The organism is Kitasatospora sp. NPDC023120, from assembly GCF_055560835.1.
In genome coordinates, this window is the sequence record NZ_JBVHHY010000012.1 from 167,746 (window position 1) to 222,796 (window position 55,051).

The window sequence follows — 55,051 nt, forward strand, 5'->3', positions numbered from 1 at the left end:
GCACTGCTCGGCCCGGACGGCGACCAGAGCGCCTACCGCGCCCGCTGCCGCACCTACATCGACGCCAGCCAGCGACTCGACTTCGTCAACGACCTCGCCGAGGACCTGGCCGAGGGGCGGCTGACCATCCCCGAGCAGACCCTGAGGGAGCACGGCGTCACCCGGGACGACCTGGAACAGGCCCGCGACCTGCCGCCGGTACGGGCGCTGCTCGGCCGGCTGCTCGACCGGGTCGACCGCACCCTCGCCGAGGGCCGGGAGGTCGTCGACCTGGTGCCGGCCGCCCACCGGCCGATGGTCCGGTGCATCGTCGGGGTGGACGAACTCGTCAGCGCCGCCGCCCGCGCCGACCGGGGCGCGCTGCTGCGCCGCTCCGCGAGCCCCGCCAAGGGTGCCGCGCTGCGGCTGCTCGCCCGGGAGTACCTCCGGGCCCGGCGGCTGCGCGGCTGACGGGACCGGTCGTGTCCGCCGACCTGTGGGCGCAGTCGTCTACGCGCGTCACATGGCTGACGTTTCGTCAGAAGCCGGTCCGGGTAGGTGAATCGGGTCCGCAGCGGGGAGCGGGCGGGGACGGCCGCCCCGCGAGATCGCGACCGGGGGCGGGTCCGGTGGGCGAACTCTACCCCGGCCGACACATCTTGAACGCATCCACCCCCCTGGCCGTCGTCCAGTGCCTGCCGCGCCCGAATCCGGACGTGGCGGGCGACAGGCGCGCTGTCCTGCGCGTGTCCTGCACGTGTCCTGGACGCGATTGTCGTCACCGAACGTCTCGCCCTGGCGTCGCTGCGTATCCGGAGAGGCCGCATCTGTGGTGCCTGTGTTCAGGAAGATAACGAAAATGTCCCACGTGATCACGTCTTGGATTTACTTCTTGACTCCATCTGGCATGTGCGGGTTGACTCCTCCCACCCCGCCGCACTGTCGCGGCGACGTCAGGGAGGCACCCCCACCATGAACGCAACGATGCGTCGCGCCGTTATCGCCACCGCAGCCGTCTCGATGGCCCTGTCCATGGCCGCCTGCGGCAAGGCCGGCGGCGACAAGAAGGACTCCGCCGCCTCCGGCGACACGAAGTCCATCGGCCTGCTGCTGCCCGAGAACGCGTCCTCGACCCGTTACGAGTCCTTCGACCGCCCGTTCATCGAGGCGAAGGTCAAGGCCCTGTGCGCGGACTGCAAGGTGCTCTACAACAACGCCGAGGGCAGCGCGTCGAAGCAGAAGCAGCAGTTCGACACCCTGATCGCCCAGGGCGTGAAGGTCATCGTCCTGGACGCCTTCGACGCCACCTCCACCCAGGCCTGGGTCAAGGAGGCCGCCGCCAAGGGCGTCAAGGTCGTCGCCTACGACCGCCTGGCCACCGGCCCGGTCGCCGCCTACGTCTCCTTCGACAACGAGAAGGTCGGCGAACTCCAGGGCCAGGCCCTGGTCGACGCCCTCGCGGGCAAGGCCGCCGACGCCAACGTCGTCATGATCAACGGCGACGACGCGGACCCGAACGCCGGCCAGTTCAAGGCGGGCGCGCACAAGGTGCTCGACGGCAAGGTGAAGAAGGTCGTCTACGAGCAGTCGGGCGAGTGGAAGCCCACCGTCGCCGGCCAGAAGATCGGCGCCGCGATCACCGAGCTCGGCAAGGACGGCTTCCAGGCCGTCTACTCCGCCAACGACGGCATGGCCGGCGCCATCATCACCCAGCTCCAGGGCGCGGGCATCAAGGTCCCGGTCGGCGGCCAGGACGCCGGCCTCGACGCCGTCCAGCGCCTCGTCAGCGGCGACCAGGCCTACACCATCTACAAGGCGTACAAGCCGCTCGCCGAGAACGCCGCCGAGCTGGCCGTCGACCTCCTGCAGGGCAAGGACGTCAAGTCCGTGGCCTCCTCCAGCGTCGACAGCGCCACCGACAAGGGCATCCCGGCCAAGCTGCTCGACCCCAAGGTCGTCACCAAGGCCAACATCAACGACACCGTCATCGCCGACGGCCTCTACAAGGTCGCCGACATCTGCACCGCGGACTACGCCGCCGCCTGCGCCGCCGCCGGCCTGAAGTAACACCGCCGGGCGGAGCTCCCCACCTCCCCGGGGAGCACCGCCCGCCCCGGGCGGCGGGCCCAGTGCCCGCCCCGGCAACCCCTTTTCGACGCTCACCCGCCCGCCCCGCCCGGCGTGCGGGCCACCCCGGCCGCCCACCCACCATCACGGCGCGCGCGGGAAGAAGGAGATGGTTCACGTGACAGGCGCGCCCGTACTGGCGTTGCGCGGGGTCCACAAGCGCTTCGGCGCGGTCCAGGCACTGACCGACGTGCACCTGGAGGTCCACGCAGGCGAGGTGGTGGCCCTGGTGGGCGACAACGGCGCCGGAAAGTCCACGCTGGTGAAGACCATCGCCGGCGTCCACCCGATCGACGAGGGGACGATCGAGTGGGAGGGGCAGCCGGTCTCCATCGGCCGCCCGCACGACGCCCAGGCCCTCGGCGTCGCCACGGTCTACCAGGACCTCGCGCTCTGCGACAACCTCGACGTGGTCGGAAACCTCTTCCTCGGCCGCGAGTTGAAGCGCTTCGGCACCCTCGACGAGGTCGCCATGGAGAAGCGCGCCCGCGAGCTGCTGGACACCCTCTCCATCCGCATCCCGAGCGTGCGCATCCCCATCGCCGCCCTCTCCGGCGGCCAGCGCCAGGTGGTCGCGATCGCCCGCGCCCTGGTCGGCGACCCCAAGATCGTCATCCTGGACGAGCCCACCGCGGCCCTCGGCGTCGAGCAGACCGCCCAGGTCCTCGACCTCGTCGAGCGCCTGCGCGACCGCGGCCTCGGCGTCATCCTGATCAGCCACAACATGGCCGACGTCAAGGCCGTCGCCGACACCGTCGCCGTCCTGCGCCTGGGTCGCAACAACGGCGTCTTCGAGGTGGCGGACACCTCGCACGAGGAGATCATCTCCGCCATCACCGGCGCCACCGAGAACGCCGTCACCCGCCGCCAGGCACGACTCGCGGAGGAAGCGAAGTGACCACCGAGAACACCACCGACCAGGTCGTCGGTCAGCCTGCCGAGCAGCCCGCCGACCAGCCCGCCCCGGCCGCGCCCGCGGTCGACCCCCGGCTGCTGGTCCGCGAGGCCGGATTCGCCGGCTACCTCGCCGAGTTCAAGCGGAAGATGAAGAACGGCGACCTCGGCTCCGTGCCGGTCGTCCTCGGCCTGATCCTCATCGGCGTCATCTTCCAGAGCATCACCGGCGACTTCCTCAACGCCGACATCCTCACCAACATCACCAAGTGGATCGCCGGCCCCGGTCTGATCGCCGTCGGCATCGTCTTCGTGCTCCTCCTCGGTGAGATCGACCTCTCGCTCGGCTCCGTCGCCGGCGTCTCCGCGGCGATAGCCGCCGTGCTGTCCGCGCGCTCCGGCTACAACGAGTGGCTCTCCTGCCTCATCGCGATCGCCGCCGCCGTCGCCATCGGCGCCCTGCACGGCTTCTTCTTCGCCAAGATCGGCGTCCCGGCCTTCGTCGTCACCCTCGCCGGCCTGCTCGCGTGGAGCGGCCTGCAGCAGTACGTGCTGGGGGACAAGGGCACCGTCAACGTCGTCAACGACGGCGTCCTGGCCAACCTGGACACCTACTTCCTCGGCGACGGCGACATCGCCTACACCTGGGGCCTCGCCGTCCTCGGCATCGCGCTCTTCGCCGCCGGGCAGCTCCTGGACGCCCGCCGCCGCACCGCCGCCGGGCTCGCCGCGCGCCCCATGAGCGAGATCGCGCTGCGCACCGGCGTCCTGGCCGTCCTCGCGCTGACCACCGCCTACATGCTCAACCAGGACCGCGGCCTGCCGCTGCCCCTGCTGGTCTTCCTGGCGGTCGTCGTCATCACCGACTTCGTCCTGCGCCGCACCGGCTACGGCCGGAAGATCTTCGCCGTCGGCGGTGGCGTGGAGGCGGCCCGCCGCGCGGGCATCAACGTCGCCTGGATCCGGATCTCGGTCTTCATGATCTCCGCCGGCATGGCGGCCCTCGGCGGCCTGTTCATCGCCTCGCAGCAGGGCTCCGCCGACAAGCTCCTCGGCGGCGGCAACGTCCTGATGAACTCCATCGCGGCGGCCGTCATCGGCGGCACCAGCCTGTTCGGTGGGCGCGGCAAGACCTGGTCCGCGCTGCTCGGCATCCTGGTCATCCAGTCGATCATCACCGGCCTCGACCTGGTCCACGTCGACCAGGCCATCCAGTACATGATCACCGGCGCCGTCCTGCTCGCCGCCGTCGTCCTGGACTCCGTCTCCCGCCGCACCCGCAAGACCGCCGCGCGCTGACCCGTCATCGCCCGCGGCACGGGCCGGCCCGGTACCCACCCCCTCGGGTACCGGGCCGGCCCGTTCGCGTCGTAGCCGCGGACACACGCGGTGTCCACAAACGGAACCACCCTTTGACGTAGACGGATCGTCGGCTCCGTCGCGGCCCTGTGACGGCCTGTCGGGCGTGGCTAGCATGAGGCAGCTCCACCACAGGTTCCAACGACAAGAACCATAGGGAGGACAGCCATGTGCGTAGTGGTGACTGACATCCGTGACGCCGGCCTGCTGGACATCGACGAGGACACCATCGTGTTCGAGGACGAGCTCGACGCGGACCTCACGCCGGTCGCGTGTCTCGCCGACCCGTGGGTCACGTACGTCCCGACCCGCTTCCCCTGCAACCCGGACTTCTGATCCCGGCGATCCGACAGGCAGCAGGCGGAACCGGGGGAGGGGCGGACCGTTGAGCGCACCACCCGACCCCGGCTCCGCCGACGGGCTGCGGCGCCGCGTCGAGGCGCTCGCCGCAGCCACCGCCGTCCCGCGCGGGCCGCTGCGCACCGACGGACAGTGGTGGTACCTCCGGGACCCGCGGATGCCGGACCCGGCCCACGGCTGGAAGCTGCACGTCTCCACCCGCCCCGGCACCCTCGCGGACCTGCTGGACGTGGTGGTTCCGATCCTGCTGCGCCACACCTGCGACCTGAAGTTCGCGCACAGCGCCGCAGTGCTGCAGGAGCTCAACAGCGGCCGGCACGGCGCCGCCGCCGTCGGGAAGGCCGTGACGGTCTACCCCGGGCAGGACGAAGTCCACGCGCTGGGACAGGAGTTGGCCCAGGCGCTGACCGGATGGGCCGGCCCCGGGGTGGTCAGCGACCGCCGGATCCGGCCGGACTCCCCGGTCTACCTCCGCTACGGTCCGTTCCGGGTCACCCAGGACAAGGCGGAGCGCGGCATGACCGGCCCCGACGGCTCGCTGTTCCCGGGCCTGGCCGAGGCCCGCTACCGCCAACCGCCCTGGGCCGACGACCCGTTCACACCGCACGACGCCCCCGCCCGGACGGCGACCACCCGGGTCGGCGACGGGCGCTACCGCATCACCGCGGGCATCACCCGCGCCCCGAGCGGCCACGTCTACCGCGCGATCGAACTCGCCACCGGGCGCGAGGTGGTGGTCAAGCAGGCCCGGGCCTTCGTCGCCGAGGACGGCGCCGGCACCGACGCCCGCGGCCGACTGCGGCACGAACGCCGGGTGCTCGCCGCACTGGCCGGGGTGCCCGGGGTGCCGCCGCTGGTCGACTACTTCCGGCACGGCACCGACGAGTACCTGGTCAGCGGCGCCTGCGGGCGGCGCGACCTGCGGCGGGAGGTCCTGACCTCCGGTCCGTACACCGCCGCCGCGGATGCCTCCGGCCGCGACGGGTGGCGGCTGGCACGCGGGCTGCTGCGGATCCTGGACGCGGTGCACGCGCGCGGCGTGGTGGTCTGCGACCTCAAACCCGCGAACGTCGTGCTCGACCACGACGGCCGCGCCTGCCTGGTCGACTTCGGGGTGAGCGCCCTGGCCGGCGACCGCCCACCCGGCGCCACCGCCGGATACGGCCTGCCGGGCGCCACCGGCGACGACCCGACCGAGGACCACTACGCGCTGGGCACCACCCTGCACTACGCCCTCACCGGCCTCGACCCCGTCGTGATCGACCCCGACCCCGCGACCAACCGCGACCGCACGCTCGCCTGCCTGCGCGCCGCCCTGCCCGAGGCCGAGACCGACCCGCTGGTCGGCCTGGTCGCCGGGCTGCTGAGCCTCGACCCGGCGCAGCGCGCCAAGGCGGCAGCGGGACTGCGCGGCGGCGCTGCCGTTGCCGCACTCGTACGGCGCCGGGCGGAGCGGCCCGGGCGGGCGCTGCTGGACGAGGCCCTCGAGCACACCGTCACCACCTGTGTACGGATGGCCCGCGAGCTGGTCACCGCCGACCCAGGCGCGGAGCGCCCCCGTACCCTCCTCTCCCTCTACGACGGCGCGGCCGGGCTCGGCCTCGAACTGCTGCAGCACCCGGACCGCCCCGACGCCCGCTCCGCCGCCACCGACCTGGCCCGCTGGACCGCGGGCCACCCGGCCCTCGTCCACCTGGACGCATCGCTGTACCAGGGCCGCACCGGCGTCGAACTGTTCCTCGCGGAGGCGGCGGCCGCGCTCGGGACGGCACCGCTCCCGTCCGGACCGGGCGTGGGGACGGGCGTGGGGACGGACCAGATCGCCGGTGCGGCCGGGATCGGCACCGGGCACCTGCTGATCGCGGCCGTCGGCTCGGGAGCCGGCGCGTCGGAGGTCATCGGGTCGGAGGTCGTGAGCTCGGAGGCCGACCGGTACCGCGCGGTCGCCGCCCGCTGCGCCGTCCGGCTGACGACCGGACCGCTCGACCATCCCGAGGACCCGCCCAACCCCGGCACCGCCGCCCTCGCGGAAGGCTTCGCCCACGGCCGCGCGGGCGTCGCCCACTTCCTGCTCGCCATGCCCGACGAGGCGTCACAGCGCACCGCCCGCCGGATCGTCGACGGCCTCGCGGCCGACCTCCCCCGGATCGCGGACGCCGCCCGCCGGCCCGGCGCGACCCGCCGCTACCTCGCGTGGTGCCGGGGACTCGCCGGACTCGGCACCCTGTTGGTCCAGGCCGGTCTGCGGTACGGCGACGACGACCTGATCGCCCTGGCCGCCGAAGCCGCCGACACCTGCCGGGAACTCGCCCCCAGAACCGCCGAGGTCTTCCGCTGCTGCGGCCTGGCCGGCGTCGGGGACCTCCTGGTCGACCTGGCCGTGGCCACCGGCGACGCGCGCCACTGGACCGCCGCCGAAGACCTCGCGCACCTCGTCCTCACCCGCGCCGGCGGCCCGCCGACGCGGCCGGTCTTCGCCGGCCGGCAACCCGACGTCGAGGCCCGCGCATGGGCGGTCGGCACACCCGGCGTCACCACCTTCCTGCGCCGCCTGTCCCGCCGCGGCGGCCCGGTGCCCGGACTGCTGCCGCTGCGCTGAGTACTCGCCCAGTGCCCGGTCAGCACGGCGGACATCAGCAGCCTGCGGTACGCCATGGTCGGCGCACCACCGCTCCCGACGAGGTCTACCTGGGCGCGCCGGGCTGGCCCGACGTCCGCGTCCGTACCGGTAGGGTGTCGTGTTCGATCGCCAACTACGGTGCACGGGACGGGAACCCGTAGAGTGCGTGGTATGTCGGACGACGAACTGCGGCGGATCAACGCCTTCCTGGCCGGCTTCGCCCGCCGACGGGCCGAGCGCACGGTGGAACTCCCGGGCGGGTTCGCGGTGTTCGACGACCGCTTCGCGGGCTCGTGGTCGAACAACCAGGTCGTCGTGGACCGGACGGACGCGGAGCCGGACACCCTGCCGGGGCTCGTCGACGAGGTGATGGGAGAGCGGCCGTTCCGCATCGTGTCCGTGCTGGACGGGGAGTTCGGCGAGGCGTGCGCCGCGCCGTTCGAGCGGGCCGGGTACCGGCACAGCACCTACCTGGTGATGCTGCACACCGGCCGCACCCCCGCCGCCGACGACGGCCGCACCGTCGAGGAGGTCGACCTGGAGGCGCTCCGCGAGCCGCTGGCGGCGAGTTGGCGTGCGGCGCTCCCGGACGCTGACGAGGAGGTGATCCGCCTGCTGGTCGACCGGCGGGTTGCCTCCCGGCGAGGCGCCGAGCGCGTCCGGTTCCTCGGCGCGCGGGCGGAGTACGGCGAGGTGGCCGCTTGGGCGGACCTCTACCTCGAACCCGCCCTCGGGATCGCCCAGGTCGAGGACCTGATGACCGCCGAGGCACACCGTCGGCGCGGCCACGCCGACGCCGTCCTGGCCGCCGCCCTGCACCGCGCGGCGGGAGCCGGCTGCGCCACGCGCTTCCTGATCGCGGAGTCCGACGACTGGCCGAGGAGCTGGTACGCCCGCCGGGGCTTCGAGGTCATCGGGCACACTCACGGCTTCGAGCGCACCTGACGCCGAGCCCACCGACCTCAGCCGACCGGCCACTCCCCGCGTCCGGCCAGGTCCAGGACCAGGGCGGCGATGTTCCACGCGTCGTCGTCGCCCCGGTGGTGGCGGCCCTCCAGCGGGAGGCCGGCGAAGGCGAGGGCCTGGGCCATGCCGGGGCGTCGGCGCAGCCGGTACGAGGCGGTGAAGGGGATCTTCGCGTTGGTGTGGTGCCGTCCGAAGGGGTACGTGGTGCCGGTGTCGCGGCACTGTCGGGTGAATTGGTTGCGGTCGTAGTCGCCCCAACTGGCCCAGGGCAGTGAGCCCGTCCGGTGCTGGGCCTTCAGTGTCCGGCAGGCCTCGGCGAAGGAGAGGCCCCCGTCCACCTCGGCCTGGGTCAGCCCGGTCAGCTCGGTGCAGAACGGGCTCACCTCCGAGCGGGCCGGGCGCACTAGCAGCCGGTGCTTGGCGAGGCGCTCGCCGGCGCGCAGGTCGACCACGGTGAGTCCGATCTCGATGATCTCGCTCACCTGCCCGGGCGGTGGCTGTCCCTCCCAGCAGGTCGCTTCGACATCGACCACGTTCAGCAGGTGCTCGTTGACGTTCATGAGGGGAGATCGTAGGAACCTCCCGGCCCCCGGGGCATCCGGATTTCGCCGCCCGTGGCCTGCGGCGCGGTGGGGTTGTGCGCGTCAGTCCGCGAGGCCCAGGGGGTCGGGAGCGGTGTCCAGCAGCTCGGGGCCGTTGTTGCGGACGCTGTTGACCGCGGTGGGGACCGCGCGCACGCGCAGCTCCCCGTCCGCGGGGCGGCGCAGGAGGTGGTGGAGTTCGGCGGGGTCGACGTGGGCGGGGGAGAGCCAGCCGGGGAGGTCGTCGGGGGCGATGGTGAGGGGCATCCGGTCGTGGACGCGGCCGGCGCTGTCGGTGGCGTCGGTGGTGATGACGGTGGCGGTGGCGAGCCAGGCGAGCGGGTCGTCGTCGGCGCGGGTGCGGTCGCGCCAGAACTCGTAGAGCCCGGCCATCAGCATCACGCCGCCGGTGCTGAGGAAGTACGGCTGCTTGTACTTCTTGCGGTCGGCGGTGGCGGGGACCTCGCGCCACTCGAAGTAGCCGTCGGCGGGGATGACGCAGCGACGGGCGGCGAAGGCCTTGCGGAAGGCGGGCTTGGTGTCGACGGTCTCCGAGCGGGCGTTGATCATGCGGGCGCCGCCGGACGGGTCCTTGGACCAGGACGGGACCAGTCCCCAGCGCAGCGGGCGCAGTTGGCGCAGCACCTCGCCGGTGTCCCGGTCGACGCGCTCCAGGACGGCGGGGACCGGGTCGGTGGGCGCGACGTTCCAGCTCGGCGCGAAGGTCTCGGCCGGGTCCCAGCGGAGCTCTCCGAGCAGCGAGACGAGGTCCTGGGGCGTGGTGGTGGAGACGAAGCGGCCGCACATGCCCCCAGCCTGCCACCCGGGACGGACAACCGGGGCGCACCCCGCGGGTTCAGCGCGGCGCCCGGCCTGCGGGGGGCTGGCCTGCGGGGGGCTGGTCTCCGTGGGGCTGGCCTGCGTGGGACTGGCCTCCCGAGGTGTGGCCTCCCGGGGTGTGGCCGAAGGTGCGGCGGAAGACGTCGATGAAGGCGCTGGCGGAGGCCCAGCCGCAGCGGTGGGCGACGGCGGTGACCGGCATTCCCTCGGCGAGCAGGACGAGGGCGTGGTGCAGCCGCAGCTGGGTGCGCCACTGGGGGAAGGTCATGCCGAGGTCAGCGCGGAAGAGCCGGGAGAGGGTGCGCTCGCCGGCGCCGACGGCCCGCCCGAGCGCGGCGAGGGTACGGCGGTCGGCGGGGTCGGCCTCCAGCAGGGCGCACACGGCGCGCAGCACGGGCGTGGCGGGGGTGGGCAGGTGGAGCGGCTGCTGCGGCGAGGCGCGCAGCTGGTCCAGCAGGACGGCGCGCAGCCGGGCGTATTCGGGGCTGTGGTCCTCGGGGCTGTGGTCCTCGGGCCCGCGGGTGTAGGCGACGATCAGCTCGCGCAGCAGTGGTCCGACGGCGAGGACGGTCGGCCGGTCGAGGGCGAGCGGGTTCTCGGTGGCGGGCAGGCCGACGAGGTGGAGTTCCAGTTCGCCGTGGGCCTGGTGGGCGTGGACGGTACCGGCCGGGATCCACAGGGCGCGGTTGCCGGGGGCGACCCAGGAGCCGGCGTCGGTGGTGATGGTCAGGACGCCGCGGGCGGCGTAGGCGATCTGGTGGTCGTCGTGCCGGTGTGCGTCGATCTCGCCGCCGGGCGGCAGGAGTTGGGCGCGGGTCGGGGCGACGGGATCATGGCGGATTCTCGGCATTGTCTGGCAGATTATCGGAAGTCCGACAGGGGGCCCCGCAGCGAGCATGGCGGAATGCCGAAGCGAACACACGAGAAGCCGACGCGATCACACGAGAAGCCGAAGCGGACCCACGACCACCGGTCGATCCTCCTGCTCTCCGTCGGGCATGCCTGCGTGGACGTCTACCAGGGCGCGGTGGCGGCCCTGGTGCCGTTCTTCGCGGCCGAGCGCCACTACGGCTACGCCGCCGTGTCCGGGGTGGTGCTCGCCGCCTCGCTGCTGTCCTCGGTGGCGCAGCCGCTGTTCGGGGCGCTCACCGACCGCCGTCCGCTGCCCTGGCTGCTGCCGGCGAGCACCCTGCTGGGCGGGGCGGGCATCGCGCTGAGCGGGGTGAGCGGCTCGTACGGGCTGACGCTCGCCTTCGTGGCGCTGTCCGGGGTGGGGGTGGCGGCGTACCACCCGGAGTCGGCCCGGGTGGCGCGGCTGGCGGCGCAGCGGTCGCGGGGCGGTCGGGGCGGCCACCGGGGGATGGCCTGGTTCTCGCTAGGCGGCAACCTGGGCTTCGCGGCGGCGCCGCTGCTGGTCGCCGCCGTGGTCGGGACCGGGGGGTTGCGGCTGACGCCGCTGCTGGTGCTGCCGGCGCTCGCGGGCACCGCGCTGTGCCTGCCGGTGCTGCGCGAGCTGGAGCGGAGGCGCGCGGCCGGGGCGGAGGCACCGCGGCCGCAGACGGCGGACGACCGGGCCGCCTTCGTGCGGCTGTCGCTGGCAGTGGTGTGCCGTTCGATCGCTTTCGTCGGGCTGAGCACCTTCCTCTCGCTGTTCGTCACCCAGCGCCTGGGCGGCGGGGCGGCGGCGGGCACCGCGGCGCTGGTGGTGCTGTACGCGGGCGGCGCGGTGGGCTCGGTGCTGGGCGGCGCGCTGGCGGACCGGTGGGGGCGGGTCGCGGTGGCCGGGTGGTCGTACCTGGTGGCGGCGGTCGCGGTGGCCGGGGTGCTGCTGGTGCCGGGCCCGGCGCTGTACCTGTTCGTGGCGCTGACCTCGGCGGGGCTGTACGTGCCGTTCTCGCTGCAGGTCACGCTGGGGCAGGACTACCTGCCGTCGCGGATCGGCACGGCGAGCGGGATCACCCTCGGGCTGACGGTCAGCATCGGCGGCCTGGTGGGCCCGCTGATCGGCAGCCTCGCGGACGCGACCTCGCTGCGGACGGCGCTCCTGCCGCTGGTGCTGATGCCGGTGCTGAGCTGGGCGCTGTTCCGGAGGCTGCCCGAGCCGGTCGTGCCCGAGTCCGTGGAGCCCGAGTCGGAGCCGGAGCGGGTGTTGCCGGAACACGTCGGGCCGGACGCGGTGGATCCCGTGCGGAGGCCGGCGGCGCGGGTCAGGCCGTGACCGCCGCGACGACCTCCGCGTAGGCCTCGAACAGCCGTGGCGCGCCCGGCCTGGGGTCGGCGAGCAGCAGTGCCCAGCAGCGGGCGACCAGCTCGCGGGCCTCGGTGCCGGGCCACGGCTGTACCTCAGCGGAGCCGTCCGTCCTCCGTCCACGGACGCAGCTTCTCCGGGTTGCGGACCGCCCAGATGCGGGTGATGCGGCCGTCGTCCACGCCGAACGCCGCCACGGTCGCGGTGACGCCCCTGTGCTGGGCGACCAGGCCGGGCCGGCCGTTGACCGACCGCTCCAGGAGCGTCAGCCCGGGCGCCTTGTCGGCGATGTGGATCAGGTACTGGGCGATCCGCTCGGCGCCCAGGACGGGGCGCAGGACGGCGCCGACCATCCCGCCGCCGTCGGCGGTCATCGTGGCGTCGGGAGCGAGCAGCCCGACCAGGGCCCGGATGTCCCTCGCCTCCCAGGCCTCCTTGAAGTGCCGTACCAGACCTGCCTGTCCGGCTCTGGGTGCCGTCGGAGCCTGCGCGGCGCGCACCCGCCGGCGTGCGGAGGACGCGAGCTGCCGGCAGGCCGCCGGGGTCCGCCCGACGATCTCGGCGACCTCGGGGAAGGGGTAGCGGAAGACGTCGTGCAGGATGAACGCCACCCGCTCGGCCGGCGTCATCGCTTCCAGCACGACGAGGAAGGCCATGTTCACCGACTCGTCCAGGGTGACCCAGTCGGCGGGGTCGGACGGCTCCTCACTGCCGCCGCCGGGCCAGCCGACCCACTCCGTGCGGTCCGGCAGGGGTTCGGGGATCCACTCGCCGACGTAGCGCTCGCGCCGTGCCCGCGCCGACCCGAGCAGGTCCAGGCAGACCCGGGTGGCCACCGTGGTCAGCCAGGCACCGGGGGAGGCGATCGCCTCCTGCCGCTCCCTCGGCATCGCGTACCAGCGGGCGTACGTCTCCTGCACGGCGTCCTCGGCCTCGGCCAGGGAGCCGAGCAACCGGTAGGCGAGGTTGATCAGCTGCCGCCGCTCGCCGACGACGGCGCTCAGGTCCGGCTCGGATGGGGTGTTCATGGTCGGGCCCGCTCCCTGGTCCTGAGGTGTTTTCCGCTCTCGACGCTCTCGACGCTCTCGACGCTCTCGCCGTTCCGACGAAACGGCGCACCGCGCCGTGGGACCGGACTCCCACCTCACACTTGGCGGTCCCACGTCGTCGGATGACCGAGACACTAACGATCACCGCCGCGAGGCAGAAGAGGGGACCGCGCCATGGCCATACCGACGACAACAGCAGGACCGCGCAGCCACACCTTCCTGAGGGTCGCCATCGCCCTGCAGACCGCAGCAGTCTTCTTCCAGGCGGTCACGGCCGGCCTGTTGCTCTCCACCTCCTACGGCGAGACGCTGCACGGCGTCGGGGCCCGCGTGATGTACGGCGCGTCGATGCTGTACGTGCTCGCCGCGATCCTGGCCTGGCGCCCGGGCGGTGGATCGCCCCGCCCGATCCTGTACTCGACCGGCTTCCTGCTGCTCGCCTCGGCGCAGGTGGTCCTGGGCATCGCGCACGTGCCGTCGGTGCACGTCCCGGTGGGCGTGCTCATCTTCGGCCTGAGTATGGCAGCACTGGTCCGGGCACCGGCCGCCCGCGTCGCGCAGGCGGCCGGTGCCCGGACCGGGGGGCTCAGGAGCTGAGCGTCCACCTCTGCCCGGCGGGCGGGTCGGTGGTGACGGGCGTGCCGGGGGCGGCGGAGGAGACGCCGAGGGCGAGTCCGGTGGCGACCACGGTGAGGCCGAGGGCGTCGGTGGCCGGGTCCTGCGTCACCTTCCACTCCTGCCAGGGGTTCCCCGGCGCGAGGTCGAGCAGGTAGGCGCTGTTCCCGGCGCAGGCCCCGGCCGAGAGCGCGGTGTGGCGGTGGGTCGCGGTGTCGCAGCCGTCGGTGATCCGCACCGTGCCGTCCGGGTTGCGGGTGAACGTCCACTGCTGCGCCGGGTCCCCGGCGCGCACCGGCTCCAGGTCCGCGATCGAGGTGAGCGGCGAGCCGCAGGAGCCGGAGACGCTCAGTGCCAGGCCGCCGGCGGTGGTCAGCACGTGGTAGCGGCCGTCGTCGACCACGCCCGACGCCCCGCCGGTCGACTGCGCGGTGAGCCGGTAGAGTGCCGCGCCGTGCGGGGGCAGGGAGGCGCCGAGCGGGCCGGTGACGGTCGAACTCGCTCCCGTCCACAGCTCCTTGGCGCGGTAACCGGAGCCGGTGAGCCCGAGTTCGGTGAGGCTGGTGCCCACCGTCCGGGCGGCCGACGGGTCCTGGTTGACCAGCAGGACGGCGGTGTCCCCATTGGCCAGCGGCCGCTTGAGCACCAGCGGTGCCCGCCCGTCGGCAGGCCGCGTGCCGACCAGGGTGGCGGGTTCGGCCAGGCTGTCCTGGTCGATGGCGACCACCTCGCGGTTCTTCAGGATCGCGAGGCTCGCCGCGCTGATCCCGGTGGACCAGCTGTAGCCGTCGGCGCTGTGCCGGGACTGTTCGGCGGTGCGCAGGTCGGCGCCGGAGATCAGCGGTGCGGCGAGCATGGCCAGGACCGAGGTCTCGGTCCGGGACTCGTCGTCGGTGAACGGCTTGTGGCAGGGGCAGGTGTCGGTGGTGCCGTACAGGCCGTAGACGTCCTGCCAGCCGGTGAACATCATGTCGAGGTCGTTCCAGCTGCCCGGGCGGACGTTGCCCGGGTACTGCAGCGCGGTCCGCAACTGTCCGTTCCAGAGCACCCCGTCGAGCTCGCTGTCCCGGTCGCCGCCGATCCGGCACAGGTTCGCGACCTGGCCGCACCAGACGCCGGTCGGCGCGTAGCCGGGCGCCTGGAAGGGGGCCGTCCCGGCCGCCCGGACGACCGGGTCGGTGCGGGCCGGGTCGTCGGCGGCGAGCAGGTACGGCACACCGGTGTGCACGGGCTGGGCGGAGACGCTGAGGGTGACCCTGGGGCGGCCCTGGGCGGCGGAGGCGGCGTCCAGGGCGTGCTGGAAGGTCTGCACCCGGGCGTAGACGGAGCGGGTCAGCTCCTTGCCCTCGCCCTGCGTGCCGTAGTCGTGCCCGTCCGGACCGACGATGCGCGGGCCGTACGGGCAGTCGTCGTACTTGACGAAGTCCACGCCCCAGGCGACGAAGTCGGCCGCGTCGGTGCTCTCGTGGCCGAGGCTGCCGGGGTGCATCTGGCAGGTGACGTAGGTGTCGGTGGCGTAGAGGCCGAACTTCATGCCCTTGTCGTGCGCGTACCGGGCGAGGTACTCGATCCCGTTGACGGTACGGCCGTCGACGGTCTGCGCGGGGAAGTGGTCGGGGCGCGGGACCAGGTGGCCGGAAGTGGGGTCGTTGCCGGTGCCGTCGCTGCCGCTCACCGGGTTCCCGGCGGCGTCGTAGAGCTGCAGGCCGCCGTCGGCGTTGCGGACGAGATCGCTGCTCTGGCCGTCGCGGTGCCACAGCGACCAGCCGTCGTCGATGGTGACGGTGTCGTAGCCGGCGGCGACCAGGCCGTTGGCGGCCATGAAGTCGATGGTCTGGACGACCTGTTCCTGGGTGACCTCGGTGCCGAGGGAGTTCCAGGAGTTCCAACCCATCGGCGGGGTCGGGGCGTTGCCGTTGCCGAGCGCGGCGGCGGGGACGGCCGTCCCGAGGTCGACGGCGCTGAGTCCGGCGGTGGCGAGGGCGAGGGAGAGCAGGGTTGCCGCGAGGCGGCGGGGAGTTCGGCGCATGCGCGCGCTCCTGAGGGTGTGGGGGTCGGTGGTGCGGGGGAACCGCGGCCGGCCGGGTGGGGCCGGCCGGCCGCGGGTGGTGCGGTGTGGGGGTACAGCGGTGTGGTGGGAGTCAGTCCGTGACGGCCGCGGTGGCGGAGCGGCCGGGGGCGAGGGTGACGGTGGCGTAGGTGTAGGTGACGCCGTCGACCGTCTTGGTCCGGGCGTCGCGCCTCTCGCCGTCGACGGTGACGCGCGTGTGCTCACCCCGAAACCTGGCCTCCCAAGTGAGCGTCTTCGCACCGGTGTTGGTGACGCTGCTGCTCCGCTCGCCGTCGTGGCGGACGGTCACCGCGCCGCCGCCGACCGGGATCGACGCGACCTGCAGCCAGCCCATCGAGGCGGGCAGCCGGGAGGTGGTGGCGAGCGCGGAGCCGGCCGCGTCCGGTTCGACGCCGAGCAGGCCCTGGACGGTCTGGGCGAGCAGCGTGAACGGGACTTCGGGGTAGTCGCCGTTGAGCAGCTGCCCGCTGACGTGCGGCTCGCCGACGCTCTCGTAGACGTGGCGCATCCACTTCCAGGCGGTGGTGCCGTCCTGGTTGGCGAAGAAGGCGTCCGGCAGGTAGGTGTAGGCCTCCAGGTTGACGGAGCGCTCCGGACCGGAGTCGGCGGCGTCGACGGCGGCGAGCAGGGCGTCCCGGCGCGGGCCCGGGTCGAGGAGCTGCTTGACCGGCATCAGCACGCTCGCCTCGTACCCCCAGCCGGTGACCGGCCGGCCGGCGGTGTCGTAGCCGTGCACGACCTCCCCGGGCTGCCGACTGTCCACGCTCCAGCGCGAGTTGACGTACGACCGCAGCGCATCGGCGGCGCGCCGGTGGTCGGCGGCGGAGGCGGTGTCGCCCCGGGCGTCGGCCAGGGTGGCGGCGGCGAGGTAGGCCTGGTACTGGGCGCCCAGCGCGTCACCGGCCTCGGCGTAGGTGCCGGCGGCGTTCTCGGCGTAGCTCGCCGTTCCGGCGAAGATGCTGCGGCTGGTGGCCTGCGGGATCGGCAGGCCGCCGTTGTCGACCGGGCCGGGGTGGCGGGCGATGAACGGGCCGAGGGTGTGGCGGACGTACGTGCCGAGGGCGGGGTCGTCGGCGTAGTCGCGGTCGCCGGTCCAGCGGTAGGCCTCACCGGCCTTCTGGACGAGCTCGAACGGTGCGGGCAGCTCGCGGACGAAGCGGCTCGGGCTGCGGTAGTCGATCGCGCCGTACGTCCGGGCGTCGAAGTTGAGCGCCCAGACCGGGTAGAGCCCGTTGACCTCGGTCGCGGAGTCGGCGAAGCCGCGCAGCATGGTCTTGTTCTCGGCGTCCAGGCCGAGCAGGTGGGCGCCGACCAGCTGGTGGGCGAAGTCCCGGCTGTAGAAGGCGGATCGGAACGGGTAGCCGGCCCAGTAGGTGGCGTCGTAGGCGATGCTGCCGGTGCCGCCGGGGTGGTTCTCGTCCATGTCGCGGACGCCGGTGCCGCCGGCCTGCTGCACCCAGCTGTTGGCCTTGGTCTTGGCCCAGTCGAACCGGGCGACGACCTCGGGGTCGGAGGAGCTGACCACCGGGTCGTTCGGGGCGGACGGGGCGACGGCCGCGTCGTCCACGTTGACCCAACCGGTCGGCGAGGAGCCGACGGTGAGGACCACGAGGTCGCCAGGGGCGACGCGGACCCGGGGGAGGGTGTACTTCGCGTAGGTGGGCTGCGCCGGGAGGGTGAGGGAGCGGATTACCGTGCCGTTGACGCTGACCGAGAAGGTGCCGCCGGCGCCGCCGGTCGCGATCCAGGCGGAGAGGTCGTGGCTGCCCGCGGTGACGGCGGTCGTCCGGTGGGTGACCGTGTAGCCGGTCCCGGCATCGAGGTAGGCGAGGCGGGTGCCGCTGTGCGGGTTGTTGGTGGCGATGCCGGTGTGCTCGCCGAGCGCCCAGCCGTCGGCGCCCTGCTCGAATCCGGGGTTGGCGAGCGCGAGGGGCTCGCTGCGGGTGAGCGTCCAGCGGTGGGCCGGACGGGCGTCGCAGTGGCGGTGCCCCCGGGGTGGCGTCGGCTCGGCGCTCAGACAGGCGTCGGTGCCGCTTGCGGTGAGGGTGTAAGTACCCTGCGGGGCACGGGAGACGGTGAAGCGTTCGGCGTCGGGGGAGGTTCCGCAGTCGGCGGTGGCGGGCGGGTGGCCCGGACCGTCGAGGGTGAGGCAGCGGCCGCTCGCGGCGTTGACGAGCAGGTAGTCGCCGCCGGTGCGGCGCAGCTGCCAGCGCTGGCTGAGCAGACGCTGGCAGTCCGCCCCGAGGACTGGGGTGCCGGCGGCGGACCGCGCGTACTGCGGGCCGAGGCAGCTGCCGTCGAGCGCGGAGCCGAGGACGTAGTTGCCGCCGTCCACCACCGGTGCCCCGTCGTCCGCGAGCGCCGGGCCCGCGCCGAGGGCCTGGGCGGCGAGGACGGCCAGGAGCAGGAGACCGGACGGTAAGGCGCGGGTGCGGGGTGGCATGGCGGGTCCTCTTCCGGTCGGGGTGGTTCGCCTGTGAGGCGTTTGAACGTTCAAATCAGCGGGTTCGATGCGGGCTGCATCTCATGTGATGGGTGACATTTCACATGTCCAGGCAAGTCGCGTCAACGGTCTGGACAGTACCGGGATGACTCCTGCCCCGTGAGGGCCAGGAGTGTCACCGGCTACCGCGCGGTTCGCGTGCAGAGGCGGCCTCGGCGGCCTCGGCGGGGGAGCGTGGCGAGCGTGTCGTCCAGGGCCGAGCTCGAGCCGCCGGGGCGGGGGCGGTTGTGGGGGAGCTTGGCGAGCATCGAACCCATCGCGCAGGTGTCGGTCAGCGCGGAGAAGGCCAGCCCGGCGCCGATCGCGGCGGCGACCCAGCGGGCGCCCGGCAGGGCGAGGTCCAGCAGCAGCGCGAGGAGGAGGAGCGAGCCCGCCGCCAGCCGGACCTGGCGGTCCATCGCCCACACCGCGCGGCCGTCGACCGCCTTGTCCAGCGGCTGCCCGGCGCCGGACCAGGCGTTGGTGCCGCCGGTCAGGGTGAGGGCGGGGATCCCGGCGGCGGCGAGCCGACGGCAGGCGTTGTCGGCGCGCGGACCGGCGGCGCAGACGACGGCGAGCTCGTTCTGCTGGGCGGCGCCGCGCAGGCCGGTCGAACCGGCCCCGCGGGCTAAGGGATCATGTCCGGTGCGATTCGCATCGAAAGGGAAGCAGATGAGCGGAATCCCGGCGGAGATCGACACCCCGGACATCGTGGTCGAACTGGACGTGCTCGAGAGGAACATCGAGCGCATGGCGGCGGCACTGCGGGCCAAGGGCCTGCGGCTGCGGCCCCACGCCAAGACCCACAAGATGCCCGAGATCGCCGCGCGGCAGCTCGCGGCGGGCGCCACCGGGCTGACGGTGGCGACCATCGGCGAGGCCGAGGTCTTCGCCGAGCACGGTGCCACCGACCTCTTCATCGCCTACCCGCTGTGGATCGGTTCCCGGCAGGCGGAGCGGCTGCGGCGGCTCGCCGGCACGGCCAGGATCGCGATCGGCGTGGATTCCGCCGAGGGGGCCGAGGCGGCGGGCCGCCACCTCGGCCCCGCGGCCAGTGACATCGAGGCCGTGGTGGAGATCGACAGCGGTCACCACCGCAGCGGCGTCCGCCCGGAGCAGGCCGTGGCGGTGGCCCGGGCGGCGGCCGGGGCGGGGCTGCGCGTCGGCGGAGTGTTCACCTTCCCGGGCCACGGCTACGCCCCGGGCATGCCTGCGAAGGCGGCCGAGGAGGAGCGGCAGGCGCTCGGCCGGGCCGCCGAACTGCTCGCCGCCGCGGGCTTCGAGGTCACGCGGGTGAGCGGTGGCTCCACCCCGACCGCCGAACTGACCCCGACCGCCGAAGGCGCCCGGACCGCCGGGGACACCCCCACCGTCGGAGACACCCCCACCGCCGGGCAGGCCGGGCCTCCGGCGCTCACCGAAGTACGGCCGGGCGTCTACGTGTTCGGCGACGCCCAGCAGCTCGAACTCGGCCGGTGCGCCCTCGCGGACATCGCGCTGACGGTCGCGGCGACCGTCGTCAGCAGGCACGAGGGCGATGACACCATCCCCCGGCGGCTCGTCCTCGACGCGGGCAGCAAGGTCCTCGGCGGCGACCGCCCCTCCTGGACGACGGGCTTCGGCCGACTCATGGACCACCCCGAAGCCCGCATCACGGCGCTGTCCGAGCACCACGCCACCGTGGCCTGGCCCCGCGACGCGGACCTGCCCGCTCTGGGGGAGCGGCTGCGCGTGATCCCCAACCACGTCTGCGTCGCCGTCAACCTCGTCGACGACGTCGCCGTGGTCCGCGACGGCAAGCTCGTGGACCGCTGGCGCGTCGCCGCCCGCGGCAGGAACGCCTGAGCGCAGGGCACCAGGCACCCGCACCGCCCGCACCGCCCGTACTGCCCGCACCGCCCGCCGGCCCCGAGGCCCGGCGGGTGGTGCAGCCCCGGCACGTGGACGCCGACGGGCTCGGCGATCCACCCGTGCGACCTCGTGCTCCCGCCGTCCGGCAGCTTCGTCCGGGGGCTTTGTATCCGTCGTGTATCGGAGAGCGCTTGATCGCGCATCGACGTCGGTGGCGCGGCAGGGGTGTCCGATCTCTGCGGTATCGTCCGTTCTCGTTCCGTCCCCCGCCCCCGTTCCCCAGCGCGAGCGTCGCGCCCATCCGAAGAGGAGCCGTCCGCCCGTGTCCGACCCCCGTCCGGTCCGCGTGCTGCTGGTGGAGGACGACGAGCTGATGCGCCGGTCGTTCACCGTCGCGCTCGAACGGTACGGGTACGAGATGACGGCTGCGGCCGACGGGCTCACCGGGCTGGAGCTGTTCCGCGACGGGGGCTTCGACCTGCTGATCCTGGACGTCCTGCTGCCCGGGCTCGACGGGATCGGGCTGTGCCGCCGGGTGCGGGAGACCAGCCTGGTGCCCGTCCTGATGATGTCCGCGCGCGGGGACGGGCTCGACGTCGTCGCAGGTCTCGAGGCCGGGGCCGACGACTACGTGGTCAAGCCCGTCGACACCTTCGTGCTCGTCGCCCGCATCCGCTCGCTGCTGCGGCGGGCGAGGTACGCGCCGCCGCAGCCGGGACCGGAACCGGCCGCCCCGCCGGCGGAGGTCCTCACCTTCGGGGACCTCGTCGTCGACACCGCCGGCATGGAGGTGTCCGTCGCCGGCCGGCCTGTGGCGCTGACCCCGACGGAGCTGAAGGTGCTCCTCGAATTCGCCGCCCGTCCGGGCGTCGTGCTGGAACGGCACACCCTGCTGCGCGACGTCTGGGACTACGGCTGGGACGGCGACAGCCGGGTCGTCGACCTGTGCGTGCAGCGGCTGCGCCGGAAGCTGGGCCGGGACCGGATCGAGACGGTCCGCGGCTTCGGCTACAAGCTCAGGCGCTGAGAGCAGTGCGACTGCCCCGGAGTACGGGCGCGGGCCGTACGTCCCTGCGCTGGAAGATCGCCGCGCTGGCCGCCCTCACCGCCTGCCTGGTCGCGGCGGCGGTCGGCGTGCTGGTGCACGTGTGGACCGCGCAGGACATCCGCAGCCGCGCCGAGGCTCAGGCCGTCAACACGGTCTACTCGGCCATGGACGTCTACCGCCGCACCGGAGCGCTCGCGGACGGTGCGGCGCTCGACCCGCCCGACCTGCCCGCCGCGCTGCGCGCCCCGGCCGACGACGGCCGGCACACGGCCTACGGCGGGAGCGTCGACGGGAACCTCGGGCCGAGCGTCTGGGGCGCCCAGCGCACCGCGGGGCCGGGCAGCCCGGTGCTCGCCGTGCGGATCAACATGAGCCCCGAGCTCCACACCCTGAGCCGCCTCGACATGACCGTGACGGCGGCCTCGCTGGTCGCACTCGCGGCGGCCGTACCCGTCGCGGTGTACGGTGCCGGGCTGCTCGGCCGTCGGCTGCGGCGCGTCTCCGAGACCGCGGGCCGGATCTCCGCCGGGGACCTCGACGCCCGCACCGGGCCGACCGGGGGCCGCGACGAGGTGGCCGACATCGCCGCCGCCGTCGACCTCATGGCCGACAGCCTCGGCCGACGCCTGCGCGTCGAGCGGCAGTTCACCGCCGACGTGGCCCACGAACTGCGCACCCCCGTCGGCGGCCTGCTCGCCGCCGTCGACCTGCTGCCGCCCGGCGAGACGGAGGACCTGCTCCGCGCCCGGGTGCGCGACCTGCGCGGCCTGGTCGAGGACCTCCTGGAGATCTCCCGCCTCGACGCCGGCGCCGAACGGCCGGTCCGCGCCCGGGTGCCGCTCGGCGCCGTCCTCACGGAGGCGGTCGCGCGCACGGGCTACCAGGCCGAAGTGACGGTCGAAGGGGAGGGCACCGTCTTCGCCGAGACCGACCCGCGCCGGCTGGAACGCATCGTCGGCAACCTCGTCGTCAACGCCCACCGCCACGGCGCCGCCCCGGTCACCGTCACCGTCGTTCCCGCCGGACGGACGGTCGTCGTGCGCGACCACGGCCCCGGCTTCCCGGAGGAGCTGCTGCTCCACGGCCCGCGCCGGTTCCACACGGGCGCCCGCGAGCGCGGCTCGGGCCACGGCCTCGGCCTGACCATCGCGTTCGGCCAGGCCCGGCTCCTCGGCGCCGAACTGCGCCTGGACAACGCCCCGGACGGCGGCGCCGTCGCCACCCTCTCCCTGCCGCCGGACTGACCGCGGGCCGCGGACGACACCGCGACCGCAGAACCGATACGAACCGGAGCGCCGGCCGATACACGGCGGCCACGGGCACCGATACGTCGCCCGGACACCCTTCGACGTGCAGACCCCGCACCACGAAGAGGAGCCCCCGTGCCCGTCGACCCCCTTGCCCTGAGCCCCGCCCCCGGGATCGCGGCCGCCGCCACCGACCTGACGAAGGTCTACGGCGCCCGCGACACCCGCGTCACCGCCCTGGACGGGGTGAGCGTCGGCTTCCGGGAGGGCGAGTTCACCGCGATCATGGGCCCGTCCGGCTGCGGCAAGTCCACCCTGCTGCACTGCCTCGCAGGGCTGGACACCCCCACCTTCGGCTCGGTGCGCATCGGCACCTCCGAGCTCGGCACGCTCGACGACCGGCAGCTCACCCGGCTGCGCCGGGACCGGATCGGCTTCGTCTTCCAGGCGTTCAACCTCCTGCCGACCCTCACCGCGCTGGAGAACATCACCCTGCCGCTCGCCATCGCCGGGCGCGGCCCCGACCAGCACTGGCTGGACCGCGTGGTCGCCATGGTCGGCCTCGCCGACCGCCTCGGGCACCGGCCCGCGCAGCTGTCCGGCGGGCAGCAGCAGCGCGTCGCCGTCGCCCGCGCCCTGGCCGGACGGCCCGCGGTCGTCTTCGCCGACGAGCCCACCGGCAACCTCGACTCCCGCGCGGGGACGGAGGTCCTCGGCTTCCTGCGCGACTCCGTCCGCGAACTGGGCCAGACCGTGGTCATGGTCACCCACGACCCCGTCGCCGCCGCGTTCGCCGACCGCGCGGTCTTCCTCTCCGACGGCCGCCTCGTCGACGAGATGGTGCGCCCCACCCCCGACCGGGTGCTGGACGCGATGCGGAACTTCGACGCGCGCGCCGCCGCCCGCTGACCCCGCCGCTCGCTGACCCCGCCGCTCGCTGACACCGCCGACCTGCCACCCCGAATTCCCCAGGAAGACACCCATGTTGAAAACGGCCCTGCGTAGCGCCCTGGCACACAAGGCCCGGCTGGCCATGACCGTGCTCGCGATCTGCCTCGGCGTCGCCTTCGTGTCCGGCACCCTGGTGTTCGCGGACACCACCGCCGCGGCCCACCGCGCCGCCGCCTCGCGGAACTTCGCCGACATCGCGGTCACCGTGACGGCCAAGGAACCCCCGCCCGGCGCCGCCGCCGACCGGCAGCCCGGCGCGCTCGACGACGCGCTCGCGCGGACACTGGCCGACATCCCCGGCGTCGCGGCCGTGCGGCCCGCCGCCGACGGCTCGGCCGTCCTGAACGCGGCGGACGGCACCCCGCTGCGGGTCGGCGCGCGGTGGGCCAACCAGGCCGCCGCCTACGTGCCGGGCCGGGACGGCACCGACAGCCGCCACCCGCTGGTCGAGGGCAGGGGCCCGAAGGACGGCGACGAGATCGCCGTGGACCGCGGCACGGCCGCCGCCGGCCGGCTGAGGATCGGCGACCAGGTCACGCTGGCCACCGACGGGCCGGCCATGACCAAGCGGCTCGTCGGCATCGTCACCACCGCCGACACCCGGGTGACCGCCGGCGGTACCCTCGTCCTGTTCGAGCGGGCGACGGCCCAGCAACTGTTCGCCACCCCAGGCCACTACACCGGGATCGACCTCGCCGCCGCGCCCGGCACCGACCCCTCCGACCTCGCCCGCCGGGTCACCGCCGTGCTCCCCGCCGATCGCGCCGAGGCCACCACCGGCGCCGCCCTGGCCGCCCGACAGGCCGTCCTCGTCGACACCCTGACCCGCGGCTACGAGAAGCTGCCGCTCGTCTTCGCCGGGGTATCGCTGTTCATCGCGTCCTTCCTCATCGCCAACACCTTCACCATGCTGGTGGCGCGGCGCACCCGGGAGACGGCGCTGCTGCGGGCGATCGGCGCACAGCGCCGCCAGGTGGCGCGCGCCGTCCTCTTGGAGGCCCTCGTGGTCGGGCTCGTCGCGTCGGCGGCGGGCTTCCTGCTGGGCCTCGGCATCGCGTCGGTGCTGCCCGGCCTCCTCGGCGGCGGGCTGCCCCGCGGCCCGCTGGTGATCGGCCCGGGCTCCGTGGTCGCGGCGCTCACCGTGGGGGTCGGCGTCACCGTGCCCGCCGCGTGGCTGCCGTCCCGCCGGGCGGCCCGCATCGCGCCGATCGAGGCGCTGCGCACGGCCGAACAGCCGCCTTCCGCAAGCCGGTTGCGCCTGCGCGCCGCGGCGGGCCTCGCCCTCGTCGTACTCGGCGCCGCTCTACTGGTCGCGCTCCGCGGCGCGAAGGACGCCTCGGAGGAGAACCTGCGCAGCGCACTGCTCGGCTGCGCGGCCCTCGGCTGCGGCCTGATCGCGCTCGCGCCGGTACTCGCCGCCCCGGTGGTCCGCTCGTTCGGACGGATCGCCGACCTGCTCACCGGCCGCGTCGGCGTGGCCGGGCGCGGTGGTTCCGGTGGCCCCGTCGGCGTCACCGGCCGCGCTGGTTTCGCCGGCCGCGTCGGCGTGGCCGGGCGCCTCGCCCGCGAGAACGCGCTGCGCGACCCGCGGCGCACCGCCGCGACCGCCGCCACCCTGATGGTCAGCACCGCGCTGGTGGCCGGGCTCGCCACCATCGGCAACTCCGCCGCGCGGGCACTCGACCAGCGGGCGGCGGCCGGGCTCGCCGCCGACTACGTGATCGGCTCCCGCTCCACCACGGACGGCGTCGACCCGGCCGCCGTCCAAAGGGTGGCTGAGACCGCCGGGGTGCGGACGGCTCATGCCGTCACGGACTCCACCATGGTGGCCGGCGGCGCGGTCCTGCAGGTCGCGGGCGTCGACCCCGACGCGGTCGGGGCCGGCAGCGCGGTGGGGTCCGGTACCGCGCCGGGAGCCGGTGCCGCGCCGGGCGCCGTCATCCGGCTCGACATGACCGGCGGTTCCGTCCGCGACCTCGGCCCCGGCCGGATCGTCGTGTCCGCCACCGTCGCCAGGGAGCACCACCTGAGTCCGGGGGACCGCCTCGACGCCCGCATGGGCCGTGCCCAGGACGCCCGGCCGTACACCGTCGTGGGCGTCTACCGGGACAACCCGACCGCGCTCGACGCGCTCGCCACCCGCGCCGAGGTGGCGGCCGACAGCTACCTGCCCGGCTCCGTCCAGCGGATCCTCGTCCGCACCGACGCCGAATCACCCGCGATGGAGGACCGCCTGCGCACCGCCGTCGGCCACAACCCGCTGCTGAAGGTGCAGGACCGCGCCCGGCTCGCGCGCGAGGCCGCCGGCCCGATGGGTGACCTGCTGGCCGCCCTGTACGGGATGCTCGCGGTCGGCGCCGTGATCGGCGCGCTCGGCATCGCCAACACCATGGCCGTGTCGGTGGCGGAGCGCACCCGGGAGATCGGCCTGCTGCGCGCCGTCGGCCTGGACCGCGCGGGCGTCCGGCGGATGATCCGCCTGGAGGCGGTGACCGTCGCCGCGTTCGGCACCCTGCTCGGCCTGGCGTCCGGACTCGCCGGCGCCTGGGGGGTCGGCCCGCTGGCCACCGGCGCGGTCGAGCACTACACCCTGGCCGTGCCCTGGGGGACGCTGCTCCTCGTCTGCGCCGCCTCGCTCGCGATCGGTGTGCTCGCCGCGGCCGCCCCGGCCCGCCGCGCGGCCGCGCTCGCCCCCCTGGCGGCCACCGCGCGGAGGTGATCGAAAACCGGCCCGGGGCAGGTCCCAGCGCCGCCGGCGACGGTCGGCGGAACGAGCCTGTGCCCGGCCCTCCGGCACGCGGGGGGCGGCAGGTCGGCCCGGTGGGTGGCCCGGCCGGCCGTCAGAGGCCGGGGACGGCGTCCTTCGCCAGGGCGTGCCAGTTGGTGACGATCGGCTTGTCGACCGGGGTGGTGCCGACCGGGAGACTGGCCGGGTTCGGGTCCGGGTTGCCGATGGCGATGATGACGTCGGTGAACTCGACCGCCTGGTTGCCCTTGGTCGTCTTCGCCTGGACGCCCGCGTACGCGGTCTTGGCGCCGCTCAGGGTGATCGGCTCGCCGGTGGTGTGCTCGGCGGCGGCGGCCTCGATGCCGCCCGAGCCGAACGCGATGACGGGGTGGGCCGCGGGGAGCGTGCAGGTGATGCCCGGCTTGGCCTTGGCCGTGACCAGGATGTAGCCGCCGGCCTGGGACTCGGTCTTCGCGCCGAGCACCAGGTCGTTGGCGGCGCAGGCCTGCCCGTGCCCGCCCTTGTCGGTGGCGTTGGAGGTCGCGGCGGGGGAGGAGGGGGCCTTCGTCGGCGTGGCCGTGCCCGGTGTGGCCGAGGTCGGCGCGGCCGGGGCGGGCGCCGCGGCGGTGGCCGCGGGGCTGGCGGCGGTGGTACCCGAGTCGGAGTTGTCCGGTCCGCAGGCCGTCGCGGTGGCGGCGAGTGCCGCGACGGCGGCGGTGGTCAGGGCGAGGCGACGGATGCGCATGAGTGTGCTCCTGCTGTCATGGGCCGGTATGGGTCATCGATGTCCGTTCACCGTAGGTGCAGGTCGTTCACGGATCGGTCCGGGAAGTTTCCCGATCCTGTTTCAGAAAACCGTGCGGGTCGGTCCCTTGGGTGGCCTGGCGGTGCCCGTCCTGGCAGGAGCCGTGCGGTGCCGCTGTGCCGCCTGCTCCCACCGACGACAGCAGCAGGATCAAGGGTGATTTCGACGGTGACGGCAAGGCCGATGTCGGTGTGCTGTACGACCTGGGCCGTACTGACTCACAGGCCCCGCAGGGACAGAAGTCGCTGCGGGGCCGACTTCCCGTACGAGGTGGTCCAGTTCGGCGAGCTGGACTGGCAGGTGATCCGGGACGTCGACCCGGTGGCCGCGTCCGCAGTGCGCAACCGCATCGCCGACGAGGCCGCCGACACCGAGGACCTGCTGGTCGCCAGCAGCAGCCCTGGAATTGAACGCGTTCAGAATCCGGGCTAGGCTGGGCGGCGAAGATGAGGGGGAACGCATGAAGATCGTCATTCCCGGTGGATCCGGTGCCCTCGGCGCGCTGCTCGACCGCAGCCTGACCGCCGCCGGACACCAGGTGGTCATCCTGAGTCGCAGGCCCGCACGGCCCCGGCAGGTCGGCTGGGACGGACGGACGCTGGGCGCCTGGGCGCAGGAGATCGACGGTTGCGACGTCGTGGTCAACCTCGCCGGGCGCAGCGTCAACTGCCGCTACACGGAGGAGAACCGGCGCACCATGATGGACTCCCGGGTGCTCTCCACCCGGGTCGTCGGCGAGGCGATCGCGGCCGCGCGCCGTCCGCCCGCCGTCTGGTTGCAGATGAGCACCGCTACCGTCTACGCCCACCGCCACGACGCCCCGAACGGCGAGGACGACGGCCTGATCGGCGGCGGCGAGCCCGACGCCCCGGCCTCCTGGCAGTACAGCATCGACATCGCCCGGGCCTGGGAGGAGGCCCAGACGGAGGCCGACACCCCGCACACCCGCAGGGCCGCGCTGCGCACCGCCGTCGTCCTCGGCCCCGAGCGCGGCGGCGCCTTCGACTCGCTCTCCTGGCTGGCCCGCCTCGGCGCCGGCGGCGCGATCGCGGGCGGCGCGCAGTACGTCTCCTGGATCCACGAGCGCGACTTCGCCCGCGCCGTCGACTTCCTGATCGCCCACGAGGAGCTGACCGGCCCGGTCAACCTCGCCGCCCCGAACCCGCTGCCCCAGCGCGAGTTCATGCGCGAGCTGCGCACCGCCTGGGGAATGCCGCTGGCCCTGCCCGCCACCCGCTGGATGGCCGAACTCGGCGCGTTCGCCCTGCGCTCCGAGTCCGAGCTGTTGCTGAAGAGCCGACGCGTCGTGCCGACCCGCCTGCTCGACGCGGGCTTCGACTTCGAGTACCCGTGCTGGCCGGCCGCCGCCCGCAACCTCGTCCGGCGCCTGCGCGGGCGGTAGCGGGCGGGCGGCGGGCGTCGGGTTCGTCACGGGGCCGTCACAGCTGGGAGCCCGCACGGCGTAGCCGCTAACCCCGACCGAGGTAGCGGCAGGCCGTCACCCGGTCCGTCCGGAGGGGCGCTCGCGGACGACCTCGGCGGCCGGCTCGTCGTCGGGCGGCGGGCGCAGGTGGCGGAGGACCTCGTCGGTCGTGCCCGGCACCGGGCACCTCCCTCAGGACGCCGTGGGCTCGTTGTGGGCCCGGCCCGCCCGGCGCCCCAGGACCGTCAGCCGGTGGACCGGGCCGCCGCGCGGTTGCCGGGCCGCAGCCCGGACACCGGGCACGCCGTGCTCCGGCGCCGCGCCGGCCGACGGCAGCAGGCGCGCTTGCAGCCCCAGCAGCCGGCCCGTGGTGGCGGGCGCGATCCCGTGGGCGAGGACGGCGGCCTTGGCGAGCGGGGTCAGCACCAGCTCGCGCCGGCCGGACTCCACGGCCCGGACGATCCGCCGTGCGGCCCGCTCGGCGTCCATCGACACCAGCGGCAGCGACGCGGCGGTGGCGAACCAGGCGTACTCGCGCCCGACCTGTCCGGCGAACTCGGCGGCGGTGTGCGAGCCGGTGCGCATCAGCCCCGGCAGCACCGTCGTCACCCGGATCCCGTACGGCGCCAGCTCCGCACCGAGCCCCTCGGAGAGGCCGGTCAGCGCGAACTTGGCCACCACGTACGGCAACAGGTGCGGCGCCGCGATCCGGCCGCCGATCGAGGTGACCATGACGATCGAGCCCGCGCCACGGGTCCGCATCGAGGGCAGCACCGCCTGGACCAGCCGCAGCGGGGCCATCGTCATCAGCTCGTGCGCCCGTCGGAAGTCCTGCTCCTGCATCGCCGCGACCGGTCCCACCTGGATCAGTCCGGCGTTGTTGACCAGGAGGTCCACCTCGGCGCCGAAGCGGTCCCGGACCGCCGTGAGCAGCCGGGCCGGTGCCTCCGGGTCCACCAGGTCGCAGGCGGTCGCGGCGACCTCGCCGGGGCGGTCGCGCAGCCCCCGCACCGCCCGTTCCAGGCCGATCTCGTCCCGGGCGGTGAGCATCACGCGGCAACCGCGGTCCGCGAGTTCGCCCGCGATCAGCAGGCCCAGCCCGCGGGAGGATCCGGTCACCAGGGCCGTGCGTCCGGTCAGGGCACCCTTGTCGTGCATCGCGGCGCGACCTCCTCGGTCGGGGACGATCGGATGCCGGGCGTCTGTCCGTCGGCGCCCGGTCGAAACGCACCCCCGACCAGGGCCGGGCAGCCTGCTTGGCCCTGTCGTCAAAGGCATCACGATCAGGGGCGGGCCCAGGCGAGGAGGCGTTCGCGTGGCCAGGTGGTGACCAGCCGCTCGGCTCCGAGGCCGAATCGGGCCGCCCGGGCGTACCCGGAGGTGAACCAGTGCAACTGCTCGGGTGCGTGGGCGTCGGTGTCGACGGCGAACAGGCAGTCCGCTTCGACGGCCAGGCGCAGCAGGTCGTCGGGCGGATCGCGGCGCTCGGGGCGGCAGTTGATCTCCACCGCCGTCGCGGAGGCGGCGCAGGCGGTGAAGACGGCCTCGGCGTCGAAGCGGGACGGCGGGCGGCCGCGCCCGGTCACGATCCGCCCGGTGCAGTGCCCGAGGACGTTGGTGCGCGGGTCGCGGACCGCCGCCAGCATCCGGGCGGTCATCGGTTCCGGGTCGGAGCGCAGCTTCGAGTGGACGGAGGCCACCACCAGGTCGAGCCGCCCGAGCAGCTCCGGTTCCTGGTCGAGGGAGCCGTCCTCGAGGATGTCGCATTCGATCCCGGTCAGCAGCCGGAACGGGCTCCCCGACGCGTTCCAGGCCGCGACCGCGTCGAGTTGACGGCGCAGCCGTTCGGGGCTGAGGCCGTGGGCGATCGTCAGCCGGGGTGAGTGGTCGGTGAGTACGGCCCAGTGGTGTCCGAGGGCGCGGGCGGCCTCGGCCATCTCCTCGAAGGGGTGGCCCCCGTCCGACCAGTCGGAGTGCAGGTGGCAGTCGCCCCGGACCGAGGACAGCAGCTGCCACGCGGCGGACGCGGCGGGCCCCGCCTCGGCCTCCAGCCGGGCGAGGTACGGCGGTGTCGCGCCGGTGGAGGCCTGCGCGATGACCTCGGAGGTCACCGGCCCGACGCCGTGCAGCCGCCGGGCCCGGGCAGCGTCCACCGGGCCGGGCGGCAGGTCGCGGACCGCGTCGGCGGCGGTGTGGAACGCCCGGACCCGGTAGGGCGAGGCGCCGTTCCACTCCAGGAGGAAGGCGATCCGCCGCAGTGCTTCCGCCGGGTCCACGGCCGCGACCGCCTCAGGGCACCGCGAGGGTGAGTGCCGCGAGGTCGTCGACCACGGCGGTGAGTCGGCCGTGGCGGCGCAGGGAGCGCCGCTGGCGGTCGGCGCCGGTGCCGTGCCGGTGGATCCGGGTGAGGGCGGTCTCGACCGCGGTCAGGTCGCCGGCGGCAGCCAGGCCGGGGGTGGCCCGTTCGAGGAGGCGGTCGGCCAGCGCAGCCATCGGGGCGTGCCGTCCGGTGAACGGGTCGACGCCGTCCCCGGACAGCCCGCTGCGGGCGGCCTGCCAGTGGGCGGCGCGGACCAGCCCGGCCGGGCAGGCCGGGGCCGGTCGGCCCTCGTCGATCTCCTCCAGCAGGACGGTGGTGAGTCCGCGCAGCAGCGCCGCGAGCAGCAGGACGGTCCGAAGGTCCGCGTTGACGTCGGCGACCCGCACCTCCAGCGTCGGGACGTGCTCCGACGGCCGGGCGTACCAGTAGACCATCCGTCGGTCGAGCAGCACGCCGGTCCGCACCAGGTCGGCCACCAGGGCCTCGTACTGCTTCTCGTCCAGTAGCGGGGCCGGGCCGACGGTGGGCCAGCGCGCCCACCGGACGGTGCGCCAGCTCGCGTAGCCGCTGTCCCGGCCGTCCGTGAAGGGGGAGTTGACCGCGATCGCCTGGACGACCGGCAGCCAGGGGCGCAGGTGGTTGCCCAGCGCCAGCGCCCGTCCGCGGCTCACCGTGCCCAGGTGGACGTGGCAGCCGCAGAGCGCGCCGGCGTAGCCGTCGACCACGCCCTCGTAGCGGGCCGCCATCGTCCGGTAGCGCGGATCGTCGGTGACCCGGCCCGGCCGCCGGTCCCGTAGCACCGGTGTTCCCGAGGCGATCAGCAGGCAGTCCGCCCCGGCCGCCGCGGCGGCGACCACCGAGCGTAGGCGGACCAGTTCGGCCCGCAGTTCGGCGAGCCGGGTGGTCGGCCGGGTGCACACCTCGACCTGGACGGCGAAGAACTCGGCCTGCACCTGCTCGCCCAGCTTACTCCTTGCGTCGGCGATGACCTGCGGCGCGCGTTCCGCGGGCAGCCGTGTGCGCCGGTCGACCAGCAGGAACTCCTCCTCCACCCCGACGGTGGGCAGGGCAGGCTGTGGGGTGGTCCCGGGCACCGCGGCTCACCGCCCCGGGGAGGGCGGGGCGACTCTGGTGCCCCGGAGGTCGTGGGATCCGGGCCCGGGGCGGTGAGCCGCGGTACGGGGGCCCGGAAACGGGTGGATCCGCATGGCGGGCGTCTTGCCGGGCGAGCGGTGTCGAAACGTCATGGTGCCTGTAAGAAGGGCGTGTGTAGGAGTGGCCGGCCCGGGCAGACGCGCGGCATGGACGACGACCGGGCGGCCCGTCCTACCACGCCGGGGACGGACCCGCCACCGCTCCCGCCCGAGGGCGTACCCGCTGGTCGACAGCCACCACTGCACCGGCCGGGCGGCCCCGGCGCACCGGAACCTGGGTGAGGGGGAGGGCATGGACCGATTCGGAAGCACATCGCTGCCGGGGCCCGTCGGAACGCCGGACGCCGAGGTGACCAGGCGGTTCCTCTTCCGTGCCGCGGACGCGGGCAGCAGTGGCGCCGTGTGGCGCAGCCGCGCGTTCAGCCGACAGGTACTGGAGTCCTGGCACTGGCTGCCGGCCCTCGACGAGGAGCGGCGGCTGGTGGTGGAGGACGTCCTGCTGATGGTCTCCGAGCTGGTCACCAACGCCTTCCTGCACGCCCCCGGCGGCCCGCGCGAGCTGCGGCTGCGCTGGAACGGCGAGCGGCTGAGGGTCGAGGTCGCGGACGACGGACCGGAGCACCCGCGGCTGCGCCCGGGCGGCGACCGCGGCCGCCCCGGGGGGTACGGCCTGCGGGTGGTGCAGCGGCTGGCCCGCGCCTGGGGCTCGAAGCCCGACAACGGCGGCAAACTGGTCTGGCTGGAAGTGCCGTCCCCGCTCGCCAGGGTCGACCACTGCGGTTCGCGGGCACCGGACTCGCGGGAACCGAAGGGACCGAGGGATCGTCACGGCGGCGGCACCGCGGCAGGGACCGGAGCCGGGTAGGCGGCCCCGGTCCCTGCCGCGGTGCCGTTCATCGTGGCCGCGGTGCCGTTCATCGTGCCGTTCATCGGCCGAGGGCGCTCGCCAGTTCGCCCTTGTTCATCTTCGAACGGCCCTTGATGTTGCGGTGCTTCGCCTCGTTGTACAGCTGGTCGTAGGTCGGTCCCTGGGAGCCGCTGTGCGAGCGCTTGCCGCCGCGGTGACCGGAGGACACGTCCCTGGTCGAGGTACGGCTGGCGGTCTCCGACTCGCCGTGGCGGGCGCGTTCCTTGTTCACCGTACGGGCCGCTATCTCCTTGGCCCGCTTCTCGCTCTCACCGCGGTCGAGCGCGCTCTCCTTGATGTGCTCGTACTGGCGCTCCCGCTTGGGGCTGGATCCTCGGGGCATGACCGCCTCTCCTCTCGTGGCGAACGGTGTTGCCACGGCGCGGCTACCCGGCCGAAACGGAAGAAAACGGACTAAACATGAATTCAATGTCGCATGTCGGGTAGAACGCTCATGCGGCGGTCGCGATCGGATCCGACCGTCCAGCACCCGACCGGGTGCCACCGGGACCGCGCTTGAAGAAGCCGGGCACAGGTCCTGGGGGAAGAAGCCCCGACAGCGTGCGGGTTCGCACCGCACGCGCCACCGGGCGATCACCCCGTTGCCCAGGAGACATCACGTGTCCATTCGAATGGAGACATCCCACTGGGATGCCGTCGTACCGCCTGACCAGCAGCCCGATCTTCCGCCCGACATCCCGCCCAGGCCCACCGAGGCCGAGCTGCGGGCGATGGGCAAGACCGAGGCACGGGAACTGAGCGACGCGCTGTTCGAGCGCCTGGCCGGCCTCGCCCGCGAGAGCCACGCCTACAGCTACGTCCGCGGCACGATCATCGAGCTCAACATGCCGCTGGTGCGCTTCATCGCCGCCCGGTTCCGGCACCGCGCCGAGGACATGGACGACATCGTCCAGGTCGGCACCATCGGCCTGATCAAGGCCGTCGACGGTTACGACCCGCAGCGCGGCGTCGAGTTCGTCACGTACGCGATACCGACCATCGCCGGCGAGATCAAGCGGTTCTTCCGCGACACCTCCTGGCCGGTTCGGGTGCCGCGCAGCATGCAGGAGCTGTACCTGACCGTCGCCCGCGGCTCCGACCGGCTGGAGCAGGAGCTCGGCCGGCTGCCCCACCCCGGGGAGATCGCCGAGGGCCTGCACCTCACGGTCGAACAGGCCACCGAGGGCCTGATGGCCGGGCGGGTCTACCGCCCCAACTCCCTGGACGCCCTGCGCGACCAGGACACCGACGAGACCGGCAGCGCCCTGCTCGACCGGCTCGGCAGCTGCGACCCCGGCATCGAACTCGCCGACTTCCGCACCGCCGTCCGCCCGCTGATCGCCGAGCTGCCACGCCGGGAACAGACCGTCCTCAAGCTCCGGTTCTGGGACGGCTTCACCCAGTCCCAGATCGCCGACCGGATCGGCGTCTCCCAGATGCACGTCTCCCGGCTGCTCTCCGCGACCCTGCAGCACCTGCGCGAGCGGCTCGACGACGCCGACGCCTCCGGCTGGCACGAGGAACCCGAGGAACCGGCCTGAGCCCGCCGACCGGCGCGGCACCCGGGCGGGCGCCCGTACGGACCGCCCGCGGTGCCCGTCGTCGGCCGACCGGCCGAGCCGACCGAAGGAGGACCAGGTGACCACCACCGCGACGGCGCTGTTCGACGTCGACGGGACCCTGCTCGACACTTCCTACCTGCACGCCCTCGCCTGGTGGGAGGCCCTGCGGCAGTACGACCGGACCGTACCCGCCGCGCGGGTCCACCGGGCCGTCGGCATGGGCGCGGACCAACTGCTCGACCACCTGCTCGGCGAGGACCGCGACCGGGACGACGACGAGGCGATCGCCGCCGCCCACGACGCCCTCTACGCCGCCCACTGGCCGGTGATCACGCCGCTGCCCGGCGCGGCCGACCTGCTCCGCGCCTGCGCCGGGCGCGGCCACCGGATCGTCCTGGCCAGCTCCGCCTCCGAGCGGGAACTGACCGTGCTGCGCCGGGTGCTGGACGCCGACGACGTGATCGAGGCCGCCACCACCGCGGACGACGTGGCCGCCACCAAGCCCGCGCCGGACCTCGTCCGGGCCGCCCTGGACCGCGCGGGCGCCGAGCCCACGGACGCTGTGTTCGTCGGGGACACGGTCTGGGACGTCGTCGCCGCCGACCGCGCCGGCGTGCCCTGCGTCGCTGTGGAGAGCGGCGGCTTCTCCGCGCAGGAACTCCTCGGCGCCGGCGCCGCCGAGGTCCACCGCGACACCGCCGAACTGCTGGCGGACCTCGACCGCAGCCTGCTCGCCGGGCCGGGCTGAGGGCCGTCGGCCCGGTACCCGCCGCGCCCCGCACGGTGGCCGCCCGTCTCGACGAGCGACCGCCGTGCGGCGTGAAGTCCGCCTGCGGCGTGCGGGTGCGCAACGTGGCACAACCTGTCATCGGCCGGGCCTTCGCCGTCTACGGGCTGCACGCACCGGCCGACGACTCCTCCGGCCCCAGCCCACGTGGTGCCGCTCCTGGGACTTCAGGCTGACCGGTCGGCCGGGACCACGAGGTTCCATCCCGCCAACGGCGCACTGCGATGGCGGTCGATCGCGACGCCCCCGAGGCTTGACGCCACGGGCGTAGCGGTCTGTCCGTGTCAGAGCGACTGGGCAAGGGAGACGGCAGTGCTGGCCGAACGGCTTCGCCAGGCGATCAATGCGCACGATCTGGACGCGTTCACGTCGTGCTTCGCCTTCGACTATCAGAGCAGGCAACCCGCCCATCCGGCCCGGGCGTTCAGCGGCCGCGAGCAGGTGGGCGAGAACTGGTCGGCGTTGTTCCGCGAGGTGCCCGACATCCAGGCGGAACTGCTGGGAACGGCAGTGACCGGAGGCGTCGAGTGGGCCGAGTGGCACTGGCATGGAACCCGGCTGGACGGCTCCGTCCTCGACATGAGAGGAGTGACCGTCATGGGTGTTCAGGCTGGGTCCGTGGCATGGGGGCGGCTCTACATGGAGGAGACGGAGCAGACCGACGAGGGCATCGACGAGACGGTGAGGCGGCTGGCGGGTGCGCCGGCCGAAAAGGGACGAGCTTGATGTAGCCGGAGGATGCCTCGTGTGAGTCCGGCACTGCCCCTGTCAAGTCGGCGCTGATCGACACGCTGATCGCCGCGTCCCGCGCTTTTGCGGGCCGATCTCCTGAAGGCGCGGACGTCGCGGAAGGGGACGACGCTCTAGCCTTGAGGGGGAGCCCGGTGGAGGGGTGGTGGCCGGGCCGAGCGCCGAGGGCGGTCCGATGAACGACTTCGTGGTGGCCAACGGCTGGACGGTGGTACCGCTCAGCGGGGACCTCGACGACTTCGCGGCCCGCGAGGTGCGGCGCCTGTTCGATGCGCTCGCGGACGACGGCGCCACCCGGGTGGTCGTGGACCTCACCGCCGTCGGCTTCGTGGACTCCACCGGCCTGAACGTGCTGTTGGGAGCCGCCCGGCGGGCCCGCCGGGGCCAGGGAGCGCTCAGGCTGGCGGGGGCGGCGCCGAGGGTGCGGGACGTGGTGGAACTGAGCGGGGTGGCGGCAGTGCTGCCGCTCTACCCGGACGTGGCGGCGGCCTGTGCTTGAGGACCGGAACGTCGAGCGCCGGAGCAGCGGGCGCCGGAGCACCGACGGCCGGAGCGCCGAGGAGGCGGCCGTGCTGCGGGAGGCCGTCGACCGGCTGCGCGCCGAGGCGGAGGGCCTGCGGCGGGCGATGCGCACCCGAGGGGTCATCGAGCAGGCGAAGGGGATGCTCGCCGAGCGGCTGGACTGCACACCGGACGAGGCCTTCGGCCACTTGGTGCGGCTCTCCCAGGACAGCAACCGCCGGCTCGCGGAGATCGCCGCCGGACTGGTCGGCCTCGCGGCGCCGCTCGTGGACGCCCCGGACGAGGACGTCCCGGCTGAGGAGCCCCGGGCCGAGGGGCCCCCGACCGACGAGGCTCTGGCGGAGGATTCCGCGAGGCCCGGAGATCCCCCGCCCCCGAAGCCGCCCGTCCCGGCTCCCGTCCTGCCCGGCACCGGCCCGGCCTCGCCCGTCCCCGGTCTGTCCGCACGCTTCCACCTGGCGGCCTCCGCCCTGGCCAGCGCCGACTCGCCCGATGACCTGGCGCGGCTCGCTTACGAGGTGGCCCTGGCACCGCTCGGCGTCATCGCCGTGGTGTTGGCGCGGCTGGAGCCCGACGGCGCGCTGCTGCTGGTCGGCAGTCACGGGGTGGAGCCCCGCCGGGTCAGCCAGTGGCAGCGCATCCCGCCGGAGACAGGCGTGCCGCTGGCCCTCGCCGCGCACGGCGGCGGCCTGGTCTGGGAGTTCGACTCCCAGCTCCCGGGCGGCCGCGCCCCCGACACCGGGCGGATCGTCCCGGGCCGCAGCGTGTGCGCCGTACCGCTGCACCGCGGTGACCGGATCGTCGGGGCGATGAGCCTGGGCTGGGAGGTACCGCCCGCCCGGGCCCGCGCGGCGACCCGGTACGTCGACGCCCTGGCCGGGCTGGTCGCCGGCCACCTGCTGCGGTTCTCCGCCCCGGACGGCGACGAGCCGGGGCTGGCCGTCCCGGGCGGCGAGCACTGGTTCCGGGCCGTGCTGGACGCCGTGTTCGACCCCGTCCTGGTGCTCTCGGCCGTGCGGGAGGGCCCGGCCGGCGGCGCGGCGCAGCGCGGGATCACCGACCTGCGGGTGCGCTACGCCAACGCGGCGACCGGGACGGACCCGCGGGTCGGCCGGCGGCTCAGCGAGCTTCACCCGGGGCTGGTCACCACGGGGACCTTCGCCCGGATCGTGGCGGTCGCGGCGACCGGGGTCGGCTACCAGGGCCGGTCGGAGGACTTCACCGACACGGTGCCCGGCCGGGTCCTGGCCGTCCGGGCGGAGCCCTTCCTCGACGGTGTGCTGCTCACCTGGCGGCCCGCGGACGGCGCCGCCGAGCGGGTGGCCCGGCTCGGTGAGGTGCAGCGGATGGCGGGGGTGGGCAGCATCGCCTGGACGGTCGGACGGCCGCCGGAGCTGTCGGCGGAGGCCCTGCGGCTGCTCGGGCTCGACCCCGAGCGCGCGGATCCGGTCAGCCCGGTCGAGGCCCTGGCGCGGGTGCACCCCGACGACCGCCCGGCCCTGCGGCTGCTGGTCCGCCGCCTGCTGGCCGGGCGGAGGATGGCCGCCCTGGAGTTCGACGTCGGCCGGGCGGGCGGAACCTCCCGGACCCTCCGGCTGATCGCGGAGGCCATGGACGACGCCGGCACGGGCCGTCCGTACGCGATCCGCGGGGTCCTCCAGGACGTCACCCGGCGGCACCGGAGCGAGCAGGCCCTGGCGGAGACCCGGGCGCGGCTCGCCGCGCAGCGGCGCAGGGCCGCTGCCGAACACCGGACCGCGCGGGCCCTGCAGAACGCGCTGCTGGCCGTACCCGGTGAGCCGGATCCGCCCACCGCCGTCCTGGAGCACTCCGCACGCTACCTGCCCGCGACGGAGCGTCCCCGGATAGGCAGGGACTGGTACGACCTGGCGGGCCTGCCGGACGGCCGGATCCTGCTGGCCGTCGGTGACGTCAGCGGTCACGGGCTGGCCGCCGCCGTGGGCATGGCGGAGCTCCGGCACGCGCTGCGCGGGCTCTGCTACACCGGGACGGGGCCGGCGGAGATGCTCGACCGGCTCAACGCGATGCTCTGCCACCAGGGCGGCCACCGGATCGCCAGCGTGCTGTGCGGCCTGCTCGACCCGACGTCGGCGACGCTCACCTGGAGCGCGGCCGGGCACTCGCCGCCCGCCGTGCTGCGGGGCGACACCGCCGTCCTCGCCGAGGGCCCCACCGGCACCGTCCTCGGTGCGCTGCCGGAGACCCGCTGCCACGACGCCGTGCTGCCGCTGGAGCCGGGGAACGAGACCGTGCTGCTGTGGACGGACGGACTGCTGAACCGCCGCGACGACGGCACCGTCCGCCCGGACCGGCTGCTGCGGGCGGCCGCGGAGTGCGGCGACCGCGACCCGGCGGACTGCCTCGACCGGATCGCCGCCCGCCTCGGCGGCCCCAACCCCGCCGACGACAGCTGCCTGCTGGCCGTCCGGCTCCGTCGGTGCCCGCCGCGTTAGCGGCCGCGTCCGACGGGCACCCGCCAGGGCGGACCGGGCTGACCGGACGCACGGTGCTGCGAGGAGGTGGAGCGCATGGACGGGCATGAGCGGAACGGCGACGACCGGCCGGCGGAGGAGGCGACGGGCGGTCCGCCCGCCCCGCGCGGGCCTCTGTCGGCGGCGGTGCTCGGCCTGGTGACCGCCGGGCCGCCGGGTGCCGGACGACTGCTCGCGCCGCCCGGCCCCTTCACCCACCCCTGGAGCGAGGACCACCAGCTCGCCCTGTACCTCTGCTACGAGCTCCACGACCGGGGCCTGCCCGGGATCGCCCCCGGCTGGGAGTGGGAACCCGAACTCCTGGCGCTGCGAAGGTCGTTGGAACGCCCGTTCCTCGCCGAGGTGCGTGCGGAGGCGGAGCCCGCGGCACCGCTCGGGGAGGCACTGGAGCGCCTGCTCACGGAGCCGCCGGACGGCACCGGGCCCTCGCACTTCCTGCTGGCCGAGGGCGAGCTCCGGCACGCCCGCGAGTACCTGGTGCACCGCTCGCTCTACCACCTCAAGGAGGCGGACCCGCAGCTGTGGATGCTTCCGAGGATCCACGGCTCCGCGCAGGCGGCGCTGATGGCGGTCCTCTACGACGAGTACGGCGCCGGGCGGCCGGAACGCGCCCACCGCGTGCTGTTCGCCCGGATGATGACCGCCTTCGGCCTGGACCCCGGCTACCGGCACTATCTGGACCTGGTGCCCGCGCCGACCCTGGCGGTGGTCAACCTGATGACGCTCTTCGGTCTGCACCGGGCGCTGCGCGCCGCCGCGGTCGGGCAGTTCGCCGCCATCGAGATCACCTCCTCGCCCGGCTCGGCCCGGCTGGCCGCGGCACTGGAGCGGCTCGGCGCTGGCCCGGACGGCACCCTCTTCTACCGCGAGCACGTCGAGGCGGACGCCGTCCACGAGCAGCTGGTGCGCCGAGGGGTGATCGAGGAACTGGTCGCCGCCGAGCCGGAGTCCGCGAAGGACGTGGCGTTCGGCATCGCCGCCGCGCAGGTCGTGGACGGCCGCTTCGCGGACCACCTGCTCGACCGCTGGCGCAGCGGGTTGACCTCCCTGCGCTCACCCCTCTGAGCCCCGCCGGTCCGAGCCCCGCCGGGGTCCGCCGCGCCGGCGGTGACTGGTGTCGCAGAACGGGTACGTCCGGCTCCGGCGGCACGCGCACAGCGCCACCACCGGTCGCTCCGAGACCCGCACCGTCCCGTCCGGCAGGACCACCTCCACCGGACCCTCGACCAGCAGCGGCCCGCCCGGCACGACGACCACCCTGGTCGGCTCCCGGTCAGCCCTCCCGGACACCGCGCACCACCACCAGTTCCTCCTCCCGTTCGCCCGGCCGGATCAGCCCGCGCCGCTCGAACAGGGCGGCCCGCGCGGTCATCACCGGCCCGAACACCTGCCGCCGCCGGGCCGCCACCTCCGTCCGCAGCCCCGCCCCGCGCAGCAGCGCCAGGGTGGCGGGGACGTCCGCGAGCGAGGACTGCACCAGCAGCAGCACACCACCGGCGGCGAGAAGGCCGGGAGCCGTCCGGCAGATCCGGTCGAGCACCAGCCGCCCGTCCGGCCCGGCGTCCCAGGCCAGTGCCGCGCCGCAGCCGGCGGCGCCCGCGGCGGGGTCGACCGGCACGTACGGGGGGTTGGCGGTGATCAGGTCGAACCGCTCGCCGGCCACCGGGGCCAGCAGGTCGCCCCGGCGCAGCCGGATCCGGCGACGGTGCAGCCGGGTGTTGCACCAGGCGGTCACGACGGCGCGGGCGGACACGTCGACCGCGGTCACCCGGGCCCCGGTGCGCGCCGCGACCAGCGCGACCGCTCCCGTACCGGTGCAGAGGTCGAGCACCTCGGCGGAGGCGTCCAGGTGCTCCCGGCGGACGCACGAGGCCAGCAACCGGGTGTCCCCCTGCGGCGGGTAGACGCCGGGCGGTCGGAGCAGCAGCATGGCGAGCAGCTTTCCGCAGGTCTCGTCGGCACCGTCAGGCCCGGGCCGGCAGCGCCCGGTAGATGCGGCGGTGGCACATGTCCAGCCACTGGCGCTCGGCGGCGCGCCGGACCAGATCGTCCGGCAGGTGCCGCACCGGGTCGCGGGCGCTCAGGGCGGCCAGGTGCCGGACGTAGCCGTGCCCGGCGGGGACGGCCGCCACCCGGATCCCGGTGCGGTGCCGGCGTGCCGGCTCGGCGGCGCGCGGCGGGAGATCGGGGACGACGGCGGTCATGGTTCCTCCTGGGGTGCTCCCGCGCGGCTGCCCCCGGCCACGAGGGTGAAACGCCGCCCGGGTACGGCCGGAGGCGGTGGTGCCGCTGCCCGCTGCCCGCTGACGGCCGGTCAGCCGGCCCCGGGCAGCCGCACCTCCAGGTGGCCCGAGAGCACCCGGGTCTCCAGCACCGGCTGCGGTGCGGTGGCCGGGCCGTGCACCACCTGGCCGTCCCGCAGCCGGAACTCGCTGCCGTGCCACGGGCAGCGCAGGCAGCCGTCGGCGACGGTTCCCTCGGACAGTGGCCCGGACAGGTGGGCGCAGCGCTCGGCGAGCACGTCGCAGCGCTCGCCGTCGCGGACCACGACCACGGCCAGCTCGCCGGCCGACCGGCGCACCGCCTGCCCGCTCGGGAAGTCCTCCAGCGGGCCGAGGGCGACCCAGTCGGGCGGTGCCAAGCGGGGCACCGCGGCGGCCCGGTCGGGCCCGGCGGCCAGCCGGTAGGAGAGGTGCCCGCCGAGCGCGGCCGCGGCGGAGACGGCGGTCAGCCCGGCCAGGCCGAGCAGTCGGCCCCGGGCGCGGTGCCCCCGGCAGCGGGCCAGCAGCGACCCGCCGTACAGCAGCACCGCGGCGGTGTTGGAGAGCCCGTGAACCAGCCCGGTGCGGCGGCGCGGCGGATCGAGCCGGGCCCAGTCCACCCAGCCGGCGAGCGCGGCGGGTCCGGCGGTCAGCAGCCCGGCCGCCACCAGGGTGCCGGCCGACCTGCGCCCGCCCGGGGTGAAGTCCAGCAGGGCTGCCGAGGTCCAGCAGCCCAGCGGGAGCTGGACCAGCGCCGGGTGGAGCGGGTGGCCCAGCCACACGCCGTGCAGGGCGTCGCGGTACGGGCCCAGCGGGAGGGCCTGCACCGCGTCGGCGACCGGCCCGGCCGGGGCGTCCAGGAAGTCCCAGTGCTCGGGCGCCTCCAGCAGACCGCGCAGCCGGCGGGACCAGCGGTGGGTGTGCAGCGGTGAGGTGTTCATGCGCGAGGTGTTCATACCGGGCGGCTAGCCGGGTGGCGGTCGGCCAAACCCCGGAGCCGGGTGTGTGATCCGGCGATCCGGGTAGACGCGCGAAGGGTGGCCGGACCCGTTGACGCCCGTCCGCCCGTCCGCCCGTCCGGCCGTTCCGCCCTATACCGCGGTGATCACGCTGCGGCACGAGCCGAGCGGGTTGCCGGAACGGGCGACCACCGAGCGGCGGTGGCAGGAGACGGAAGAACAACGAGGCGCGGACATGGCCGATCTGACGCGGATCGCGCAGATCGTGGCCGAGGCCGTCAACGGCCCGGGCCGCCACGTGCTGCCCGAGCGGCTCTGCCTCGCCTGCGTCGAGGCGCTGGCCGCCGACGCCACCGCGATCACCCTGATGGCCGACACCGGACACCGCGCCGGGGTCTGGGCCGGCGACGAACGGGCCCGGCGGATGGAGGAGCGGCAGTTCAGCCTCGGCGAGGGACCGAGCGTGGACGCCTTCCGCACCCGGCGCCCGGTGGAGGTCGCCGACCTGCGCTCCCCGGACGAGGTGCGCTGGCCGGTCCTGGTGGTCGACCTCGCCTCGACCGCCCAGGCCCGCCCGGAACTGCGCAGCGTCTACGCCACCCCGCTGCACCTCGGCACCACCGGCATCGGCGTCCTGAGCCTCTACCGCGTGCGACCGGGTCTCCCGGACCCGGAGGAGGCCGCCGATGTCCAGGTCGCCGCGACCAGCGTGACCCTCGCGATCGTCGGCTCCTTCCTGGCGCCTGCCGGCGGGCAGTCCGCCCGGCGGTGGCTGGACGACCCGCCGCTCGACGGCGTCGAGGTGGACCAGGCGGTCGGCATGGTCGGGGTGCAGCTGGGGGTGTCCGCCGGGGAGGCCCTCGACCGGCTGCGCGCCCACGCCTTCGCCCGAGGACGGGAGATCGACGAGGTCGCGCACGACGTGGTGGAGCGGCGACTGCGGTTCACCGAGGAGGACCGATGACGGATGACCGGCGCAATGTCTCGGGCGTCGCCTTGCCCCGTGGGGAGAGGGAGGCCGTCATGACGCGCGAGGCCAGGGTGAACGAGGCGTTCGCCGGGCTCACCGGGACCCTGGTCGCACCCGGCTACGACACCGTCGAGTTCCTGCACCGGCTCACCGAGGTCTGCCGGCGCTCAGCGGCGCGTCCGGCGCCGGTCCCGTCGTCGCGGACCGCCGCGGCGAGCTGCGTGACGTGGCTTACTCCAGCGACCGGGTGCGCCGACTGGAGGCCCTGCAGATCGCGGAGGGTGAGGGGCCCTGCCTGGACTGCCACCGGGCCCCGCCCGGTCGTGCCCGAGCGGCTTCCCGGCGGTTACCCCGCAGCTCGCGGGGCAGACGCGCGGTCGGCCGGGAAACACCCGGCCGGTTCCCATCGAGGAGGCCCCGAATGAGCATGGTGAAGGAGTCGGTCGACGTCGAAGTCCCGCTGCACACCGCCTACAACCAGTGGACCCAGTTCGAGGAGTTCCCGCGGTTCATGGAGGGCGTCGAGTCGGTGACCCAACTGGACGACCGCCACAACCACTGGCGCACCAGCATCGGCGGCGTCAGCCGCGAGTTCGACACCGAGATCGTCGACCAGCTGCCGGACGAGCGAATCGCCTGGCGGACCATGGACGGCGACGTGGACCAGAAGGGCGTGGTCACCTTCCAGCGGCTCGACGAGGGACGTACCCGCGTCAACATGGCCATCGACTTCCGGCCCGAGGGCATGGTCGAGAAGGCCGGCGACGCGATGGGCGTGGTCGACCGGCGGGTGAAGGGCGACCTGAAGCGGTTCAAGGAGTTCATCGAGCACCGAGGCACGGAGGAGGGCGGCTGGCGCGGGCGGATCAGCCCGAGCTGAGCGCGCTCCGGCACGTCCGGCGGCTCCGACCCCGACGGGTCGGAGCCGCACCGGTTCGCCCCGGCCGGTCGGGGTAGGCGCGCGGCATGGAGGACATCGGACCCCCGGCGGACGAACCCGTCGGCGACGACGCGGAATCGCTGGACCTGTGCGACCAGTGCGGGCAGGCCGTCTCGAACGCGGACCTGCTCAGCGCCCTGGTGCCGGACTCCTCCGCGCTGCACCCCACCGACCCGGGCCTGGACGGCAAACGGGTGCTCATGGCGTGTTCCGTGGAGCACCTGGCCGCCCTGATCGAGGACTACCGCCACCGCCCGTTCGTCCCCGAGGAGGTCTGGGCCGGCAAGGTCTGCCGGGCGCTCGCGGAGTACGACGAGCCCGTTCCGATCAGCGTGGTCGCCCGGCTGAGCGGCCTGTCCGAGCACCAGGCGGTACAGGGCGTGGAGTGGCACAACGCCCGTGCCCGGGAGTGGCAGGAGCGCTTCGGCGACGACGGGGACGGCCGCTGACGACGGGGGCGGCCGCTGACAACGGGGCGATCACTGACGGAACGATCACCGAACGGAACGAGGAGGAGCGATGAGCACCGCGAAACGCTACCGCCTGGTCGCGACCGACCCCTACCGCGAGATCCTGCTCACGGGCACCGGCGCGATGGGCGGGGACGGGACGGAGGTCTACGTGGACGATTCCGGCGCCGTCCGGGTCGAGATCGACGGCGCGGGCGAGGTCCGGAGGATCACCACGGCACTCGACCTGGGCCGCCCGGTCCTCGCCGAACCCCTGGAGTGAGCGGACCCCCGGAGTGACGGGATAGCGGACGGGACGGGCCTGCTCCAGGCCCGTCCCGCCGCCGCGCGGCTACCCGGATCGGGACCGCGGCAACCCGGCATCCGCCACGGCGATCCGGCATGGTCGCGGGACCACCGGGTACCCGCGACGTCCGGGGTGCGCCCGCCGTGCCCGCCCTGACCCCGCCCCCCAGGAGGAGACATGACCCGGCAGACCAAGGTCCTGGCGATCGTCACGAACTACGGCGTCGAGCAGGACGAACTCCTCGTTCCCGTCCGGCACTTGCGCGACAACGGTGCGCAGGTCGACATCGCCGCGCCGGACCGCGAGGACATCCGCACGCTCGTCCGGGACAAGGAGCCCGGCGAGACGGTACGACCGACCCACACCCTCGACGAGGTCGACGCCTCGGAGTACGACCTGCTGCTCATCCCCGGCGGCACGATCAACGCCGACACCCTCAGGCTCCGCCCGGCGGCCGTCGAGACGGTGCTGGCCTTCACCAAGAACGGCCGCCCCGTCGCCGCCATCTGCCACGGGCCGTGGCTGCTGGCGGAGGCGGGCGTCGCGTACGGCAAGCGGCTCACCTCCTTCCCCTCGCTGCGCACCGACCTCGCCAACGCCGGTGCGACCTGGGCGGACGAGCCGATGGTCAGCGATGACGCCAACGACTGGCGGCTGGTCACCTCCCGCAACCCGGACGACCTCGAGCACTTCCTGCGCGGCATCGACAGCGCGCTGCGCACGAGGGCCGAGACCGTCGGTGCGCGCTGACCGGCTCGGGCGTCGGAACCCGTCCCGACGGCCTCCATCCCGTCGGCCCCCGTCCTGACGGGCGGGGGCCGACTGCGGGGTCGTCAGCGGGTGGGGAAGCGGTGCTGCTCGATCAGCCTCGCGAACTCCTCCCAGAGGGCCGGGCCGGTCGGCTCGTCGCCCGGGTCGACGGCGACCCCGGCCAGCCCGCCCGGGTCGCCGAAACCGGCCGTCCGGGACAGCTCGACCCCCGATCCGAGCACCGCGACCGGCTTGCCGTGCCGCAGCGACTCGGTGAGGAAGCGGACGGCGTCCGGATCGGCGGGTAGCGTCTGCTCGCAGCCGTCCGGGACCACCAGCGCGTCGTAAAGCACCGACGCCGTGGTGGGCAGCGCGCGGTCCACCGGCACGTGCGCGCCGTCCGCGGCGAGCACATGGCCGCCCTGCGCGGCCAGCACCTCCACCGTGGCGCCCAGCCCGCCCAGCCGCTCGCGCGCGGCCCGTACCTGGGCGCCGTCGACCCCGGGCGCGGACAGGACGGCGACCTTGCGGGTGCGGATGCCGGGGGCCCGCAGGTTGTCCAGGCTCAGCGCGGGCGAGACCCGCGGGGCCGCGGCGGTCCCCTCCTCCGCGGTGGTTCCCTCCTCCGCGGCGGGCTCGGGCACGCCGATCCGCTGGGCGACCTCCGCGGCCAGCCCGGGGTCGACGTGCGCCAGGTTGCCGACCATCCGGCGGCGGACCTCCGGCTCCTCGACCTTCCCCAGCTCGAAGGAGAAGGCTTCGACGATGTGCCGCTGCTCCCAGTCGGCCATGCTGTGCCAGAACAGCGCGGCCTGGCTGTAGTGGTCGGCGAAGCTCGGGCTGCGCCGGCGGATCGCGCCGCCGTCGACCCGCTCCTGGTAGTGCTCGAAGACCCCCTCGGGCAGCCGGCCACCGCCCAGGGCCGCCGGGCAGCCGCCGCCGACCGAGTTCGGTGCGTAGCTGGTGCCCGGGTGGACGACCTGCTGGCCGTAGCCGTCGCGGTGGTTGGTGCGGACATCCGCCAGCGGCCGGTTGACGGGCAGCTGCGGGAAGTTGGGGCCGCCGAGGCGGATCAGCTGGGTGTCGAGGTAGGAGAAGTTCCGGCCCTGGAGCAGCGGGTCGTTGGTGAAGTCGATGCCGGGGACGACGTTGGCGGTGTGGAAGGCCACCTGCTCGGTCTCGGCGAAGAAGTTCTGCGGGTTGCGGTCCAGCACCATCCGCCCGACCGGACGGACCGGCACCAGCTCCTCCGGGACGATCTTGGTCGGGTCCAGCAGGTCGAAGGGGTAAGCGAACTCGTCCTGCTCCGGGATCAGTTGGAGGCCCAGCTCGTATTCGGGGAAGTCGCCGGCCGCGATCGCCTCCCACAGGTCCCGGCGGTGGAAGTCGGGGTCGCGGCCCGCCGTGATCTGGGCCTCGTCCCAGACCTGCGAGCAGACCCCGAGCAGCGGCCGCCAGTGGAACTTCACGAAGGTGCCGCGCCCGTTCGCGTCCACCAGACGGAAGGTGTGCACGCCGAAGCCCTGCATCATCCGGTAGCTGCGCGGGATGGCCCGGTCGGACATCACCCACATCAGCATGTGGGTGGACTCCGGCTGCAGCGAGCAGAAGTCCCAGAAGGTGTCGTGGGCGGAGGCACCGGTCGGGATCTCGTTCGGCGGCTCGGGCTTGACCGCGTGGACGAAGTCCGGGAACTTGACCGCGTCCTGGATGAAGAACACCGGCATGTTGTTCCCGACCAGGTCGTAATTGCCGTGCCGGGTGTAGAACTTGGTGGCGAAGCCGCGGACGTCGCGCACGGTGTCGGCGGAGCCGCGCGGGCCCTGCACGGTCGAGAAGCGCACGAACACCGGGGTGCGGCGGCCGGGCTCCTGGAGGAAGTCGGCGCAGGTGAACTCGGCCAGCGAGCCGTACGGTTCGAAGAAGCCGTAGGCGCCGGCGCCGCGGGCGTGCACCACCCGCTCCGGGATGCGTTCGTGGTCGAAGTGGGTGAGCTTCTCGCGCAGCTGGAAGTCCTCCAGCAGGGTCGGGCCGCGGTCGCCGACGGTCAGGGAGTTGTCGGTGTCGTCGATCCGCACCCCCTGGTCGGTGGTGAGCGGTCCGTCCGGGTCGGGGGCGCGGAAGGCGTCGAGCGCGGCGTCCTTGGCGTCCCGGTCGTCGGGCGCGGTGACGTCGGCAGCTTCGGTGGCTTCGGCATTCCGGTCTTCGGGCGAGGTGGCCCCGGCGTCCGCGGGGTCCCGGTCTTCGGGCTCCGGGGCGGGGCCGAGCCCGTGCGGCTCGGTGGCGGGGGCGGTGTGGGGGCGGTACTCGGGAGGTCCGGGGTTCACGGTCATCGTGCGTTCTCCGTCCGGGAGTCGGGGCGGGGGGCGTGGGCGTGGGCGGGGGCAGTGACGGGGGCGTGGTGCCACGGGGAGTTCAGCGCCGCAGCAGCAGTTCGGCGGCCTGCTCGGGACCGTCCGCGGTCCGGCAGGTGGTCAGGGTGCACGGCGGGCACCCGGTGTTCGTCCTCGGCGCGGCCTCGGGTACCCGGATCGCGTGGGCACCGGCCGCCAGCGCGGCGATCACCACCTCGTCGCTGGACCCGATCACGGTGACCCGCCCGGGTGGCAGAACGAGCACCCGGCAGGCCGCCGTCACCAGCGTCGGAGCGGGCATCCGGCAGCCGCAGCCGTCGTGCGGACCGTGCGGGCAGACCGCCCAGACGTCGAGCGGGCCCAACAGGGCCTCGGCCCGGGCCTGGACGGCCTCGACCTGGCCCGGCACGACCAGACCGCGGGCCACGCCAGGCTGGTTGCTCACCACCCCGAGCGCGAAACCGGCCGCGCGCAATGCCCCGAGCGCGGCCCGGACGCCGGCCATGGGATGCACCATGGCGGGGTCGCCGTTGCAGGAGACGTCCTGGAGGAGTGTCCCGTCGCGGCCGAACAGCACCGCACCCGTCAGGGCACCGGTGGCGCCCGCACCGCAGCGGCTGAACAGCCACGGGCCGGGCCGGCCGCAGTGGCCGGACGGCCCGGGCTGCGGGACGGTCGGGACGGGTTCTCGGAGGTACGCCATACACCTGCGGGTTGCCGACCCGGGGAGTGCCAAACGGGCGGTGGCACGCGGAGCGCGCGGTCAGGGGGAGTGCCGGTCCCGGACCGGGTCGCCGGGGCGCCGCACCCGCGCCTCGCCGATGCGGCGCTCGCACCCGTGCAGCTCCTCCGGCGCGGCGCCGGCCTGGACGGCGGGGAACAACTGCTCCTCCTCCCCGCGCAGATGAGCCCGGACCACGACGAGCAGGACGGACACGGCGTGGCGCCGTTCGGTGGGGGTGAGGCATGCGTCGTCCGCCCGGTCGAGCAGCCTGCGGATCGCCGCGTGGGTGCGGCCCGCCGCGTCCGCGAGCGCCTCGCCGGTCGGCAGGGAGCGGCGGGCCAGCGGGTACAGGTGGTCCTCCTCGACCGCGAGGTGGGGCTCGAGGAGCTGCCGCAGCTCGTCCAGCAGGCGCAGTGCCTCGTCGTCGGTGCCGCAGCGGGTGGTGACCCGGTCCAGCTGCCGGAGCAACGTCTCGATGGCCCGGTGCTCGGCGCACAGCCGGCCCGGGAACCCTTCGGCACCGTTCATGGAGATCTCCGTCCGACGCCCGGGAGCGGTTGAACGCAGGCGCCTGCCCGTTTCTCGCGGGGGCAACCGTCGGCCGGCGTCCGATCGGGCGGTGCGGAGGGGTGACGGCGCTCGTGGCAGGCCTGGGCTCCGCCGCCGAGGTCGGCCCGATTCCCGTACGGGAGTCGGGCCGGTGGACCCGCCGTCCGCATCGCGCAGCGCGTCCTACGTATCGCGCAGTGCGCGCAGCTCGTCTTGCGCAGCGCGGACCCGGCTCGGTGACGTTGGCCGTCCCGGCGGTCGTTCCGAAACCGGGACGTGCCGGGCGGATGCCCCGGGCCGGCTGCGGTACACCTCGCCCCGGGGCGCGTTTGGCCGGGTGTCCCCCGGGGAGACGCCGGGGCGGCGGCGAAGGCCGCCGAGAAGGAGACGAGTGATGTCGAACGATGCCATCGTCCTGCTGCGGGAGGACCACAAGGAAGTCCGCCGCCTGTTCCGCGAGTACCGGGGACTCGTCGAGGGCGACGGCGAAGGCGGCGCCCAGGCGCGTCGCGAGGCGGTCGAACGGATCGTCGAGGCGCTGACCGTCCACACGTACCTGGAGGACGAACTGGTCTACCCCAGGATCCGCCAGGAGGTGCCCGGGCTCGCCGAGACCATGGACCGCGCCAAGGAGGAGCACCACGTCGCCGACCTGCTCTGCGAGGAGCTGAGCCGGATGACTCCCGACGACGAGGGCTACGACGCCAAGACCGCCGTCCTGATCGAGGCCGTCGAGCGGCACATCGAGCAGGAGGAGGGCGACTGGTTCCCGCAGGTCCGGGCCGCCCTCGGCCGCAAGGAACTGAGCGAGATCGGCGAACGGATGCGGGCCGTGCGCGAGACCGCGCCGCGCCGACCGATCGCCGGCGGCATGCTGCACCGCATCGCCGACGCCCTCGAGGACTGACCCGACCCGCCCGCGGGTCCGCGCGCAGGAGGAGGTACCACCGGTGCACCACGACGAAGACCTGTTGGGGCTGCTCACCGCCGACCACCGGTCGATCCGGGTCCGCTTCAGCGAACTCAGCGGCCTCCCCAGCGGGGACCCGCAGCGCAAGGACCTGGTCGGCCTGGTGACCGATCAGCTGGTCCGCCACACCCGGGCCGAGGAGGAACACCTCTACCCGCTCGTCCGCGAGCGGCTGCCCGACGGACCGGCCGTGGTCGAGCGCGAACTCGCCGACCACCGCACGGTCGAGGCGCTACTCGGGGAACTCCGCCGGACCCACGTCACCCTGCCCCTCTTCGACCGCCTGGTCGCGCAGCTGACCGAGGAGGTCACCCGGCACGCCGGTGACGAGGAGGCGCGGGTCTTCCCGGCCGTCCGAGCCGTGACCAGCGGGGCCGAGCTGCACACCCTGGCGGCCCTGGTCCGCGAGACCAAGGAGTCCTCGACCGGCCGACCCCGCCACCAGCGGCCGGCCGAACACCCCGCCGACCACCTGCCGCCCCCGGAACGCTCGCTCACCGAGCGGATGCGCGACTTCCTGACCCCGGGCGGCCCGCACTGACCCGTGTACGACCCCGACGGCCGGTGCCCTCACCGGCCGTCGGGGCTGTCGGGGCTGAGGGCCGACCGCGCTGCCTGCCCCGCCGGTGGCTCCGAGTGACTGCGCGTGGTCGCGCTCCGGGAATGCCCTCGTCCTCCGGCTCGGCGCCCGGATCGTGGTGTCCGCGTTCGGGTTCGGGCAGCGGGTCGGCCGGGCCGGTCGCGCCTCCCGTGTCGTGCAGTGGCCGCTCGCGCGGTGATTCGGTCATGGGGTCCTCATGGCCGGGTCCTGGTCGGCCGAGCGGTGCGGCGCGGGTCAGGTGGTGGGGTCCGCGCCGCTGATGTCGGCGAGCGCGGAGTGCGGGTCCCGGTCCACCGCGAGGTCGCCGAGGGACACCATGCCCACCGCCTTTCCGTCGTCCAGCACCGGCAGTCGGCGCAGGGCGTGGCGGCGCATCAGCTCGACGGCGTGCGGGACGTCGTCGTCCGGGCCGATACTGACCAGCTCGGTACTGCAGATGTCGCCGACGTTGGTGCTGTCCGGGTCCTTGCCCCCGGCCAGGACGCGGACCACCAGGTCGCGGTCGGTGACCAGGCCGCAGAGCCGGCCGTCGTCCGCGACCAGGACGTCGCCGATGGCGGAGTCGCGCATCCAGCGGGCCGCGTCGCGCACCGAGGCCAGCCGCGGTACGACGACCGGGCCGGCGGTCATGATCTCCTTGATCTTCTGGGACATGTCTCCTCCACGGCGGTCGGGCAGGTCTCCGGTGACGTCGCGCCTGCCCGGTGCGCGTAGGGTGAAACCGAGGGCCGGGTGAGGCCGCCGGGCCGCAACGGCTGCGGTCACCACCGGTACCAGCGGGTGCGGCTGCCCCGGCCACCCGCGGTGAAGACGAAGCCGAGCAGCCACAGCACCAGGACGGCGAGCGCGATCCACCACAGGGCGTGCAGGGCGAAGCCCGCGCCGCCCAGGACGAGTGCGAGCAGCAGCACGAGAATGAGAAGCAGCATGGCGGGAGTCCTTCCACGGGTCGTCGGTCGGTCGGGTGACGGCGTGTGCCCGCTTCCGCCCCGTTCATGCCCGGGCCGCGGCACGGGACGACCCGTACCGGGGAAGGCCTCAGGCGGCGGCCAGGGCCCGTTCGCACTCCCGGCAGCGGCGGTCGGCCAGCTCGGGCGGGTACCAGGGGTCACCGGGCCGGGCGGGCGCGTAGTGGCTGTGCTCCATGGAGCGGGTGTCGCGTCGGCACAGCGTGGTCGGCTGGGGGTCTTCCGGGACGTCGGGGTCGGCGCCGGCGGCGTGCACGGCCAGCACTCCCGGCCCGACGCCCTCGGCGCCGAGGACCTGCTCGGACTCCAGCTCGAACAGCACGATGATCGAGGCCATGTCTCCGACGGTGCGCCGGGCCGGGCCGCTCCGCACCCCGGGCCGCTCACCCGTGGGACGGGCCGCGCCGCCTCCGCCGGCACCGGAGGCCGGCCCGGGCCTCCGGTGCCGGCGGGCGCTCACGGGGTAGGCGCGGGCCCGACGGGAGGTGCGACGTGGCGAGCGGCGATGACGCGAGGCCGGGCGGAGTGCTGGCGCGGCTGCTGGCCCGCAGCCGGTCCGGCGGGCCGGCGGACCTGCCCGGCCTGGTGCGGGAGGCGGCCCGGGAGCTGGGCGCGGACGCGGCGTCGGTGTTCCTGGCCGACGTCCAGCAGCGGTACCTCGTCCTGCTGCCCGGCTCCGCGGACGGGAAGCGGGACCACCTGGTCGACATCGAGGGGACGCTCGGCGGCCGCGCCTACCGGCTGCAGCAGACCCAGCTCTCCTCCGGGTCGCCCGCCGTCGGCTGGTTCCCGCTGGTCGACGGCGTCGAGCGGATCGGTGTGCTGCGGATCGAGGGCTGCGCGCGGGACCAGGACACGACGGACCGCTGCGAGGCGCTGGCGGCGCTGGTCGCCCTGCTGGTGGTGTCGAAGAGCACGTACAGCGACGTCATCATCGGTGCCGCACGCCGGCAGCCGATGAGCCTCCAGGCCGAGCTGCTGTGGGCCTTCCTGCCGCCGCGCACCATCGGCACCCGGCACGTCACCTCCAGCGCGGTCCTGGAACCGGCCTACGACGTCGGCGGGGACGCCTTCGACCACTCGGTGGCCGGCGGGCACCTGCACGTGTCCGTGTTCGACGCGATGGGCCACGACCTCGCCTCCGGCGGCGCCAGCTCGGTCGCCCTGGCCGCCTGCCGCTCCACCCGGAGGTCCGGCGGCGGCCTGGCCGACATCGTCCGGGCCATCGACCGCACCCTGACCCGGTGGATCCCGGACCGGCTGCTCACCGCGGTGGTCGCCGACCTCGACACCGTCACCGGCGAACTGTCCTGGGTCAACTGCGGGCACCCGCCGCCACTGCTCATCCGGGACCGCCGGATCGTGACGGACGCCCTGCGCAGGCGGGCCGAACTGCCGCTCGGGCTCGGCTTCCACGAGCGCGTTCCGTACCCCGTCCACCGCACCAGGCTGCAGCCCGGTGACCGGCTGCTGGTCCACACCGACGGGGTCACCGAGGCCCGGTCGGCCACCGGTGAGCTCTTCGGGGAGCGCCGACTGGCCGACACCCTGGTCCAGCACATGGCCGGAGGGGACCCGGCCCCCGAGGCCCTGCGCCGCCTGGTCCACGCCCTGGTCACCCACCAGGACCACGAGCTGCGCGACGACGCCACCATCCTGCTGGCGGAGTGGCACCCCGACCGGCCCGGGGAGTGACGGGGGAGCGGCGCGGACTACCGCAGCAGCCGGTCCAGGACCCGGCCGAAGACCAGCCGCCCCGCCGCCGCGACCAGCGGATCGGCGAACCGGGGCAGACCGGCGATCCGCAGCTCCTCCGCCCAGACCGCCTCGCTGCCGCCCGCCACCGACCGGACCCGCAGCACGGCCCCGCCGAGCACCGGGCGGCCGCGCTTGACCAGGCGGCACAGCCCGTCACGCCCGGGCGCGGGAGCGGTCAGCTCGACGATCTCCATCGGGTCGTCGAAGCGCAGCGGCCCGAAGGCCGTCCGGGCCAGGACCACGTCGCCCACCTCCCGGCCGCTGCCCCGGGCGACGAAGACCCGGGTGAACGGCACCCGCTCGCCGTGCCGGGGCCAGGCCGTCAGCCGATCCCAGCAGTCGGCCGGCGGCACCGGGGAACGGCGGGTCAGGACGAAACGGGCCATGGCGCCCACCGTAGCGACTGCGCGGCGCGGCAGCAGCGTGTTGCTCTCCCGGACGCGTGCCGCGGGGCTACTTCCGCCGCAGGTCCCCCGAGAAGCCGCCGACCAGCAGGTGCAGGCTGCCGTCCGGATTGCGGGTGTACACCTGGTCGTGCGGGATGGCGGCGCAGCCGCTGAGCGCGTTCATCGGGGCGGTGCGCAGGACCACCCGGTCGGCGGTGACCTGGACGAGGTTGGCGACGGCGTCGCAGTAGCGGGTGCCCGCGCCCTCGTTGTTGTGGATCTGGGCGACCGGGTCGTTCGGGCGGCCCTGGCTCAGCGCGATCGTGAAGTCGGGCTTGAGGACGGTCTGTTCGCTGCCCAGGGTGCCCTGCCAGGTGCCGAGGAAGTCGGCCGGGATCACGCCGTCGGAGGTCGCCGTGGTGGTGGCGGGCGCCGCCTGCGTCGTGTTCCCCGGGTTCGGGGTGGCCGTGCCGTCCTCGCGGGTGGCCAGGAACACCGCCGTGCCCGCCACCGCTGCCGCCAGTACGGCGGCGAGGAGCAGCGTGCCGCGCCCCGACCGGCGGGGACCGGGCTGCGCCGGGCCGGCGCCCGCCGGCGGTGGATACGGCGGGTACGGCCGGGCCGGGACGGTGGTGGCCGGGGAAGGCGGGAGCGGCGGGGCGGCCCACGGCGGCGGCGGGCCGAACCGCCCGGTCGGCGCGGGCGGTTGTGCCGCCGGGGACTCGCCGTCCAGGTCCAGCAGCTCGACCGCCAGGGCGGCCAGCGCGGCGGCGATCGCGGGCGGCAGCCAGTCCCGGCGTTCCAGGCGCTCGCCCGCCGCCCGGTCGTGCGCCGTCAGCCGGTCGCGCAGCTGCTCCGGGGTGGGGCGGCGATCCGGGTCCTTGGCCAGGCAGTCCGCCACGATGGCGCGCAACTCACCGTCCGATATGGGGAGTTCCGGCTCCTCGTGGAGGACCCGGTAGAGCATCACGGCCGCGCTCACCCCCGAGCCGAAGGGTGCACGGAACCCCGGTTCCGGTTCCGGACGTCGGAGGCCGTGGTCTGCCCGGCAGGATCCGTCGGGCAGACCGAAGCTCGGTGAAATTCCGGTCGCTCCCCGGCAGTTCGCCGCAGCCGCACGGGCTACCCGCCGGTCACATCTGCGGCTATGGTCGGTCCCCGTCAATTCCGTGCCACCCTCACCTTTACCGGGATGACCATGAAGAGAATCGGAACGCGCCTGCTCGCCCTGGCCGCGTGCCTGCCCGTACTCGCCGGGATGACAGCGGGTGCCGCCGTCGCGGAAGCGGCCCCGACCACCGCCACCGCCGCGCAGGCGACGACGGGCTGGACCGGCCCGCTCAGCA

At 74.6% G+C, this 55,051-nt stretch carries 56 protein-coding genes (2 of these 56 running past the window's edge); 32 read left to right on the top strand and 24 right to left on the bottom strand.

The features are described 5' to 3' along the window. The 7 genes from ACZ3TI_RS19685 to ACZ3TI_RS19715 form a co-directional block, all read left to right on the top strand. Window positions 1-450, top strand: partial view of a phytoene/squalene synthase family protein gene (locus tag ACZ3TI_RS19685; RefSeq protein WP_465727760.1) — the 3' end only. 462 nt of this gene lie to the left of the window's left edge; 450 of the gene's 912 nt are visible here — the last part of the coding sequence; its start codon lies beyond the left edge, outside the window; its stop codon occupies window positions 448-450. Between the two features lie 501 nt (window positions 451-951). Beyond that, window positions 952-2,046 (top strand): sugar ABC transporter substrate-binding protein, encoded by a 1,095-nt coding sequence (locus tag ACZ3TI_RS19690; protein ID WP_465727762.1) that lies wholly within the window; start codon window positions 952-954, stop codon window positions 2,044-2,046. Window positions 2,047-2,215: 169 nt separating this feature from the next. Further along, a complete protein-coding gene (locus tag ACZ3TI_RS19695) occupies window positions 2,216-3,004 on the top strand; it encodes an ATP-binding cassette domain-containing protein (RefSeq protein WP_465727764.1) in 789 nt (262 codons plus the stop codon). Beyond that, window positions 3,001-4,299, top strand: coding sequence for a sugar ABC transporter permease (locus ACZ3TI_RS19700; RefSeq protein WP_465727766.1), 1,299 nt, complete (start codon window positions 3,001-3,003; stop codon window positions 4,297-4,299). The genes ACZ3TI_RS19695 and ACZ3TI_RS19700 overlap by 4 nt, the downstream gene beginning before the upstream one ends. Before the next feature lie 240 nt (window positions 4,300-4,539). Beyond that, window positions 4,540-4,695: an SflA family class IV lanthipeptide gene (locus tag ACZ3TI_RS19705; protein WP_465727768.1), complete on the top strand. Its 156-nt coding sequence runs from the start codon at window positions 4,540-4,542 to the stop codon at window positions 4,693-4,695. A gap of 49 nt (window positions 4,696-4,744) precedes the next feature. Beyond that, window positions 4,745-7,318, top strand: coding sequence for a class IV lanthionine synthetase LanL (gene lanL / locus ACZ3TI_RS19710; protein WP_465727770.1), 2,574 nt, complete (start codon window positions 4,745-4,747; stop codon window positions 7,316-7,318). Between the two features lie 192 nt (window positions 7,319-7,510). Beyond that, a complete protein-coding gene (locus ACZ3TI_RS19715; RefSeq protein ID WP_465727772.1) occupies window positions 7,511-8,284 on the top strand; it encodes a GNAT family N-acetyltransferase in 774 nt (257 codons plus the stop codon). 17 nt (window positions 8,285-8,301) lie between these two features. Here ACZ3TI_RS19715 and ACZ3TI_RS19720 read toward each other — a convergent pair whose 3' ends face one another. From ACZ3TI_RS19720 to ACZ3TI_RS19730, 3 genes are all read right to left on the bottom strand, one after another. Then, window positions 8,302-8,865, bottom strand: a complete 564-nt coding sequence (locus ACZ3TI_RS19720) for a 3'-5' exonuclease (RefSeq protein WP_465727774.1) — start codon at window positions 8,863-8,865, stop codon at window positions 8,302-8,304. 84 nt (window positions 8,866-8,949) lie between these two features. Further along, window positions 8,950-9,693: an SOS response-associated peptidase gene (locus tag ACZ3TI_RS19725; protein ID WP_465727776.1), complete on the bottom strand. Its 744-nt coding sequence runs from the start codon at window positions 9,691-9,693 to the stop codon at window positions 8,950-8,952. A 49-nt stretch (window positions 9,694-9,742) separates the two neighbouring features. Then, on the bottom strand, window positions 9,743-10,576 hold the full coding sequence (locus tag ACZ3TI_RS19730; RefSeq protein WP_465727778.1) for an AraC family transcriptional regulator: 834 nt from the start codon (window positions 10,574-10,576) through the stop codon (window positions 9,743-9,745). Window positions 10,577-10,630: 54 nt separating this feature from the next. Between ACZ3TI_RS19730 and ACZ3TI_RS19735 the strand changes: the two genes are divergently transcribed. Then, entirely contained in the window at window positions 10,631-11,944 is a 1,314-nt protein-coding gene (locus ACZ3TI_RS19735) for an MFS transporter (RefSeq protein ID WP_465727780.1), read from the top strand. 125 nt (window positions 11,945-12,069) lie between these two features. On the opposite strand, the gene sigJ is transcribed toward ACZ3TI_RS19735, so the two are convergent. After that, window positions 12,070-13,002 (bottom strand): RNA polymerase sigma factor SigJ, encoded by a 933-nt coding sequence (gene sigJ / locus ACZ3TI_RS19740; RefSeq protein ID WP_465727782.1) that lies wholly within the window; start codon window positions 13,000-13,002, stop codon window positions 12,070-12,072. Between the two features lie 195 nt (window positions 13,003-13,197). Here sigJ and ACZ3TI_RS19745 point away from each other — a divergent pair, with 195 nt between their 5' ends. Beyond that, window positions 13,198-13,620 carry a hypothetical protein gene (locus ACZ3TI_RS19745; RefSeq protein WP_465727784.1) on the top strand — a complete coding sequence of 141 codons (423 nt, stop codon included), beginning with the start codon at window positions 13,198-13,200 and terminating at the stop codon, window positions 13,618-13,620. On the opposite strand, the gene ACZ3TI_RS19750 is transcribed toward ACZ3TI_RS19745, so the two are convergent. The 3 genes from ACZ3TI_RS19750 to ACZ3TI_RS19760 all read right to left on the bottom strand — a co-directional run bounded on the left by ACZ3TI_RS19750 (window position 13,610) and on the right by ACZ3TI_RS19760 (window position 18,892). Continuing rightward, window positions 13,610-15,667 carry an alpha-galactosidase gene (locus ACZ3TI_RS19750; RefSeq protein WP_465727786.1) on the bottom strand — a complete coding sequence of 686 codons (2,058 nt, stop codon included), beginning with the start codon at window positions 15,665-15,667 and terminating at the stop codon, window positions 13,610-13,612. The genes ACZ3TI_RS19745 and ACZ3TI_RS19750 overlap by 11 nt on opposite strands. 112 nt (window positions 15,668-15,779) lie before the next feature. Beyond that, window positions 15,780-18,152 (bottom strand): RICIN domain-containing protein, encoded by a 2,373-nt coding sequence (locus ACZ3TI_RS19755; RefSeq protein ID WP_465727788.1) that lies wholly within the window; start codon window positions 18,150-18,152, stop codon window positions 15,780-15,782. A 182-nt stretch (window positions 18,153-18,334) separates the two neighbouring features. Further along, window positions 18,335-18,892 carry a rhodanese-like domain-containing protein gene (locus tag ACZ3TI_RS19760; RefSeq protein WP_465727790.1) on the bottom strand — a complete coding sequence of 186 codons (558 nt, stop codon included), beginning with the start codon at window positions 18,890-18,892 and terminating at the stop codon, window positions 18,335-18,337. Between ACZ3TI_RS19760 and ACZ3TI_RS19765 the strand changes: the two genes are divergently transcribed. The 5 genes from ACZ3TI_RS19765 (at window position 18,864) to ACZ3TI_RS19785 (ending at window position 26,007) form a co-directional block, all read left to right on the top strand. After that, a complete protein-coding gene (locus tag ACZ3TI_RS19765) occupies window positions 18,864-20,036 on the top strand; it encodes a D-TA family PLP-dependent enzyme (protein WP_465727792.1) in 1,173 nt (390 codons plus the stop codon). The two genes, ACZ3TI_RS19760 and ACZ3TI_RS19765, sit on opposite strands and share 29 nt — an antisense overlap. Before the next feature lie 328 nt (window positions 20,037-20,364). Further along, a complete protein-coding gene (gene cseB / locus ACZ3TI_RS19770; RefSeq protein WP_465727794.1) occupies window positions 20,365-21,069 on the top strand; it encodes a two-component system response regulator CseB in 705 nt (234 codons plus the stop codon). A gap of 11 nt (window positions 21,070-21,080) precedes the next feature. After that, complete coding sequence (locus tag ACZ3TI_RS19775; protein ID WP_465727947.1) at window positions 21,081-22,334, top strand: sensor histidine kinase; 1,254 nt, start codon at window positions 21,081-21,083, stop codon at window positions 22,332-22,334. A gap of 138 nt (window positions 22,335-22,472) precedes the next feature. Next, a complete protein-coding gene (locus ACZ3TI_RS19780) occupies window positions 22,473-23,246 on the top strand; it encodes an ABC transporter ATP-binding protein (RefSeq protein ID WP_465727796.1) in 774 nt (257 codons plus the stop codon). A gap of 73 nt (window positions 23,247-23,319) precedes the next feature. Then, a complete protein-coding gene (locus ACZ3TI_RS19785) occupies window positions 23,320-26,007 on the top strand; it encodes an ABC transporter permease (RefSeq protein WP_465727798.1) in 2,688 nt (895 codons plus the stop codon). A gap of 121 nt (window positions 26,008-26,128) precedes the next feature. On the opposite strand, the gene ACZ3TI_RS19790 is transcribed toward ACZ3TI_RS19785, so the two are convergent. Further along, window positions 26,129-26,761: a DUF4232 domain-containing protein gene (locus tag ACZ3TI_RS19790; protein ID WP_465727800.1), complete on the bottom strand. Its 633-nt coding sequence runs from the start codon at window positions 26,759-26,761 to the stop codon at window positions 26,129-26,131. 330 nt (window positions 26,762-27,091) lie between these two features. Here ACZ3TI_RS19790 and ACZ3TI_RS19795 point away from each other — a divergent pair, with 330 nt between their 5' ends. Both ACZ3TI_RS19795 and ACZ3TI_RS19800 read left to right on the top strand, forming a co-directional pair. Next, window positions 27,092-27,253 carry a hypothetical protein gene (locus ACZ3TI_RS19795; protein ID WP_465727802.1) on the top strand — a complete coding sequence of 54 codons (162 nt, stop codon included), beginning with the start codon at window positions 27,092-27,094 and terminating at the stop codon, window positions 27,251-27,253. A gap of 28 nt (window positions 27,254-27,281) precedes the next feature. Continuing rightward, on the top strand, window positions 27,282-28,223 hold the full coding sequence (locus ACZ3TI_RS19800) for a TIGR01777 family oxidoreductase (RefSeq protein ID WP_465727804.1): 942 nt from the start codon (window positions 27,282-27,284) through the stop codon (window positions 28,221-28,223). A gap of 213 nt (window positions 28,224-28,436) precedes the next feature. Here ACZ3TI_RS19800 and ACZ3TI_RS19805 read toward each other — a convergent pair whose 3' ends face one another. The 3 genes from ACZ3TI_RS19805 to ACZ3TI_RS19815 form a co-directional block, all read right to left on the bottom strand. Beyond that, window positions 28,437-29,402, bottom strand: coding sequence for an SDR family NAD(P)-dependent oxidoreductase (locus ACZ3TI_RS19805; RefSeq protein ID WP_465727806.1), 966 nt, complete (start codon window positions 29,400-29,402; stop codon window positions 28,437-28,439). Window positions 29,403-29,527: 125 nt separating this feature from the next. Next, entirely contained in the window at window positions 29,528-30,520 is a 993-nt protein-coding gene (locus tag ACZ3TI_RS19810) for a PHP domain-containing protein (protein ID WP_465727808.1), read from the bottom strand. A gap of 13 nt (window positions 30,521-30,533) precedes the next feature. Beyond that, window positions 30,534-31,658: a carboxylate-amine ligase gene (locus ACZ3TI_RS19815; protein WP_465727810.1), complete on the bottom strand. Its 1,125-nt coding sequence runs from the start codon at window positions 31,656-31,658 to the stop codon at window positions 30,534-30,536. Window positions 31,659-32,010: 352 nt separating this feature from the next. On the opposite strand from ACZ3TI_RS19815, the gene ACZ3TI_RS19820 reads away from it, so the two are divergent. Next, on the top strand, window positions 32,011-32,583 hold the full coding sequence (locus ACZ3TI_RS19820) for an ATP-binding protein (protein WP_465727812.1): 573 nt from the start codon (window positions 32,011-32,013) through the stop codon (window positions 32,581-32,583). Between the two features lie 61 nt (window positions 32,584-32,644). On the opposite strand, the gene ACZ3TI_RS19825 is transcribed toward ACZ3TI_RS19820, so the two are convergent. Continuing rightward, complete coding sequence (locus ACZ3TI_RS19825) at window positions 32,645-32,968, bottom strand: plasmid stabilization protein (protein ID WP_465727814.1); 324 nt, start codon at window positions 32,966-32,968, stop codon at window positions 32,645-32,647. 277 nt (window positions 32,969-33,245) lie between these two features. Between ACZ3TI_RS19825 and ACZ3TI_RS19830 the strand changes: the two genes are divergently transcribed. The 6 genes from ACZ3TI_RS19830 (at window position 33,246) to ACZ3TI_RS19855 (ending at window position 39,824) form a co-directional block, all read left to right on the top strand. Further along, window positions 33,246-34,166, top strand: coding sequence for a SigB/SigF/SigG family RNA polymerase sigma factor (locus tag ACZ3TI_RS19830; protein WP_465727816.1), 921 nt, complete (start codon window positions 33,246-33,248; stop codon window positions 34,164-34,166). Window positions 34,167-34,263: 97 nt separating this feature from the next. Continuing rightward, window positions 34,264-34,935, top strand: coding sequence for an HAD family hydrolase (locus tag ACZ3TI_RS19835; RefSeq protein ID WP_465727818.1), 672 nt, complete (start codon window positions 34,264-34,266; stop codon window positions 34,933-34,935). Window positions 34,936-35,286: 351 nt separating this feature from the next. Then, complete coding sequence (locus tag ACZ3TI_RS19840; RefSeq protein WP_465727820.1) at window positions 35,287-35,700, top strand: nuclear transport factor 2 family protein; 414 nt, start codon at window positions 35,287-35,289, stop codon at window positions 35,698-35,700. A gap of 169 nt (window positions 35,701-35,869) precedes the next feature. Continuing rightward, complete coding sequence (locus ACZ3TI_RS19845) at window positions 35,870-36,223, top strand: STAS domain-containing protein (RefSeq protein ID WP_465727822.1); 354 nt, start codon at window positions 35,870-35,872, stop codon at window positions 36,221-36,223. Further along, on the top strand, window positions 36,216-38,720 hold the full coding sequence (locus ACZ3TI_RS19850) for a SpoIIE family protein phosphatase (RefSeq protein WP_465727824.1): 2,505 nt from the start codon (window positions 36,216-36,218) through the stop codon (window positions 38,718-38,720). Before ACZ3TI_RS19845 ends, ACZ3TI_RS19850 begins: the two co-directional genes overlap by 8 nt. A gap of 75 nt (window positions 38,721-38,795) precedes the next feature. After that, window positions 38,796-39,824 carry an iron-containing redox enzyme family protein gene (locus ACZ3TI_RS19855; RefSeq protein WP_465727826.1) on the top strand — a complete coding sequence of 343 codons (1,029 nt, stop codon included), beginning with the start codon at window positions 38,796-38,798 and terminating at the stop codon, window positions 39,822-39,824. Here ACZ3TI_RS19855 and ACZ3TI_RS19860 read toward each other — a convergent pair. From ACZ3TI_RS19860 to ACZ3TI_RS19875, 4 genes are all read right to left on the bottom strand, one after another. Continuing rightward, window positions 39,813-40,049 carry a CDGSH iron-sulfur domain-containing protein gene (locus ACZ3TI_RS19860; RefSeq protein WP_465727828.1) on the bottom strand — a complete coding sequence of 79 codons (237 nt, stop codon included), beginning with the start codon at window positions 40,047-40,049 and terminating at the stop codon, window positions 39,813-39,815. The genes ACZ3TI_RS19855 and ACZ3TI_RS19860 overlap by 12 nt on opposite strands. Further along, window positions 40,033-40,689 (bottom strand): HemK2/MTQ2 family protein methyltransferase, encoded by a 657-nt coding sequence (locus ACZ3TI_RS19865; RefSeq protein ID WP_465727830.1) that lies wholly within the window; start codon window positions 40,687-40,689, stop codon window positions 40,033-40,035. The genes ACZ3TI_RS19860 and ACZ3TI_RS19865 overlap by 17 nt, the downstream gene beginning before the upstream one ends. Before the next feature lie 34 nt (window positions 40,690-40,723). Then, window positions 40,724-40,963, bottom strand: coding sequence for a hypothetical protein (locus ACZ3TI_RS19870; RefSeq protein WP_465727832.1), 240 nt, complete (start codon window positions 40,961-40,963; stop codon window positions 40,724-40,726). A 110-nt stretch (window positions 40,964-41,073) separates the two neighbouring features. Beyond that, window positions 41,074-41,976: a Rieske (2Fe-2S) protein gene (locus tag ACZ3TI_RS19875; protein WP_465727834.1), complete on the bottom strand. Its 903-nt coding sequence runs from the start codon at window positions 41,974-41,976 to the stop codon at window positions 41,074-41,076. A gap of 238 nt (window positions 41,977-42,214) precedes the next feature. Here ACZ3TI_RS19875 and ACZ3TI_RS19880 point away from each other — a divergent pair, with 238 nt between their 5' ends. From ACZ3TI_RS19880 to ACZ3TI_RS19900, 5 genes are all read left to right on the top strand, one after another. Beyond that, window positions 42,215-42,943, top strand: coding sequence for a GAF and ANTAR domain-containing protein (locus tag ACZ3TI_RS19880; RefSeq protein WP_465727836.1), 729 nt, complete (start codon window positions 42,215-42,217; stop codon window positions 42,941-42,943). Between the two features lie 427 nt (window positions 42,944-43,370). Beyond that, the gene (locus ACZ3TI_RS19885; protein ID WP_465727838.1) at window positions 43,371-43,829 is read left to right on the top strand and encodes an SRPBCC family protein; all 459 of its coding nucleotides are present in this window, start codon (window positions 43,371-43,373) and stop codon (window positions 43,827-43,829) included. An 86-nt stretch (window positions 43,830-43,915) separates the two neighbouring features. Beyond that, the gene (locus ACZ3TI_RS19890; RefSeq protein ID WP_465727840.1) at window positions 43,916-44,338 is read left to right on the top strand and encodes a hypothetical protein; all 423 of its coding nucleotides are present in this window, start codon (window positions 43,916-43,918) and stop codon (window positions 44,336-44,338) included. Between the two features lie 70 nt (window positions 44,339-44,408). Further along, window positions 44,409-44,621, top strand: coding sequence for a DUF6296 family protein (locus tag ACZ3TI_RS19895; RefSeq protein WP_465727842.1), 213 nt, complete (start codon window positions 44,409-44,411; stop codon window positions 44,619-44,621). A 201-nt stretch (window positions 44,622-44,822) separates the two neighbouring features. Then, the gene (locus ACZ3TI_RS19900) at window positions 44,823-45,395 is read left to right on the top strand and encodes a DJ-1/PfpI/YhbO family deglycase/protease (protein WP_465727844.1); all 573 of its coding nucleotides are present in this window, start codon (window positions 44,823-44,825) and stop codon (window positions 45,393-45,395) included. 83 nt (window positions 45,396-45,478) lie between these two features. Here the strand turns inward: ACZ3TI_RS19900 and ACZ3TI_RS19905 are convergent, their stop codons facing one another. The 3 genes from ACZ3TI_RS19905 to ACZ3TI_RS19915 all read right to left on the bottom strand — a co-directional run bounded on the left by ACZ3TI_RS19905 (window position 45,479) and on the right by ACZ3TI_RS19915 (window position 49,001). Beyond that, window positions 45,479-47,728, bottom strand: a complete 2,250-nt coding sequence (locus ACZ3TI_RS19905) for a catalase (protein WP_465727846.1) — start codon at window positions 47,726-47,728, stop codon at window positions 45,479-45,481. Window positions 47,729-47,810: 82 nt separating this feature from the next. Continuing rightward, a complete protein-coding gene (locus tag ACZ3TI_RS19910) occupies window positions 47,811-48,452 on the bottom strand; it encodes an HAD-IIIA family hydrolase (protein WP_465727848.1) in 642 nt (213 codons plus the stop codon). Window positions 48,453-48,512: 60 nt separating this feature from the next. Beyond that, entirely contained in the window at window positions 48,513-49,001 is a 489-nt protein-coding gene (locus tag ACZ3TI_RS19915; RefSeq protein ID WP_465727850.1) for a hemerythrin domain-containing protein, read from the bottom strand. 415 nt (window positions 49,002-49,416) lie between these two features. Here ACZ3TI_RS19915 and ACZ3TI_RS19920 point away from each other — a divergent pair, with 415 nt between their 5' ends. Both ACZ3TI_RS19920 and ACZ3TI_RS19925 read left to right on the top strand, forming a co-directional pair. After that, window positions 49,417-49,929 carry a hemerythrin domain-containing protein gene (locus ACZ3TI_RS19920; RefSeq protein ID WP_465727852.1) on the top strand — a complete coding sequence of 171 codons (513 nt, stop codon included), beginning with the start codon at window positions 49,417-49,419 and terminating at the stop codon, window positions 49,927-49,929. Between the two features lie 43 nt (window positions 49,930-49,972). Further along, the gene (locus tag ACZ3TI_RS19925) at window positions 49,973-50,533 is read left to right on the top strand and encodes a hemerythrin domain-containing protein (protein WP_465727854.1); all 561 of its coding nucleotides are present in this window, start codon (window positions 49,973-49,975) and stop codon (window positions 50,531-50,533) included. A gap of 294 nt (window positions 50,534-50,827) precedes the next feature. Here ACZ3TI_RS19925 and ACZ3TI_RS19930 read toward each other — a convergent pair whose 3' ends face one another. The 3 genes from ACZ3TI_RS19930 to ACZ3TI_RS19940 all read right to left on the bottom strand — a co-directional run bounded on the left by ACZ3TI_RS19930 (window position 50,828) and on the right by ACZ3TI_RS19940 (window position 51,898). Continuing rightward, window positions 50,828-51,247, bottom strand: a complete 420-nt coding sequence (locus tag ACZ3TI_RS19930; RefSeq protein WP_465727856.1) for a CBS domain-containing protein — start codon at window positions 51,245-51,247, stop codon at window positions 50,828-50,830. 107 nt (window positions 51,248-51,354) lie between these two features. Next, window positions 51,355-51,522, bottom strand: a complete 168-nt coding sequence (locus tag ACZ3TI_RS19935; RefSeq protein ID WP_465727858.1) for a hydrophobic protein — start codon at window positions 51,520-51,522, stop codon at window positions 51,355-51,357. A 109-nt stretch (window positions 51,523-51,631) separates the two neighbouring features. Further along, complete coding sequence (locus ACZ3TI_RS19940) at window positions 51,632-51,898, bottom strand: hypothetical protein (protein WP_465727860.1); 267 nt, start codon at window positions 51,896-51,898, stop codon at window positions 51,632-51,634. 155 nt (window positions 51,899-52,053) lie between these two features. Between ACZ3TI_RS19940 and ACZ3TI_RS19945 the strand changes: the two genes are divergently transcribed. After that, a complete protein-coding gene (locus ACZ3TI_RS19945; protein ID WP_465727862.1) occupies window positions 52,054-53,256 on the top strand; it encodes a PP2C family protein-serine/threonine phosphatase in 1,203 nt (400 codons plus the stop codon). Between the two features lie 17 nt (window positions 53,257-53,273). On the opposite strand, the gene ACZ3TI_RS19950 is transcribed toward ACZ3TI_RS19945, so the two are convergent. Continuing rightward, entirely contained in the window at window positions 53,274-53,705 is a 432-nt protein-coding gene (locus tag ACZ3TI_RS19950; RefSeq protein ID WP_465727864.1) for an SRPBCC family protein, read from the bottom strand. A gap of 67 nt (window positions 53,706-53,772) precedes the next feature. Continuing rightward, window positions 53,773-54,687, bottom strand: a complete 915-nt coding sequence (locus ACZ3TI_RS19955) for a serine/threonine-protein kinase (RefSeq protein WP_465727866.1) — start codon at window positions 54,685-54,687, stop codon at window positions 53,773-53,775. A gap of 210 nt (window positions 54,688-54,897) precedes the next feature. On the opposite strand from ACZ3TI_RS19955, the gene ACZ3TI_RS19960 reads away from it, so the two are divergent. Then, a protein-coding gene (locus ACZ3TI_RS19960; protein WP_465727868.1) for a glycoside hydrolase family 5 protein crosses the window boundary here: on the top strand, window positions 54,898-55,051 show its beginning. 1,769 nt of this gene lie beyond the right edge of the window; only the first 154 of its 1,923 coding nucleotides appear in the window; it begins with the start codon at window positions 54,898-54,900; its stop codon lies beyond the right edge, outside the window.

Coding starts and splice junctions, on each gene's coding strand:
- ACZ3TI_RS19910 (WP_465727848.1), bottom strand. CDS start 48,452: ATGGCGTACCTCCGAGAACCCGTCCCGACCGTCCCGCAGCCCGGGCCG.
- ACZ3TI_RS19825 (WP_465727814.1), bottom strand. CDS start 32,968: ATGCCCCGAGGATCCAGCCCCAAGCGGGAGCGCCAGTACGAGCACATC.
- ACZ3TI_RS19930 (WP_465727856.1), bottom strand. CDS start 51,247: ATGTCCCAGAAGATCAAGGAGATCATGACCGCCGGCCCGGTCGTCGTA.
- ACZ3TI_RS19900 (WP_465727844.1), top strand. CDS start 44,823: ATGACCCGGCAGACCAAGGTCCTGGCGATCGTCACGAACTACGGCGTC.
- ACZ3TI_RS19870 (WP_465727832.1), bottom strand. CDS start 40,963: ATGACCGCCGTCGTCCCCGATCTCCCGCCGCGCGCCGCCGAGCCGGCA.
- ACZ3TI_RS19890 (WP_465727840.1), top strand. CDS start 43,916: ATGGAGGACATCGGACCCCCGGCGGACGAACCCGTCGGCGACGACGCG.
- ACZ3TI_RS19855 (WP_465727826.1), top strand. CDS start 38,796: ATGGACGGGCATGAGCGGAACGGCGACGACCGGCCGGCGGAGGAGGCG.
- ACZ3TI_RS19885 (WP_465727838.1), top strand. CDS start 43,371: ATGAGCATGGTGAAGGAGTCGGTCGACGTCGAAGTCCCGCTGCACACC.
- ACZ3TI_RS19865 (WP_465727830.1), bottom strand. CDS start 40,689: ATGCTGCTGCTCCGACCGCCCGGCGTCTACCCGCCGCAGGGGGACACC.
- ACZ3TI_RS19725 (WP_465727776.1), bottom strand. CDS start 9,693: ATGTGCGGCCGCTTCGTCTCCACCACCACGCCCCAGGACCTCGTCTCG.
- ACZ3TI_RS19745 (WP_465727784.1), top strand. CDS start 13,198: ATGGCCATACCGACGACAACAGCAGGACCGCGCAGCCACACCTTCCTG.
- ACZ3TI_RS19695 (WP_465727764.1), top strand. CDS start 2,216: ATGGTTCACGTGACAGGCGCGCCCGTACTGGCGTTGCGCGGGGTCCAC.
- ACZ3TI_RS19720 (WP_465727774.1), bottom strand. CDS start 8,865: ATGAACGTCAACGAGCACCTGCTGAACGTGGTCGATGTCGAAGCGACC.
- ACZ3TI_RS19895 (WP_465727842.1), top strand. CDS start 44,409: ATGAGCACCGCGAAACGCTACCGCCTGGTCGCGACCGACCCCTACCGC.
- ACZ3TI_RS19800 (WP_465727804.1), top strand. CDS start 27,282: ATGAAGATCGTCATTCCCGGTGGATCCGGTGCCCTCGGCGCGCTGCTC.
- ACZ3TI_RS19935 (WP_465727858.1), bottom strand. CDS start 51,522: ATGCTGCTTCTCATTCTCGTGCTGCTGCTCGCACTCGTCCTGGGCGGC.
- ACZ3TI_RS19950 (WP_465727864.1), bottom strand. CDS start 53,705: ATGGCCCGTTTCGTCCTGACCCGCCGTTCCCCGGTGCCGCCGGCCGAC.
- ACZ3TI_RS19875 (WP_465727834.1), bottom strand. CDS start 41,976: ATGAACACCTCGCGCATGAACACCTCACCGCTGCACACCCACCGCTGG.
- ACZ3TI_RS19690 (WP_465727762.1), top strand. CDS start 952: ATGAACGCAACGATGCGTCGCGCCGTTATCGCCACCGCAGCCGTCTCG.
- ACZ3TI_RS19880 (WP_465727836.1), top strand. CDS start 42,215: ATGGCCGATCTGACGCGGATCGCGCAGATCGTGGCCGAGGCCGTCAAC.
- ACZ3TI_RS19940 (WP_465727860.1), bottom strand. CDS start 51,898: ATGGCCTCGATCATCGTGCTGTTCGAGCTGGAGTCCGAGCAGGTCCTC.
- ACZ3TI_RS19805 (WP_465727806.1), bottom strand. CDS start 29,402: ATGCACGACAAGGGTGCCCTGACCGGACGCACGGCCCTGGTGACCGGA.
- ACZ3TI_RS19730 (WP_465727778.1), bottom strand. CDS start 10,576: ATGCCGAGAATCCGCCATGATCCCGTCGCCCCGACCCGCGCCCAACTC.
- ACZ3TI_RS19765 (WP_465727792.1), top strand. CDS start 18,864: ATGAGCGGAATCCCGGCGGAGATCGACACCCCGGACATCGTGGTCGAA.
- ACZ3TI_RS19715 (WP_465727772.1), top strand. CDS start 7,511: ATGTCGGACGACGAACTGCGGCGGATCAACGCCTTCCTGGCCGGCTTC.
- ACZ3TI_RS19820 (WP_465727812.1), top strand. CDS start 32,011: ATGGACCGATTCGGAAGCACATCGCTGCCGGGGCCCGTCGGAACGCCG.
- sigJ (WP_465727782.1), bottom strand. CDS start 13,002: ATGAACACCCCATCCGAGCCGGACCTGAGCGCCGTCGTCGGCGAGCGG.
- ACZ3TI_RS19750 (WP_465727786.1), bottom strand. CDS start 15,667: ATGCGCCGAACTCCCCGCCGCCTCGCGGCAACCCTGCTCTCCCTCGCC.
- ACZ3TI_RS19920 (WP_465727852.1), top strand. CDS start 49,417: ATGTCGAACGATGCCATCGTCCTGCTGCGGGAGGACCACAAGGAAGTC.
- ACZ3TI_RS19755 (WP_465727788.1), bottom strand. CDS start 18,152: ATGCCACCCCGCACCCGCGCCTTACCGTCCGGTCTCCTGCTCCTGGCC.
- ACZ3TI_RS19905 (WP_465727846.1), bottom strand. CDS start 47,728: ATGACCGTGAACCCCGGACCTCCCGAGTACCGCCCCCACACCGCCCCC.
- ACZ3TI_RS19785 (WP_465727798.1), top strand. CDS start 23,320: ATGTTGAAAACGGCCCTGCGTAGCGCCCTGGCACACAAGGCCCGGCTG.
- ACZ3TI_RS19790 (WP_465727800.1), bottom strand. CDS start 26,761: ATGCGCATCCGTCGCCTCGCCCTGACCACCGCCGCCGTCGCGGCACTC.
- ACZ3TI_RS19735 (WP_465727780.1), top strand. CDS start 10,631: ATGCCGAAGCGAACACACGAGAAGCCGACGCGATCACACGAGAAGCCG.
- ACZ3TI_RS19915 (WP_465727850.1), bottom strand. CDS start 49,001: ATGAACGGTGCCGAAGGGTTCCCGGGCCGGCTGTGCGCCGAGCACCGG.